60 protein-coding genes and 2 other annotated features (2 of these 62 running past the window's edge) are annotated in these 57671 nt (G+C 41.6%); of the genes, 49 read left to right on the top strand and 11 right to left on the bottom strand.

Features of this window, described 5'->3' with window-relative positions; translation table 11 throughout:
• The 3 genes in view from spoVID to ACXAHI_RS06705 are tightly spaced (at most 24 nt apart) and all read left to right on the top strand, a layout consistent with a single transcriptional unit that may run on beyond the window.
• Positions 1-728, top strand: the 3' portion of a protein-coding gene (gene spoVID / locus ACXAHI_RS06715; protein WP_474846878.1) for a stage VI sporulation protein D. Its footprint begins 319 nt before the window's first position; only the last 728 of its 1047 coding nucleotides appear in the window; its start codon lies beyond the left edge, outside the window; the stop codon is at positions 726-728.
• Positions 729-752: 24 nt separating this feature from the next.
• Positions 753-1607: a hypothetical protein gene (locus ACXAHI_RS06710; RefSeq protein ID WP_474846877.1), complete on the top strand. Its 855-nt coding sequence runs from the start codon at positions 753-755 to the stop codon at positions 1605-1607.
• On the top strand, positions 1600-2574 hold the full coding sequence (locus ACXAHI_RS06705; protein ID WP_474846876.1) for a hypothetical protein: 975 nt from the start codon (positions 1600-1602) through the stop codon (positions 2572-2574). Before ACXAHI_RS06710 ends, ACXAHI_RS06705 begins: the two co-directional genes overlap by 8 nt.
• Here ACXAHI_RS06705 and ACXAHI_RS06700 read toward each other — a convergent pair.
• On the bottom strand, positions 2571-2771 hold the full coding sequence (locus ACXAHI_RS06700; protein ID WP_270179471.1) for a hypothetical protein: 201 nt from the start codon (positions 2769-2771) through the stop codon (positions 2571-2573). The two genes, ACXAHI_RS06705 and ACXAHI_RS06700, sit on opposite strands and share 4 nt — an antisense overlap.
• A 158-nt stretch (positions 2772-2929) precedes the next feature.
• Positions 2930-3155: a binding site (T-box leader), on the top strand.
• Between the two features lie 63 nt (positions 3156-3218).
• On the opposite strand from ACXAHI_RS06700, the gene ACXAHI_RS06695 reads away from it, so the two are divergent.
• From ACXAHI_RS06695 to ACXAHI_RS06685, 3 genes are all read left to right on the top strand, one after another.
• On the top strand, positions 3219-5861 hold the full coding sequence (locus ACXAHI_RS06695) for a valine--tRNA ligase (protein WP_474846875.1): 2643 nt from the start codon (positions 3219-3221) through the stop codon (positions 5859-5861).
• Between the two features lie 60 nt (positions 5862-5921).
• Positions 5922-7223 carry a bifunctional folylpolyglutamate synthase/dihydrofolate synthase gene (locus tag ACXAHI_RS06690; protein ID WP_474846874.1) on the top strand — a complete coding sequence of 434 codons (1302 nt, stop codon included), beginning with the start codon at positions 5922-5924 and terminating at the stop codon, positions 7221-7223.
• Between the two features lie 108 nt (positions 7224-7331).
• Complete coding sequence (locus tag ACXAHI_RS06685; RefSeq protein ID WP_474846873.1) at positions 7332-9044, top strand: sensor domain-containing diguanylate cyclase; 1713 nt, start codon at positions 7332-7334, stop codon at positions 9042-9044.
• 47 nt (positions 9045-9091) lie between these two features.
• On the opposite strand, the gene ACXAHI_RS06680 is transcribed toward ACXAHI_RS06685, so the two are convergent.
• From ACXAHI_RS06680 to ACXAHI_RS06670, 3 genes are read right to left on the bottom strand one after another with little or no spacing between them, the layout of a single operon-like run.
• Positions 9092-10879, bottom strand: coding sequence for a hypothetical protein (locus ACXAHI_RS06680; protein WP_474846872.1), 1788 nt, complete (start codon positions 10877-10879; stop codon positions 9092-9094).
• On the bottom strand, positions 10869-11357 hold the full coding sequence (locus ACXAHI_RS06675; RefSeq protein ID WP_474846870.1) for a PilW family protein: 489 nt from the start codon (positions 11355-11357) through the stop codon (positions 10869-10871). Before ACXAHI_RS06675 ends, ACXAHI_RS06680 begins: the two co-directional genes overlap by 11 nt.
• Positions 11338-11781 (bottom strand): type IV pilus modification PilV family protein, encoded by a 444-nt coding sequence (locus tag ACXAHI_RS06670; RefSeq protein ID WP_474846868.1) that lies wholly within the window; start codon positions 11779-11781, stop codon positions 11338-11340. The genes ACXAHI_RS06675 and ACXAHI_RS06670 overlap by 20 nt, the downstream gene beginning before the upstream one ends.
• A 141-nt stretch (positions 11782-11922) precedes the next feature.
• Here ACXAHI_RS06670 and ACXAHI_RS06665 point away from each other — a divergent pair, with 141 nt between their 5' ends.
• The 29 genes from ACXAHI_RS06665 to pheA all read left to right on the top strand — a co-directional run bounded on the left by ACXAHI_RS06665 (position 11923) and on the right by pheA (position 37253).
• A complete protein-coding gene (locus ACXAHI_RS06665; RefSeq protein ID WP_474846866.1) occupies positions 11923-13251 on the top strand; it encodes a hypothetical protein in 1329 nt (442 codons plus the stop codon).
• 19 nt (positions 13252-13270) lie between these two features.
• Positions 13271-14044 (top strand): PRC-barrel domain-containing protein, encoded by a 774-nt coding sequence (locus tag ACXAHI_RS06660; RefSeq protein WP_474846864.1) that lies wholly within the window; start codon positions 13271-13273, stop codon positions 14042-14044.
• 13 nt (positions 14045-14057) lie between these two features.
• Entirely contained in the window at positions 14058-15452 is a 1395-nt protein-coding gene (locus ACXAHI_RS06655) for a VanW family protein (protein ID WP_474846862.1), read from the top strand.
• Positions 15452-17110, top strand: a complete 1659-nt coding sequence (locus tag ACXAHI_RS06650; RefSeq protein WP_474846860.1) for a GspE/PulE family protein — start codon at positions 15452-15454, stop codon at positions 17108-17110. The genes ACXAHI_RS06655 and ACXAHI_RS06650 overlap by 1 nt, the downstream gene beginning before the upstream one ends.
• A gap of 8 nt (positions 17111-17118) precedes the next feature.
• The gene (locus tag ACXAHI_RS06645; protein ID WP_474846858.1) at positions 17119-18153 is read left to right on the top strand and encodes a type IV pilus twitching motility protein PilT; all 1035 of its coding nucleotides are present in this window, start codon (positions 17119-17121) and stop codon (positions 18151-18153) included.
• A gap of 5 nt (positions 18154-18158) precedes the next feature.
• Positions 18159-19367 (top strand): type II secretion system F family protein, encoded by a 1209-nt coding sequence (locus ACXAHI_RS06640; RefSeq protein WP_474846856.1) that lies wholly within the window; start codon positions 18159-18161, stop codon positions 19365-19367.
• A 68-nt stretch (positions 19368-19435) separates the two neighbouring features.
• Positions 19436-19900 (top strand): prepilin-type N-terminal cleavage/methylation domain-containing protein, encoded by a 465-nt coding sequence (locus ACXAHI_RS06635; protein ID WP_474846854.1) that lies wholly within the window; start codon positions 19436-19438, stop codon positions 19898-19900.
• Positions 19901-19996: 96 nt separating this feature from the next.
• Entirely contained in the window at positions 19997-20749 is a 753-nt protein-coding gene (locus ACXAHI_RS06630) for a prepilin peptidase (RefSeq protein ID WP_474846852.1), read from the top strand.
• Positions 20750-20767: 18 nt separating this feature from the next.
• Positions 20768-21775, top strand: a complete 1008-nt coding sequence (pilM, locus tag ACXAHI_RS06625) for a type IV pilus biogenesis protein PilM (protein ID WP_474846850.1) — start codon at positions 20768-20770, stop codon at positions 21773-21775.
• Positions 21759-22343, top strand: a complete 585-nt coding sequence (locus tag ACXAHI_RS06620; RefSeq protein WP_474846848.1) for a hypothetical protein — start codon at positions 21759-21761, stop codon at positions 22341-22343. Before pilM ends, ACXAHI_RS06620 begins: the two co-directional genes overlap by 17 nt.
• Complete coding sequence (locus ACXAHI_RS06615) at positions 22336-23085, top strand: hypothetical protein (protein ID WP_474846846.1); 750 nt, start codon at positions 22336-22338, stop codon at positions 23083-23085. The genes ACXAHI_RS06620 and ACXAHI_RS06615 overlap by 8 nt, the downstream gene beginning before the upstream one ends.
• A 127-nt stretch (positions 23086-23212) precedes the next feature.
• Positions 23213-24211, top strand: a complete 999-nt coding sequence (locus ACXAHI_RS06610) for a hypothetical protein (RefSeq protein ID WP_474846844.1) — start codon at positions 23213-23215, stop codon at positions 24209-24211.
• Between the two features lie 230 nt (positions 24212-24441).
• Entirely contained in the window at positions 24442-25032 is a 591-nt protein-coding gene (locus ACXAHI_RS06605) for a Maf family protein (protein WP_474846842.1), read from the top strand.
• Positions 25033-25054: 22 nt separating this feature from the next.
• Positions 25055-25744 carry a RadC family protein gene (gene radC, locus ACXAHI_RS06600; RefSeq protein ID WP_474846840.1) on the top strand — a complete coding sequence of 230 codons (690 nt, stop codon included), beginning with the start codon at positions 25055-25057 and terminating at the stop codon, positions 25742-25744.
• Between the two features lie 101 nt (positions 25745-25845).
• Positions 25846-26886 (top strand): rod shape-determining protein, encoded by a 1041-nt coding sequence (locus ACXAHI_RS06595; protein ID WP_270179450.1) that lies wholly within the window; start codon positions 25846-25848, stop codon positions 26884-26886.
• A gap of 19 nt (positions 26887-26905) precedes the next feature.
• Positions 26906-27784, top strand: coding sequence for a rod shape-determining protein MreC (gene mreC / locus ACXAHI_RS06590; protein WP_474846838.1), 879 nt, complete (start codon positions 26906-26908; stop codon positions 27782-27784).
• A complete protein-coding gene (gene mreD / locus ACXAHI_RS06585; RefSeq protein ID WP_474846836.1) occupies positions 27781-28302 on the top strand; it encodes a rod shape-determining protein MreD in 522 nt (173 codons plus the stop codon). The genes mreC and mreD overlap by 4 nt, the downstream gene beginning before the upstream one ends.
• A gap of 65 nt (positions 28303-28367) precedes the next feature.
• Positions 28368-29042: a septum site-determining protein MinC gene (gene minC / locus ACXAHI_RS06580; protein WP_474848097.1), complete on the top strand. Its 675-nt coding sequence runs from the start codon at positions 28368-28370 to the stop codon at positions 29040-29042.
• A gap of 19 nt (positions 29043-29061) precedes the next feature.
• The gene (gene minD / locus ACXAHI_RS06575) at positions 29062-29862 is read left to right on the top strand and encodes a septum site-determining protein MinD (protein WP_474846834.1); all 801 of its coding nucleotides are present in this window, start codon (positions 29062-29064) and stop codon (positions 29860-29862) included.
• A gap of 123 nt (positions 29863-29985) precedes the next feature.
• Positions 29986-30720, top strand: a complete 735-nt coding sequence (locus tag ACXAHI_RS06570; protein WP_474846832.1) for a peptidoglycan DD-metalloendopeptidase family protein — start codon at positions 29986-29988, stop codon at positions 30718-30720.
• Complete coding sequence (locus ACXAHI_RS06565; protein ID WP_474846830.1) at positions 30720-31547, top strand: M50 family metallopeptidase; 828 nt, start codon at positions 30720-30722, stop codon at positions 31545-31547. Before ACXAHI_RS06570 ends, ACXAHI_RS06565 begins: the two co-directional genes overlap by 1 nt.
• 33 nt (positions 31548-31580) lie before the next feature.
• The gene (locus tag ACXAHI_RS06560) at positions 31581-32729 is read left to right on the top strand and encodes a ribonuclease E/G (protein ID WP_474846828.1); all 1149 of its coding nucleotides are present in this window, start codon (positions 31581-31583) and stop codon (positions 32727-32729) included.
• 73 nt (positions 32730-32802) lie between these two features.
• Positions 32803-32878, top strand: a sequence feature (ribosomal protein L21 leader region).
• Positions 32879-32890: 12 nt separating this feature from the next.
• Positions 32891-33199, top strand: a complete 309-nt coding sequence (rplU, locus tag ACXAHI_RS06555; protein ID WP_224878599.1) for a 50S ribosomal protein L21 — start codon at positions 32891-32893, stop codon at positions 33197-33199.
• A gap of 11 nt (positions 33200-33210) precedes the next feature.
• A complete protein-coding gene (locus tag ACXAHI_RS06550) occupies positions 33211-33543 on the top strand; it encodes a ribosomal-processing cysteine protease Prp (RefSeq protein ID WP_270179443.1) in 333 nt (110 codons plus the stop codon).
• 13 nt (positions 33544-33556) lie between these two features.
• Positions 33557-33847: a 50S ribosomal protein L27 gene (gene rpmA / locus ACXAHI_RS06545; protein ID WP_224878597.1), complete on the top strand. Its 291-nt coding sequence runs from the start codon at positions 33557-33559 to the stop codon at positions 33845-33847.
• A gap of 180 nt (positions 33848-34027) precedes the next feature.
• Positions 34028-34561 (top strand): Spo0B C-terminal domain-containing protein, encoded by a 534-nt coding sequence (locus tag ACXAHI_RS06540; protein ID WP_474846826.1) that lies wholly within the window; start codon positions 34028-34030, stop codon positions 34559-34561.
• A 9-nt stretch (positions 34562-34570) separates the two neighbouring features.
• The gene (obgE, locus tag ACXAHI_RS06535; RefSeq protein ID WP_270179441.1) at positions 34571-35854 is read left to right on the top strand and encodes a GTPase ObgE; all 1284 of its coding nucleotides are present in this window, start codon (positions 34571-34573) and stop codon (positions 35852-35854) included.
• 76 nt (positions 35855-35930) lie between these two features.
• Positions 35931-36380, top strand: coding sequence for an ACT domain-containing protein (locus ACXAHI_RS06530; RefSeq protein WP_270179440.1), 450 nt, complete (start codon positions 35931-35933; stop codon positions 36378-36380).
• Between the two features lie 9 nt (positions 36381-36389).
• A complete protein-coding gene (pheA, locus tag ACXAHI_RS06525; protein ID WP_474846824.1) occupies positions 36390-37253 on the top strand; it encodes a prephenate dehydratase in 864 nt (287 codons plus the stop codon).
• Positions 37254-37326: 73 nt separating this feature from the next.
• Here the strand turns inward: pheA and ppdK are convergent, their stop codons facing one another.
• Both ppdK and ACXAHI_RS06515 read right to left on the bottom strand, forming a co-directional pair.
• Positions 37327-39993 carry a pyruvate, phosphate dikinase gene (ppdK, locus tag ACXAHI_RS06520; RefSeq protein ID WP_474846823.1) on the bottom strand — a complete coding sequence of 889 codons (2667 nt, stop codon included), beginning with the start codon at positions 39991-39993 and terminating at the stop codon, positions 37327-37329.
• On the bottom strand, positions 39993-40811 hold the full coding sequence (locus ACXAHI_RS06515; RefSeq protein ID WP_474846821.1) for a pyruvate, water dikinase regulatory protein: 819 nt from the start codon (positions 40809-40811) through the stop codon (positions 39993-39995). The genes ppdK and ACXAHI_RS06515 overlap by 1 nt, the downstream gene beginning before the upstream one ends.
• Before the next feature lie 337 nt (positions 40812-41148).
• Here ACXAHI_RS06515 and ACXAHI_RS06510 point away from each other — a divergent pair, with 337 nt between their 5' ends.
• Positions 41149-42381: a threonine synthase gene (locus tag ACXAHI_RS06510; protein ID WP_474846819.1), complete on the top strand. Its 1233-nt coding sequence runs from the start codon at positions 41149-41151 to the stop codon at positions 42379-42381.
• Between the two features lie 4 nt (positions 42382-42385).
• On the opposite strand, the gene ACXAHI_RS06505 is transcribed toward ACXAHI_RS06510, so the two are convergent.
• Together ACXAHI_RS06505 and ACXAHI_RS06500 are read right to left on the bottom strand one after the other, a co-directional pair.
• Positions 42386-42901 carry a CBO0543 family protein gene (locus tag ACXAHI_RS06505; protein WP_474846817.1) on the bottom strand — a complete coding sequence of 172 codons (516 nt, stop codon included), beginning with the start codon at positions 42899-42901 and terminating at the stop codon, positions 42386-42388.
• A gap of 196 nt (positions 42902-43097) precedes the next feature.
• The gene (locus ACXAHI_RS06500) at positions 43098-43637 is read right to left on the bottom strand and encodes a 3H domain-containing protein (protein WP_474846815.1); all 540 of its coding nucleotides are present in this window, start codon (positions 43635-43637) and stop codon (positions 43098-43100) included.
• Positions 43638-43901: 264 nt separating this feature from the next.
• Here ACXAHI_RS06500 and safA point away from each other — a divergent pair, with 264 nt between their 5' ends.
• The 5 genes from safA (at position 43902) to ACXAHI_RS06475 (ending at position 48784) form a co-directional block, all read left to right on the top strand.
• Positions 43902-45698: a SafA/ExsA family spore coat assembly protein gene (safA, locus tag ACXAHI_RS06495; RefSeq protein WP_474846813.1), complete on the top strand. Its 1797-nt coding sequence runs from the start codon at positions 43902-43904 to the stop codon at positions 45696-45698.
• 139 nt (positions 45699-45837) lie between these two features.
• Complete coding sequence (locus ACXAHI_RS06490) at positions 45838-46584, top strand: hypothetical protein (RefSeq protein ID WP_474846811.1); 747 nt, start codon at positions 45838-45840, stop codon at positions 46582-46584.
• 76 nt (positions 46585-46660) lie between these two features.
• A complete protein-coding gene (locus ACXAHI_RS06485) occupies positions 46661-47287 on the top strand; it encodes a YhcN/YlaJ family sporulation lipoprotein (RefSeq protein ID WP_474846809.1) in 627 nt (208 codons plus the stop codon).
• Between the two features lie 113 nt (positions 47288-47400).
• Complete coding sequence (locus ACXAHI_RS06480; protein ID WP_474846808.1) at positions 47401-48150, top strand: YebC/PmpR family DNA-binding transcriptional regulator; 750 nt, start codon at positions 47401-47403, stop codon at positions 48148-48150.
• A gap of 91 nt (positions 48151-48241) precedes the next feature.
• A complete protein-coding gene (locus ACXAHI_RS06475) occupies positions 48242-48784 on the top strand; it encodes a BofC C-terminal domain-containing protein (RefSeq protein ID WP_474846806.1) in 543 nt (180 codons plus the stop codon).
• A 115-nt stretch (positions 48785-48899) separates the two neighbouring features.
• Here ACXAHI_RS06475 and ACXAHI_RS06470 read toward each other — a convergent pair whose 3' ends face one another.
• Positions 48900-49049, bottom strand: coding sequence for a hypothetical protein (locus tag ACXAHI_RS06470; protein WP_474846804.1), 150 nt, complete (start codon positions 49047-49049; stop codon positions 48900-48902).
• 114 nt (positions 49050-49163) lie between these two features.
• Here ACXAHI_RS06470 and ruvA point away from each other — a divergent pair, with 114 nt between their 5' ends.
• The 6 genes from ruvA to yajC all read left to right on the top strand — a co-directional run bounded on the left by ruvA (position 49164) and on the right by yajC (position 53528).
• On the top strand, positions 49164-49766 hold the full coding sequence (ruvA, locus tag ACXAHI_RS06465) for a Holliday junction branch migration protein RuvA (protein WP_474846802.1): 603 nt from the start codon (positions 49164-49166) through the stop codon (positions 49764-49766).
• A 12-nt stretch (positions 49767-49778) separates the two neighbouring features.
• Entirely contained in the window at positions 49779-50777 is a 999-nt protein-coding gene (gene ruvB, locus ACXAHI_RS06460; protein WP_474846800.1) for a Holliday junction branch migration DNA helicase RuvB, read from the top strand.
• 1 nt (position 50778) lies between these two features.
• Positions 50779-50976, top strand: coding sequence for a DUF2905 domain-containing protein (locus ACXAHI_RS06455; protein ID WP_474846798.1), 198 nt, complete (start codon positions 50779-50781; stop codon positions 50974-50976).
• Between the two features lie 63 nt (positions 50977-51039).
• Positions 51040-52086 carry a tRNA preQ1(34) S-adenosylmethionine ribosyltransferase-isomerase QueA gene (queA, locus tag ACXAHI_RS06450; RefSeq protein WP_474846796.1) on the top strand — a complete coding sequence of 349 codons (1047 nt, stop codon included), beginning with the start codon at positions 51040-51042 and terminating at the stop codon, positions 52084-52086.
• Entirely contained in the window at positions 52083-53225 is a 1143-nt protein-coding gene (gene tgt, locus ACXAHI_RS06445) for a tRNA guanosine(34) transglycosylase Tgt (RefSeq protein WP_474846794.1), read from the top strand. Before queA ends, tgt begins: the two co-directional genes overlap by 4 nt.
• 39 nt (positions 53226-53264) lie before the next feature.
• A complete protein-coding gene (gene yajC / locus ACXAHI_RS06440) occupies positions 53265-53528 on the top strand; it encodes a preprotein translocase subunit YajC (RefSeq protein ID WP_270179423.1) in 264 nt (87 codons plus the stop codon).
• A gap of 41 nt (positions 53529-53569) precedes the next feature.
• On the opposite strand, the gene ACXAHI_RS06435 is transcribed toward yajC, so the two are convergent.
• Entirely contained in the window at positions 53570-53956 is a 387-nt protein-coding gene (locus tag ACXAHI_RS06435) for a TIGR04086 family membrane protein (protein ID WP_474846791.1), read from the bottom strand.
• Between the two features lie 135 nt (positions 53957-54091).
• Here ACXAHI_RS06435 and ACXAHI_RS06430 point away from each other — a divergent pair, with 135 nt between their 5' ends.
• Positions 54092-55375, top strand: coding sequence for an ArsB/NhaD family transporter (locus ACXAHI_RS06430; RefSeq protein ID WP_474846789.1), 1284 nt, complete (start codon positions 54092-54094; stop codon positions 55373-55375).
• A 92-nt stretch (positions 55376-55467) separates the two neighbouring features.
• On the top strand, positions 55468-56139 hold the full coding sequence (locus tag ACXAHI_RS06425; RefSeq protein WP_474846787.1) for a DUF421 domain-containing protein: 672 nt from the start codon (positions 55468-55470) through the stop codon (positions 56137-56139).
• Between the two features lie 58 nt (positions 56140-56197).
• On the opposite strand, the gene spoVB is transcribed toward ACXAHI_RS06425, so the two are convergent.
• Positions 56198-57671 carry the 3' portion of a stage V sporulation protein B gene (spoVB, locus tag ACXAHI_RS06420; protein ID WP_474846785.1) on the bottom strand. The gene runs 80 nt beyond the window's last position, so only the last 1474 of its 1554 coding nucleotides appear in the window; its start codon lies beyond the right edge, outside the window — the gene reads right to left on this strand; it ends in the stop codon at positions 56198-56200.

Genomic DNA, 57671 nt, shown 5'->3' with positions numbered 1-57671 from the left:
AGTTAGAAGATATTTTCGTGACGGTAGATACGTTTGACTACACGTTATGCGAAACGAATTGTTTGCAGCTTAATGCAGATATATCGATCAGCGGTATCCAAGGAGATGCAGGATATCAAAGTTATGAAAATGACTCAGAGGTAGAATACGATGATGAAGTGGAACTTGAAGAAGAGCGATCATCAGACGAATCTGTTTGGGAAAATGATGTGAAATATGTAAGTGATGAAGCTGAAGAACCTGTTATGTTTCCTCAAAGTAAACGGACGCCTCAAGTTGACATGAGGGCGAAAGCTTCTCAAACAGATGAAGAGCCTGCAGAAGTGCAGTACGAAGCTATGAACAATGAAACAAACTATGATTTATTAACAAGAATGGCAGGTCAAAATGCAGAATCGAGTTACTATAACCATAACGAGGAAAGTGCACAAAGGGGTAACTATGAAGCTGAGTATGATGAGTATAATGAACATGCTGAGGCTTCAGAAGAAACCGTAGAAGAAAGAGAGCCGGTTCGTGAAGAAAATGCTTTGTATTTAACGAACATGCTAACTAAAGATGAAGAAAACTTCTCAAAGATGAAGATGTGTATCATTCAACCAGGCGACTCCCTTACAGAGATTGCGGAGCGTTATAGAGTTTTGCCGAGTCACCTAGCACGAGTGAATCGACTTGATGAAGAAGAAGTGACAGAAGGACAGATCCTATACATCCCCGTTAACCGGTAATAGGTGTGAAAAGGGGTAGTACAAATGGACATAACGACTGTGGTTAAAAAGCAGTATGAATTTAAGGATTTGCACTGGAATCATAAAGAATCTGCATTTCATACACATGTTGGATTGAAGAAAGTAACGTATTGGCGGGATCGGAAATTGCTTGAGTATCATCTCAACTTCCGTGACCGTCTTTTTTCTAAATCAGGAATCATGTGCAATCGGATGATACGTACGCGTGATGGTGCTCCATTTGTTCAACTTGGAGGCTCATTTATTACGATACATGATGTTATTGAGTCAACGGAAATAATCAACGATCCAGAGTTCCTTGGCTTTTTGATCGCCTCATTACTTGAAGTTGGAAGCGAGGTTTCTTATTACAATGAGGTAAACCTTGGAGAGTTTCCTTATAAGGAGGCTCTTAAGAACTTACAACAGTTGAAGCATAAGAACCAGGAAATTTATTCTTCTTTAGTTCGCTATATTCCAAAAGTGAAACAAAGAAAGTCATTACTACTCATGAATCCAACATGTTATGACGGGAATGCGTTGAAAATGGTCATGGGACAATACTATTATGATTTGAGTAACAGCCTTCCAAAGCCTGCCCATCAAGTAATCCGACGTGCACTCCTTACCGACTCCTATACGGAAGAAGATAGAAAAGCGTGTTGGGCAAGTTTACACAATGCGATCTCAGGTGATTTAGTTGATCGTGTGAAACTTACACTTCTAGCACCATGGGAATGGATTGACTGTGTTAGAGAGATGCAGGATTGTGAGGATGAAGTAGAGGTCTTTAACCGGTTTAAGAAAGAATGGGAAACGATGATGGAACTATATGAAGTTCTAAAGCTCTCTACTAGGAGGACAATCTCCTATGAATAATCTTAATGCAATTTTATTTCAGTATGACATGACTCTTGAACACTACGAAAGATATGGAAAAGTATTGAAAGTTACAACGAATCAAGGAACTTTTGCACTTAAAGAAACAAGATTAACAAGAGATCGAATGGATTGGATGCTGTATCTAGAGAACTACTTCAGGGAATTAAAGTTTAATGGATATGTACCATTGATCAACACAAAGTATGGCGATACGTTTGTAGTGGTAGAAGATCGTGTGCTGTATTTATCTCATTGGATCGAAGAAGGAAGTGTTAATCCTTCATTAAAAGAGTCTCAGATGATTCAAAGGCTAGCAGAATTACATGGGTATTCTGTAAAGGATCATGCCTTTTCTGAAGAATCCATCAAGCATTTTTATGAAAAGATGGTCATACTCAGAGAAAGTCGTCAGTTCGAAATGGAAAAGTACGTTAACGATATTGAAAAACGCATCTATCTCTCTCCATTTGAATTGGCTGTTGCGACCCATTTTCATCAACTCATGAAAAATTGTGACCTATCAAAGTCACGACTAGACTATTGGTTTGAACAAACGAATGAAACAAAACGATACAGAACTGTGCTCTGTCATGGGAAGTGTTCAGCTTCTCATTTTGTTGTAGGGAGAGAAAAGGGATATTTCCTTAACTTCGAAAAATCCGTAGTAGACTCTCCAGTGAGAGATCTTACGTACATGATTCGTGCTTCGGTACCACCGTTTCAATTCAACCCAGATACGTTAGTCTCAAACATTTCTCACTATGAAAGTCAGTTTGCTCTGCATGAAGAAGAAAAGGATTTGCTCGCAAGTTATTTGTATTTTCCTGAATCGTTGTTTAACAGTGTGACCCATTTTCTATCGAATCAGAGGAATTGGTCACACATGAAGCATGTCCGTCATTTTACCAAAAAAATAGAAGTGATGAATGGAATTACGACGACACTACAAAATATGCGTGCTTAAATCCATTCAAAATAAAAACACACTTCTAATGCTACGAGGATAATCAAGATAAGCACATCCACTGAAGTTGGAAAGAGAATCGTTCTTATCGCCTGAAAGAAGATAAAAGGCGGTACGAATTGCGCCAGTATGTCTCTGAATTTGTAAAAAGCCGGTGGAAGCTGATAGCGGTTGAGTCCTCCAAATCGCTTTTTCATGTATAGGTCCCCTTCATAGTACTCTCGATACAATCAGGTTATGTTTGGACAGTAGTTTGGGTGATTAAGTAAAAAAGAAAGTGGTTATGATAGTAAAAAGGGCTAATAGTATCTTGACGGTTTTTTATACAACAGGTAAACTTATGAATACAAATAGTCGACAGGCAACGATAGGGAGTAGTAAAATGTGAACCCTTCAGAGAGAGAAATCATTCGCTGCGAGATTTCTTAGGAACGTAACATTTGAAGTCGCCCTGGAGCTGTTTCTCTGAACTCGTAGTAGGAGAGACCGGTGAATCCGTTATTCAATGAAGCGTACAGCTTCTCTCTTTTTTCTGGAGCTGTAAATAAAGGTGGTACCGCGAAACTTCTTTCGTCCTTTTCACTAAGGATGGGAGAAGTTTTTTTGTTTGCTATCGACTTATTGATTGGAAAGGATGGATGGAAATGGCTAATAAAGAGCTAACGATGCCGACAAAGTATGATCCACAGGCAACTGAGCAGAAATGGTACCCGTATTGGGTAGATGGGAAGTTTTTTGAAGCAACTGGTGATAAGGACAAAACGCCTTACACGATTGTTATTCCACCACCGAACGTAACAGGTAAGCTGCACCTCGGGCATGCATGGGATACAACGCTTCAAGATATCCTCTCTCGTTTTAAACGAATGCAGGGTTATGATGTCCTTTGGTTACCGGGGATGGACCACGCTGGTATTGCCACTCAGGCAAAAGTAGAAGGAAAACTACGCGAAGAGGGAACTTCTCGCTATGATTTAGGAAGAGAAAAATTTCTTGAAAAGTCATGGGAATGGAAAGAAGAATATGCAGACTTTATCAGAAGTCAATGGGCGAAGCTTGGCTTATCTCTTGATTACTCTCGTGAACGTTTCACGCTTGATAACGGTCTTTCAAACGCCGTTCGTGAAGTCTTCGTTAAATTATATGAGAAGGGTCTCATCTACAGAGGCGAATACATTATCAACTGGGATCCTCAGACGAAAACAGCCCTTTCAGATATTGAAGTTATCCATCATGAAGTAACAGGACACTTTTATCACATGCGTTATCCACTCTCAGATGGCTCAGGGCATATCGAAATTGCGACGACGCGTCCAGAAACGATGCTCGGAGATACAGGAATTGCTGTACACCCTGAAGATGAGCGATATAAGCACCTTATTGGTAAGAAGGCGATCCTTCCAATCGTAGGACGAGAGATCGAAATCGTAGCTGATGATTATGTTGATATGGAGTTTGGATCTGGGGCAGTAAAAATTACTCCGGCACATGATCCTAACGACTTTGAAATCGGAAATCGTCATGACTTAGAGCGCGTTCTTGTGATGAACGAAGACGGTACGATGAACGATAATGCTGGTAAATATAAAGGGATGGATCGCTTCGAATGTCGTAAGCAGCTCGTTAAGGACCTTCAAGAAGCAGGCACACTCTTTGAGATTGAAGAGCATGTTCATTCTGTAGGGCACTCTGAGCGAAGCGGGGCAGTTGTAGAACCTTATCTTTCAACGCAATGGTTCGTTAAGATGGGACCTCTTGCAAAACAAGCGATCGATCTTCAGAAATCTGAGGACAAAGTAAACTTCGTACCTGAACGATTTGAGAAGACGTATCTTCATTGGATCGAAAACATTCGTGACTGGTGTATTTCTCGTCAATTGTGGTGGGGGCACCGTATCCCAGCTTGGTACCATAAAGAAACAGGCGAAATCTATGTTGGTGATGAAGCACCAAAAGACATCGAGAACTGGAATCAAGATGAAGACGTTCTTGATACATGGTTTAGTTCAGCGCTATGGCCTTTCTCTACAATGGGATGGCCTGATGAAGAAGCAGAAGACTTCAAGCGCTATTACCCTACGAATGTACTTGTAACGGGTTATGATATCATCTATTTCTGGGTAGCTCGCATGATCTTCCAAGGCATCGAATTTACTGAACAGCGTCCGTTCAACGATGTATTGATTCACGGTCTTGTAAGAGATTCTGAAGGACGAAAGATGAGTAAGTCGCTTGGTAACGGAGTAGATCCGATGGATGTTATCGAGAAGTATGGTGCTGACTCTCTTCGCTACTTCCTTGCAACTGGTTCTTCACCAGGAAATGACCTAAGGTTCTACTGGGAAAAAGTTGAGTCGACTTGGAACTTTGCAAATAAGATTTGGAACGCTTCTCGTTTTGCCCTAATGAATATGGATGGCATGGAATACGATGAGCTCGATCTTACTGGCGAAAAATCAACCGCTGATAAATGGATTTTAACTCGACTGAACGACACGGTTGACCAAGTAACAAGATTGATCAACAACTATGAATTCGGTGAAGTTGGAAGATACCTTTACAACTTTATCTGGGATGATCTATGTGACTGGTATATCGAAATGGCGAAGCTGCCATTGTATGGTGAAGATGAAGCCGCGAAGAAGACGACTCGTTCTGTTTTAGCTTACGTGTTAGATCAAACGATGCGTATGCTTCATCCATTTATGCCTTACCTTACTGAAGAAATTTGGCAGCACCTTCCTCTTAAAGGAGAATCGATCACTGTCGCTAGTTGGCCAGTGAAGCAGGATGCCCTGCACTTCCCAGACGCAGCAGCAGACATGGCTTTACTTACAGAGATCATTCGATCTGTTCGTAACATCCGTGCGGAAATGAACGTTGCACCAAGTAAACCGATCGAATTGCAGATCAAGCCAAAAACGGCTGAAGCTGAAGCGCAGCTTGAGAAGAATAAGCAGTATATCGAACGTTTCTGTAACCCAGAAGCACTAACGATTTCTGCAGACCTACAAGCACCTGACAAGTCGATGACAGCAGTCGTTTCAGGAGCAGAGTTATTCCTACCGTTAGAAGGTTTGATCAACATCGATGAAGAGATCGAGCGTCTTAAAGGCGAGTTGAAAAAGCTTGATTCGGAAGTAGAGCGAGTTCAAAAGAAACTTGCTAACGAGAAGTTCATCAGCAAAGCACCTGAAAAAGTTGTTGATGAAGAGCGTGCGAAAGAGAAGGACTATCTAGAAAGAAGAAGCAATGTCGAAGCACGTATAAACGAATTGAAAAAATAAAGGTATGGCGAATCTCTAAAAAGGAGATTCGCCTTCTTTTGAAGAAAGGTGAGAGAAAGGATGTTCACTACATATGATGAAGCTGTAAGCTGGATTCATAGCTTATTAAATCACGGAATCAAACCTGGGCTCGAACGAATGGAGTGGATGCTTGAACAGTTAGGTCATCCTGAAAGGAGATTGAAGTTTGTTCACGTCGGAGGCACCAACGGTAAAGGCTCAACGGTTACGTACATGAGGCATATCCTGCAGGAATCAGGGTATGAAGTAGGCACGTTTACTTCACCTTACATCGAATCGTTCACAGAACGTATTGCTTTGAACGGAACACCTATTCCAGAACGTGATTTGGTAGAGGTATGTAATCGTGTATATCCGATTGTAGAGGAAACATCGAACACTACACTAGGGTCTCCTACAGAATTTGAAGTAATTACTCTTATAAGTTTAGTTTACTTTGGTAGCGTTTCATATCCTGATATCGTGTTGATGGAAGTTGGACTAGGTGGTCGTTTAGATTCAACAAACGTCATTCACCCGTTAGTATCAGTGATAACGAACGTCGGATTCGATCACATGCATATCCTTGGAAATGACTTGGAACAAATTACGTTTGAGAAAGCGGGAATCATCAAACCAGGAGTCCCTCTTATTACTACTGCTGAGAATGAGCTTGTTCGATCGATACTAGTCGAAACGGCGAAAAAGAAAAGTTCCAAAAGCTATAAATTAGGCGAAGAGTTTAAGGTAAGTGCGATTTCATCTACAGATGAAGGAGAGCACTTCACATTTCATTCTCCATATCGAACGTTAGAGGATATCCAGATTGAGATGAAAGGATCCCATCAGGTAAAGAATGCATCAGCCGCACTGATGACGATGGAATATTTGAGAGTGTTTTATGGCCTTCATATCGAAGAAGAGATGATCAAACAAGGTTTAAGTAAAGCAGCATGGCCAGGAAGGTTCGAGCTTATGCTTAAAAACCCAGACGTCGTGATCGACGGAGCACATAACCCAGAAGGGGTAGCTAGTTTGGCTGAAACGATTAAAACGCGGTATCAAGGTGGTTCAATATACGTAGTGTTTAGTGCGGTGGGTGACAAAGATATCGAATCGATGTTGGAACCCCTCTATCCTATTGTGAAGGATATTACGTTTACGACGTTCGACTTCCCTCGAGCAGTTAGTGCTCGGCAGCTGTATGAAAGGTGTTCGTTTACGAGAAAATCGTATGACGAGAATTGGACCTCAGCGGTACAGGCTATCATGACTAAAGCTGATAAAAACGACCTCGTCTTAATAACAGGATCTCTTTACTTTATTTCAGAAGTGAGAAGTTTTCTAAAAAGTTTGAAATAAATTCAAAATACTAGGACTTTTCCTTCATTTTTTGCTATTATAAACTTACACAATTACAGAATTGGAAAATTATTCTTCAAAAGGACGGAAGATGGAAGGGGGAAGAAATTGAATGCAAGTATGACTGTCAAAGTGTGGATCACTTGGTTAATCTTTTGGCCCACACTAATCTTTGCAACTTATACCTTCTTTCCCCCTGATTTATCAGGAAACGTGTTAGATATATTAGCACTGTTCGCACTCCTTGCAGTTGTCTCCATGATGCCGATCAATGTAAAAGGGATCGACATCTTCTTTATTCAGGGCATATCGCTCACTGTATTTTTAAGATATGGTCTATTCGTAGAAATGATCTTAACTCAACTTTCTATCCTGGTCTTTCTGCTTAATTTGCGAATAACGAAGAAAGAAAGCCATCGTTACCCTGTCAATATGCTCATGTTTATGATGATCTCCCTTATTTCGGGTGGTTTGTTCTATGCCCTTGGTGGGACAGTAGGAGAATTTTCAGGTAATGCGATGTTTCAGGTACTACCTGCATTAGCGTATACGTTCTCTTTAATCTTCGTTAATCAAATCTTGCTTCACTTCTTGAAAGTGTTTGTGTATAAAGAAGCAGACACGACCTTTTTCGGAAAAGATATGGTTTGGGAAGCGATCACAACTGCGGTCACGCTCCCAATTGGCTTCTTGCTTTATATGCTTCATACATATCTTGGTGCAATCGCCATTTTATTCGTAGGTGTGCCATTCATCCTTATCTCTTTAATGTTAAGGTTGTATTACTCTAGTCGAAAAGTAAATGACCTCCTTCATAAAACAAGTGAAATTGGTCAGCAGATTACCCAGCGACTCGATACGGATGACATACTGAACTTATTCCTCGAAAAAACGACTGACATGTTCGAAGTGGATCACGCCTATGTAATGGATGCTGAAAATGTAAGAAGGCTTTCTCTCATCAAGACATACGAGCGGGGAGTAGGGGTTATAGAGGGCCCGGGAGAAAGGTCTCCTCAAGAAGGAATAAGTTCGATCGTTTGGCGAAGTGGTAGAAGTCGCTTGTATAGCAAGCGATCTCAATGGAAGAGTTTAACGACTGGTGTAATACCTCTTTCAACAAACTCCATTATTTCAGTGCCGATGAAGCGAAATAAAAAAGTTGTAGGCATCATTACCCTCACCTCTAATAAAGTACGATCCTATGAAAAGCAGCATATTCTCGTGTTGCAAATTCTAGCGAACTATTTAGCTGTTGCCATCGATAATGCAAAGAACTATGAAGAAACGAAGCGAAAAAGTGAAACGTGTCCGTTAACGAATTTGTACAACTATCGGTTCTTTGAAGAGTTGCTAGATGAAAGGTATCTAGCCTATGAAAAAGATCATAGTCCTTTCTCCATTATCCTTTTAGATATTGATCACTTCAAAAAAGTAAACGATACGTTTGGCCATCATAGTGGAAATGAAGTTTTGTGTGGTCTTGCGGATCGACTTGTCGAAGAAATAGGGAACAGAGGGACGGTGGCACGGTTTGGAGGAGAAGAATTTATCATTCTTCTCGATCATGCTTCACACGAACAAAGCTTTCAGATTGCTGAAGAATTAAGGTTCGTTATCGCCGACCAACCTTTTGAAATTTTTAATGATTTGGAAAATGGGAATCGCCAGGTCATCTACATTACTGCTAGTATTGGCGTCGCTTCTGCTCCAGATCAAGGAGAAGATGGTCAAACACTAATTAGAAACGCAGACCGTGCGATGTACACGGGAGCGAAGCAACAGGGGCGAAATCGTGTGGCAAGCTATGTCGTAGGATAAAAAAAGCCCGCAGCTTCATTTGAAGCTGCGGGCTTTTTGGTTGCTTATCAATCTTTGGAACGATCGATAGGTACTGGTTCATTCACAACTTTGATATACGGTTCCTCCGTCTTTAAATCTGAGTAGGTTTTAATGATATCTGGGTTATATGAGATTTGAAGTCTTGAAGGCTGGTTTTGTTGATAACTTGGGAGTTGGAAGTAACCGTCTCCATATCGAACAAATTGAGTGTTCAAAGGGTTAGTTACCCTCGATTTACCTTTGATCGCATTAAGTACGATTCTCCTCGCTGAAATACCACCATCAATGTGAACATTCGACCCTACACCATACATTTCGAATTCACCTTCTGAATAAAAGAAGCCTCTTATGTTACTTGGTGTGTCTTCATATAAAGAGTTGTTACTGATATGAACATCTCCTTCAGCGAAGACAATTAACGATCCGTCATTACCATTTTGGGTTAATGCCTTCAATGTAGAGTATTTGATGTTTACATCACCTTTAACATAAATAATTGCATTGAATTCAACATCGGCATTATTTATCGATAAGTTATCTTCCACAAAATAAATACCACTAACTTTTAACTTTTCTTTATTCGTACTATTCCAACTGGTATTACCAATAGTTAAGTTACTTCCTATATAAGCTCCGTTTTTTACGGAAGTTGAACTAAAAGAAGATGAATTTCCAGTTAGAATAAGGTCACCTTGTGTACTAAACCGTTTGAATGTATTGTTATCTGAAAAGTATACTTTTGAAAAATCTCTTTTACCTCTTTGGTAATAATAAGGATAGACGTTACTGTTCGGCTTGTTTTCATTACTTATATAAGTAACTTTATTATAGTTCCAAAATGATTCATTGTAAGCAGTGTAAGGAGTTTGGGTAATGAGTTCTCCGTTTATTGTATTATCTTGTAAATCGTATTTAAACAGATCTTTTCTTTCGTTAATATCGATTGGATCTCGAACTGGTTCGCGTTGCTCGATTATGGGATAATTCTCACCTGAAAAAGCATTTTTAGCTTGAACATTTGTATATCTATTATTGTTAAAATCGGAATTGGAATTTATTATATGATCGCTATAATTTGGTTCACTTATAAATTTATAAATTGAGCCGCCTAAGACCATTTTTGCTTTTTTAGGTGGGCCAGTTACACTTTTGATAGTAGGAAGAAAAGTGTCGATCCAATAATCTCGCCCGTAATAGGCGTAGCCCTGATCTGTTGTAATGAGATTACCATCCACGAGTAAATCTCCAGTTATGTCTACAGCACCGTGTAGAAATAAATTCCCTTCACCTTGAACATCGCAGCCTTGAACCCTTGAGCAAAGCTGGTATGCTCCGATTGCATATTTTAAAACTTCAGGGAATGAGTCAGGTCCAATTTCTAGTGTTTTCGTGACTGTTTTCACTTCGTTGTTTACTGTACCTGTACTTTCGACTTCGATTAGACGTCTTAGCACATTAGAAGTAGCTGATACATTCGTGATTTTTGCGGATGATTCACCGGTATCATGGTCCAAGATTGTTGGATCCTTATAATTTCTTACCGTTCGATCGATCAATCTTGTAAAGTCATCTTGCTGTAGTCCACTTGACCCGAGGCCAGCTCTAAGGTCAGCTTGAATTGACTGAACGAGTTCGTCGACTCCTTTCTCTGCTACGAACGTTGCCTGTACATCGTCTTCCCGAAGTTCAGTTCGTTTCGTTCCGTTAACTGTTGCGCTAAGTAGAGATAAACCGAGAACAGTGAAAATCAATGTGACGAGTAATACTAGGACAAGGCTTGACCCACGTTCTTCAAACAATTGTTTAAGGTTCATCTGTTCCCTCCGTAATAAGACCTATTTCGCTTATGAGTGTTAAAGGTTTAGCATGATCAGTCGTTTTATCTTTAATCGTAATCCTGATTTGAAAATTACCTGAAGAGGTTTCTTCAATAGACGACCCAGCTAGATCAAACGAAGAAGCGTTTAAAGCAGTTCCGTTCAATAAGGCGTTCCCATTCTTAAAACCTATCGTAGTGGACTTGTTGATCGTAAGGAGATACGTTTCTTTGTCTGGGTCGAAATTTCTCGATGTAATTTCATTTTCTTTTACTGGGTAGAGCGTATTGATGAATGACGTCATCACGATATCAGCTTCATCACGGAATGCTGCTTCGGCACTGATCTTTTGATATGAATGAAGGCCATTAAACAAAAAAGCATAAATTGCTAGCGAGACGATGGATACAAGAACGAGTGTGATGAGAAGTTCTGGGAGAGTTAGTCCTTTCGTATTACGGAGATATCGCAGCATGTTTAACGTACCCTTCTACTGAAGTTTCGATCGTTGGCTTCTTAGCTAAAGTAACATCGACGCGGACGTCAATTAAATCTATTTCTTGTTCATTTTTATCCTGTGAAACAGAAACATTGATCGCATATTCATGGTTATTTATCTTAACTTGATAGTTTTCACACGATGGTTTTGATCGGTTTATACACTTTTGATAATTGTAAGGACCACCCGTTAGCCCATCAGTTATGTATGTGTCGGGTGATAGCTGAATTCGTTCGAGCGTAGCTCGTGCAAGATTTACAGCTACTAGCTTTTGATTGTTGTAGGAGGATATGGTGTTTGATTGGTTAAAAAAAGACGAAGCTACTAGTACGACAGACGTTAACAGTGTCAGAGAAACCAAAACTTCTATTAACGTAAATCCGTTATCGTTATTAAGCAATTTCCAAATACCCCCAATAAAAGAAATGATTAATTAATCAGAGTAATGTTTCCAATTCTTTAATACTATTATACAATAAACTACATAAATTTCTTTTTAATGTTAGATTTTGATAATATTTTTATTTTAGGAGGTGAGCCAGTGGATTATTTGTTGGCTTTAGTTGGGGGAGGCTTGCTTTTACTACTTTTGATGGTTACACCACTAGGAATCACACGTGCGCAACGTTACGTTGTTGCGGGAATGGGCTCGCTATTAAGTCTACTTCTACTCGTGTTTAAATCGATTTATCCACTTCCAATGGCAATTATACTAGTTATTCTTGTAGCGATGGTCATCATGTATGGCTTATGGAAGAAAGCGCATCATCTGTTGATCTCTTCAGATGGAAATAAAGAAGTATTAGAAGACTACTATAGTCGCTTGGATGTAGTAGAAGAGAAAAATTCTGATACGGAGCTAGTAAACAGTGAGTCAGAAGTTGTCGATGAACAAAGTGATGACCTTTTTCTAGAAGAAATCGATTTTGCTACATCTGAAGATCCTGAGGACATTGAAGGTGCTGACTCAGAGCACGTACTAGAAGAGAGCGAATTACTAGAGGAAGAAAGCTTAGATCAGTCTAATATAGTGGACCGTGACTTAGATGTAGAATCTGATGTATGGCAGGACTTTGAAACAGAAGAAGGTTTTGCAGAGGAGGAGGCACACTCTGCAGTCGAATCATTGGAAAACATAGATGATGAATCAGAGTTACTTATTGATAGTGAAGAAGTAGAAAACGACGAGGAAGTTGAAGAGATTGAAGGTATCGATTTCTCACTTAGACTCGAATCTGCCTTAGGCGATGAGGAGAATGACGCTACATCTGAAAGGCAGCAAGATGGAACAGATCAGAAAGCTTCTGGTGATGATTCTGAAGCTTCAGATAGTGTGCATCTCTTCGAATTCGATTCAGAGGAAGAGGTTGTTGGTGAAGTTGAAGATGAGAAAAACCCTCAAGAAGATGACTTTGAAGGGATAATTAAAACAGAGACTTTTGAAGAGCTTGAAGGCGATGAAGAGTCTTTAGACGGAGCCCTTGAACATGCTCATGCTGAAGAAGAAAGCATTCTAGAATTCAAGGGTTCGGTAAATGGTTTTGAAGAAGCAGATACTGTGGATGAAGATGTGGAAGATCCTTCGGAAGAAATTGCTGGGCAAATCGTAACAATACTACGAGAACAAGCGAGATTTCTTAAAGACAGTGGAAACAAAGAGGGTTATATCGATGTCACGGAACAGCTTCTAAGTTCACATTTAACAGATGATATCTATTTTGCTGTCGCAGCAGAATATAGAGAGTTTCTTATTGAAGAAAACGAATGGATGAAACTAAATAAACTTTTAGACGATATGAAGCAACGATGTGAATACCCAATCTTACTTGAAGAAATAAATTACTTACAATCGTTATACAAACAAAAATGAAACAGGTGTGTGATCAAGGATGAAGAAAAGTAATCAAATCGTAGGACTCCCAATTATTAGTATCGAAAGTGGCTCGGAAATCGGGCATGTTAAATCACTCGTTGTAAATGCTGCTGATAAATCGATCGATTTCTTAACAGTTGACCATCCAGACTGGGACGTTAGTGTAAAAGCTGTACCATTCCGCAAAGTCATTGGAGTTGGAGAGTACGCAGTTATGATCGAAGAAGAGAAGTCGATCTTTGATCTTTCTGAAATCCCAATCGCAAACGAACTGGTTAAGAAAAAAATCAGTATTATTGGAACGAAGATCATCAATAGGAAGGGTCAGTTTCACGGAGAAGTTAGCGAGTATTTAATAGATGACAATACTGGGAGAATCCTCAGTCTCCAGTTCGATTCAAACGAATCAGAACAGTTTTTATCAACAGAGCATGTGATTACGTTAGGAAAAGATCTTGTGATCGTTGCAGAAGAGGCAATCGATCAAATCGTGACAGAGCCTGAAGAACTTCTCGACGGGAAGAAGACGTACTCATCTGAGGATTATTCAATGCAACCTAAAGAAGAGCTTCCAAAGGAAAAGGAAGAGCTGCCTGCTGCAGAGGACAACGGCTTTAAAGAAAAGCAAATCGCAATTCTTGAAGGTAAGAAGTTGCTGAAAGATATCTATACTCCTTCAGGTGAACTCTTGTTTGAAGAAGGCAGCATTCTTACGAGAGGGGAAATTGAAAAAGCGCAGGAAACTGGTGTAGGTGTTGTGGTGGAAATGTCGATGCATGTATCAGGATAGAGGGGCGAAGTAAATGAGTTCTGAAACGAAGAAGGGTTTACTGAAAACTGCCGGTCTAATCGTCTTTTCAACTCTATTTGTTACGTCTTTTTCATTGTTAGGCTCGTTTACTTATGACGCAGCATTAGGAGAAGATACGTTGCCACCGGACGCATTGATCGGTAGTGTGTCAGTGTCAGGGCTAGAACCTCAAGAAGCAAGCGCAAAATTGACCGAATTGACTGAGGAATGGAAAGCATCTCAATTACTCTCTTTACGCTATGACGACCAATCAGTTCCACTTACAGGAGATATTTGGGAATTTCAAATCGATCAGACCGTACAAGAGGTTGCTCAAACGGAATCTAGTGATGTACCCCTTTACGTCTCGATCAACCAAGAGTTGCTGCAATCCAAAATGGAAGAGCTTGCAGTAAATCCCGCGAATTTTAGCATGGAGCTGCTGACGGAAGTGCTAATCGGCTATGCAGCTACACTTGAAAGTGATGACATTCCGATCGATCTATCGAACTATTATTCAGTAACGAGTGAAGTAGAGGAAATTTTCAAAAGTGAAGTGAAAGGCACATCTGAATTAATTCTTGTTCCAAGTCTTGTAGAAGAAATTGGTTCAGTGACGATAAAACCTGAAGAAAACTTTTCAGTACAACAAGTGTTAGCGAATGTAGGTGTGACGGATAAAGCAACTGATAGTCTCAACTTGTTTGCTTCAGCCATTTTTGAAATTATCCTTCATACGAATTTTGAAGTGCTTGAAAGGCATACGACGCTCAACATACCGACCTACGGGGAACCAGGCGTGAATGCGGCTGTGAATGTTTCAAATCGAGACCTTGTTTTTTATAACCCTAATCCTACAAGCTACACGCTTCGGTTCGATTGGGAAACAGATACGCTGATCGCAACATTAACTGGTCCTGCGTTTCCACTGCAGTTTAGACCAAAAGTAGAAGAAGACATTTTATCACCTGACACGATCATTCAATACTCTGCATCTTTAAGTGGCAATAATAAAACGATCGTTGAAGAAGGAGAAAATGGTCTTCTGATTAAAACGTATCGAGAAACGCTTGATCAAGATGATCGTGTTATCAAATCTGAAAAGATACTAGAAGATTTTTATCCTCCTGTACATCGAGTTGAGAACAGAGCATATCCTGAACCTTCTACGCCTTCAGAAACTGACCCTTCTGGTAGCGGAAGTCAGGACGGAAGCGGCGAGCCTAGTAATGGTGAGGAACCTAGTGGTGAGCCTAGCGGCGGTGAACCAAATAGCGAAAATGATAGTGGAAGTGATAACAGCTCAGGGCCATCAGATAACAATGGTTCAGGAGAAAATAGTGGAGAGGAGGATGAAGAAAAGGGTGAAGTAATGAAGGGATTAGAATACAAGAGGGAGGGAGATTGATGAGACAAACAAAGAAAAGACTAGGTGATCTCCTTGTTGATTCCCGCTTCATCACGAGAGAGAAGATCGATGAGGTTCTCTCTCAAAAGCCTAAAGGTATGAAACTAGGTGACGCACTCATCGAACAGGGAATCCTTACAGAGCAGCAGCTCATCGAGGTACTCGAGTTTCAACTTGGCGTCCCACATGTGAGTTTATACAATTATCCGATCGAAACAAATGTGATCGACATCGTTCCAAAAGATATCGTTAAGAAATATAACCTTATCCCATTAAAGATTGAAAACGATAAACTATACGTGGCAATGACAGACCCAATGGACTTCTTCGCGGTAGACGATCTTAGACTTTCCACAGGCTTTTTGATCGAGCGAACGATTGCAACAAAAGATGATATCAACCGAGCGATAAGCAAATATTATGAGATCGACGACTCAATGGATGAATTGTTAAGCGACTTGCCTCGAGCTGAACGAGAGGAAGATCAAATAACTGACGAAGATTCTCCAGTCGTGCGACTAGTAAATCAAATCATCCAGTTCGCAGTACAAAATAGAGCAAGTGATATTCACTTTGATCCACAGGAAACAAAATTGCTCATTCGCTATCGAGTGGATGGTCACCTCCGAACCGAAAGAAGCCTTCCAAAGCATATGCAAAATGTTCTTACTGCCAGGGTAAAGATTATTGCAAACCTCAACATAACGGAATCAAGAGTGCCTCAGGACGGTCGTATCAAAATCAACATCAACCATAAACCGATCGACCTCCGTGTATCCACCTTGCCAACCGTTTATGGAGAAAAGATCGTTCTACGTGTTCTTGATATGAGTAGTACGCTAAATCAATTGGGGAAGCTAGATTTTCATCCAATTAACGAAAAGCGGTTTCGAAAGATGATCGAGCAACCGAATGGCATTATCTTAATCACAGGCCCTACTGGTTCAGGTAAATCATCAACACTATATGCGACATTAAATCATTTGAATCAGGAAGAGACGAATATCATCACTGTTGAAGATCCGGTCGAATATCGGTTAGAAGGAATTAATCAGGTTCAAGTGAACGGTGCCGTTGGGCTGACGTTTGCTAAAGGACTGAGATCGATCTTGAGGCAAGACCCTGACATCGTGATGGTGGGGGAAATTAGAGATGCTGAAACGGCTGAAATCTCCGTTCGAGCATCGCTTACTGGTCACCTCGTATTGAGCACGCTTCATACGAACGATTCGATCGCAACGATTGCAAGATTGATCGATATGGGTGTCGAGCCGTTCCTTGTAGCTGCTTCTCTCTCTGGAATCGTTTCACAGCGTCTCGTTCGACGTGTGTGTAAAGACTGTCTTCAACGTGAAGCAGCAACTGAGCGAGAGAAAGAGATATTCAAAAAAAGAGGCATCACAATCTCAGAGATATCGCGTGGACAGGGCTGTGGAAACTGTAATATGACCGGCTATAAAGGAAGGATCGCTCTTCAAGAGGTGCTCGTGATGGATGATGTCATCCGTAAGAAAATTATGAACAATGAAGACATGAGCAGTATTCGTCAATATGCGATTAAAAAAGGAACAATATTTTTGATCGACGATGGATTATTAAAAGTGAAGCAAGGGTTAACAACAACTGAAGAAATACTACGCGTTGCTTTTAAAGAGTAGGTGATGGTATGAAAGAGCAAATGGATAAGCTATTACGGGCAGCATGTAAGCTAGGGGCCTCCGATGTCCACTTAACGATCGGAGTTCCTCCTATCCTAAGGATTCATGGTGATTTGAAGCGTTATGGAAGTGAACCGCTTGAGCCAAGCACAACTGAAGAGATGGCGAGGCTATTGATACCAAAAGAACAATGGGCAACGTTCAAAGAAAATGGAGATTTAGATTTTTCGTATAGTTTAAAAGGCGTTTCAAGGTTCAGGATCAATGCTTTCCATCAAAGGACAAGCATCAGTCTCGCCATTCGTGTCGTTCCGTCTGTCATTCCTTCTCTAGAGAGCATCCATGCTCCAGAAATTATTAAGAAGCTCTCGCTGAAACCTCAAGGGTTGATCTTAGTAACTGGGCCAACAGGGTCAGGGAAGTCTACGACCCTTGCTTCAGCGATTAACTTCTTAAATCACACTGTTCAAAAGCATGTCATCACACTGGAAGATCCGATCGAATACCTTCATAAGCATCGCAACTGTGTCATTGATCAACGGGAGATCGGGGCTGATGTTAAAAGTTTTGCAAGCGGCCTACGGGCAGCGCTCCGTCAGGACCCTGACGTTGTACTTGTAGGAGAGCTTCGTGACCTTGAAACGATCCAAACAGCAGTAACAGCTGCAGAAACGGGTCACCTTGTGTTTGGTACGCTACATACAAGTAACGCTGGCGCGACGGTGGATCGAATCATCGATGTCTTTCCTCCTAGCCAGCAGCCGCAGATTCGCATTCAGCTCGCTTCGGTGCTCGTCGGGATCATTTCTCAACGGTTGTTTCCGACAGTTGATAAAAAATCTCGAAGGCCTGCTTTTGAAGTGCTTGTAAACAATCCGGCAATCGCGAACTTAATTCGTGATAGCAAAGTTTATCAAATTCCGAATGTATTACAAACTAGCAAATCGACAGGAATGGTAGAGTTATCGAGTTCGATCAGAACCCTGATCAAAAGCGGTGTGATATCAAAAGAAGCTGCTGATCCTTATTTACAGGGGGAATAATGGCTATGAGCCAATTTCAATATGTTGGTAAAACTATGAACGGCAGAGTAAAGAAAGGCAATTTAACAGGTGCATCGAAGCGAGACGTGATCCTGCAGCTAAAAGACAAAGGTATTGCGGTGATGGAGATTCAAGAAGTTGAGCCGTCACTTCTAGCGAAAGACATCACGATCGGAAATCCTGTAAAGCTTAGGGATTTTGTCGTATACCTGCGTCAATTCGCAACCTTGCTACGAGCTGGGGTTTCAATCGTAGACTCAACAGGCATACTAGCTCAGCAAACGGAGAGTAAAGCGTTAAAACACGCGCTTCAAGACGTGGAGATCGAGCTCAGGGGAGGAAACCCATTCTCTCAATCTGCCGCAAAACACAAAAAGGTTTTTCCACCAATGTTTATTAACATGATCTACGCAGGAGAAGTAAGTGGAAGTCTGGATAACGTGCTGGATCGACTTGCGGTGTATTATGAGAAGCAACATAAAACGAGGCAGAAGGTTATTTCTGCAATGACATATCCGGTGATTGTTGGTTTGATAGCAGTCGGAGTAGTCATCTTCTTGTTAGCCTCAGTCGTGCCTTCATTTGCGTCTATGTTGAACGATTTAGGAGGCGAATTGCCTGCCATTACTAAAGTAGTACTCGGCGCCAGTGAATTTGTTCAAGTTTTCTGGTGGTTGTTAATTTTGGTTTTATTGTTAATATTAGGATTTATTTCTATAATTCGTAATAAACCATCTAGTAAGTATTATTTTGATTATGCTATACTTAAAACACCGATATTCGGGAAGATTTTACAGAAAGCGACGATGGCGCAGATGACGCGAACATTAAGCTCGCTATTCTCGAGCTCGGTCCCCATTCTGCAGTCGATTTCGATTGTGGAAAAAGTTGTAGGGAATGAGGTGGTGGTCAGAGTATTGCGTGAATCTAGAACATCGCTTGAACAAGGGAAGCGGTTAACAGAGCCGTTCAAGCAGCACTGGATCTTCCCGCCACTCGTTACGCAAATGATTGCGATTGGAGAAGAATCAGGTTCACTAGACGCGATGCTTGCGAAAGTAGCAGACTTTTATGAAGATGAGGTAGAAAACGCAACAGATCGGTTGAAAGCATTGATTGAACCGCTAATGATTGTGTTTCTAGCAGCGATCGTAGGTGTAATCGTACTGTCTATCATCGTTCCGATGTTTGAGATCTACAACAACGTGGGGTAGAAGAAGGTTACTAGTTTTAGACATCATTGTTCTTATACTTAACTATTATTATTTTAGGGGGAAATTGGATGTTAAAACGCTTTTTGAAAAATGAAAAAGGTTTAACGTTGATCGAGCTTTTAGTTGTTATTGTTATTCTTGGTATTATTGCTGCGATTGCAATACCGGCGATTGGTTCTTTGATCGATAATTCTAAGACAGATGCTCATATTGCAAACGCTGAGCAGATGGCAAGTGCGGCTAGGATGGCAATTGCACAAGACGGAGATGGAACAAAATCATTTACTATGGAAACGCTGATTAGTAAAGGGTACTTAGAAGGTATTCCAGAGTCTCCAGGAAATCAAGGCGAGTACAAAGAAGATTCTTCAAAAGTAGACTATAGTGTTAATTCTTCAACTAATGAACAGGTCTACAAAGTTACGTTAATAGGAACAGAAGGAACCTATATTAATGATGTAGCGGTTTCTGATTTAGACAGAAATAGTGTAAACCTTGATGGAACCACAACTACTCCATCAACTGATGATTAAGTATATTATTCTAGATAACCCTCCCTCGGAGGGTTATCTCCTTATTAAAAACCGATTTTAAGCATTTACTACACTTTTCGATAGAGGATGGAACGTATGGGGGTCGTATTACATAGTTATTTATTCATAGTTGGCCTTGTACTGGGGTCATTTTTTAATGTTGTGGGACTAAGGATACCTGTGAAGCGTTCGATCGTTACTCCTGGGTCGTCATGTGCATCTTGTCAACGCGTGCTCACACCGATCGAGTTAATACCGGTGTTTTCTTATCTTATACAAAAAGGGAGATGCAGAGGCTGTTCAGCTAAGGTTTCTCCACTATATGCCGGTGTTGAACTCACAACGGCATGTCTTTTTACGATCGCACCGCTCCTGGTGGGATGGTCAAAAGAGTTGCTTATCTCATATGGACTCATATCACTCTTGATCATCATCTTTGTTTCGGATCTCACGTACATGCTGATTCCTGATAAAGTGCTGCTTTTCTTTGGCGCTTACTTTATTCTGGCACGAATTTTTGTACCGATGACGCCATGGTACAGTCCTTTTGTAGGTGCTGCGCTTGGTTTCTGTCTATTGCTCCTCATCGCTATCGTGAGTAGAGGTGGGATGGGAGGTGGAGACATCAAGCTTTTCGCCGTACTCGGGCTCGTTTTTGGATATCAAGATCTGTTGATCGTTTTCTTTTTCTCTACCTTATTTGGGACGATTTTAGGAATTGGAGCTATTGCAACGGGTAAGGCGAAGCGAAAGCAGCCTATTCCGTTCGGCCCATCGATCGCGCTCGGTGCTCTACTCACATATTTTTACTCAGACAAAATCATAGATTGGTATATTAGTTTTCTGTAGTGACAGGGGGAAAGATGAATGAACTTTTTGGGATTGAAGCCTCAGACAAAACAAATTAGCCTTGCCCTGTATGATCACGTAATCCGTATGGTTGAGATCAATAAAGGGGACATGTCACTTCGTACGTATTACGAACGGTTCTTACCTGAAGACATTATAAAAAACGGTAAGATCGTAGAACGCGATACGCTGAAAGATATCCTCGTAGAATGTGTGGAAGAGTGGGGAATAAAAAAGAAAAAAGTACAGTTCCTCGTTCCTGATACCTATATGGTGCTTCGAAATGAAAAGATTCCGCTTACTGTCTCAGATGATGAAATAAAGGGACACCTTTACTTAGAAATGGGTTCGAGTATCAAACTTCCATTTAGCGAAGCGGTATTTGATTATGAGCTTGTACGAACAACAGATGAACATAAAGAGATTTTATTGTTTGCTGCACCAGAGAGTATCGTAACTGACATATCAACTCTATTAGAATCAGTATCCCTACGTCCAGAGGCTGCGGATGTGACGGCTCTATCTTTATATCGACTCTATCATCACCATGGACTCATCGATCAATATGAACCTACGCTCGTTATCCATGCAGGCATTCAGTCGATGAACGTTAGCGTTTTCTATAATCATCAACCTGCATTCATACGGCAAATCTTAATGGATACCCCTTATTCGATGTGGGAAGTTCATTCAACTTCAAGGAGATCTGAAAGTTTAAGATGGTCAGGAGAACGTGATGAATTACAGGAAAAAATAGAAGAAAGCATTGCAGAGATCGAGCGAGTCATCAACTTCTACTATTATTCGATGAATAGGAGTGGAAAAACGATACAATCGGTTTTCCTATCAGGCGATTTTCCTGAAATCGATCTTCTTAACTTACGGTTAGAAGAAACGTTAGCGATACCAGTTAAGGGCGAAACGAAAAGTGAAATCAAAGATGAAGATGGACTCGTGTTGCCGATGAAATATTATACCGCTATGGGTCTTGCTTTGAAGGGGTGCAGTGATGCTGATCGAGATTAATTTACTCCCTAAAAAAACAAGAAGATCTTTTTCTTTTATTTATATTCCTATCTCTGTTGCTACGGTATTAGTAATTGCCTTTATTATTTTGCTAGTCAACGCGAATCAATTGAAGAATGAGCAAGCTGAGCTGGAACAAAAGCTTGAGCGTTCGAACGAGCTCTTAACTGTTATGCAAGGGAACGATTCTGAAATCGTTAGCTCTGCGGATACGTTACAACAGTATGTTACTTGGCTAGATTCGATTGAGTTTTCAACGGTAAAACTGTTAGATGATCTAGTAGCTAGACTTCCTGAACGTGGATTTTTCATGGAATATGCTTTTGATGGTGATGAAACTGTGACAGTGACCGTTCAATTCGATCAGATGAAGGAAGTTTCTCAATACTTAAATGCTTTGAACGAATCTGTTAATGTGACGTCAGCGAGTGTTCTTACCGTGCAAACGGCTCAGTTAACCGAAGAAACGGAAGAAGACAGCAGAATTTTACCGAGGTACGTAACGGATTATGAAATCGTTATTAACAAAGAAAACCTAAGAGCGGAAAAGGAGGAGACCGATGGATAATCGTACGCGAAATCTCTTAACATTAGTCGGTCTACTGATCCTGGTTCTCGGTGTAACGATGTTTTACTTCTATAGTGTTTCCCCTAAAAAGCAAGAAGTGAACAGGTTGGAAAGACAGGTTGAACAGAACGAAGAACTTATCGAACTTCTTCAGGCGAAAGAAGAACAAAAGGTCGATGCGTTCGACACGACGCTCTTACAGCGTAAAGTTCCCGTTAAACCGTTGGTCGATCAATTTATACTCGACTTGAATCGCGCCGAGCTTGTATCAAAAAGCAGCATCCATCAACTGGACTTTGTTGATGATGTACTGAACACTGAAGAATTTTCGGAGGAAGATGAAGAGGAAGCTACTGAAGAAAGCACAGAAGAAGCGGATGTTCTAGAGGAACCAGCTGTAGCTCTCCCAGAAGGTATTCAAGCGGTAGACGTAAGTATGGAGATGACTTCTGACAACTACCCTTCTTTAAGAAAATTTCTTCTCTCGATCGAAGAATTGCCTCGAATGGCACTTATTAGCGGACTAACGTTTTCTGGAAAATCCGAATCGGTTCTTCCTGCAGATGAAGAGAACTTAGATGTCGCCTATATTGCGAATGTCGCAACCTTTTACATCCCTACATTAACTGATCTTGCCGAACAAACGCCTTCCATCGATTATCCTGAGCCTTCCGATAAAGATAATCCATTGTATGAAACGGTTGAAGAGGAAGAAGATGAGAAAGAATCTGCTTCAGAATAAAAGAATGATCTAGCTGCCGAACTGGCGGCTCTTTTTTATGCTTTGAAACAAATCTAGTAACTCCTGTTCTAGCAAATCTCCCCATTTCATAGACTATAGTACAAGCCGCTAATGAGGGGGTAACGATATGAAAGATGGTAGGACCATTTCGATTCGTTTTAATGGTGAGAACAAGGATTGCAATCCTGAACTGCATAAAGAAGAAAGCGCAGCTGCTGAGGAGAAGGAATTTGAGTGGATTCTTCCTGAGCGAAGAGATTCGAAAAAGGTGGTCGACTTAAAGAAGCTTCAGCTTCAAAAAAAGAAACCTAGCGAGAAAAAACAAAAGCATATGCTGCCACTACGAAGGAAAAAGAAGAAGCAAAGGATAGCCTCAAAACCTATGGTCATCCACAAAAATGTCATGATTTCAGTTGCCTCAGCAGTATTCCTAGGTGTGATGTTCGGGTTCATCTTATTGATGGTGTTCTCAGGAAATGAGAATGCTGCACCGGTAAGTGGAAGTGCGACAGAGGTATCTCCTAAAGCGGCAAATGTAAATACAGAAGAGCTGTCATTAAATCTTAAAGTTGTTCAGTCAGGCGTTTACAGTACAGAAGAATCTGCGCTAGAATTCCAGCAGAGACTTAAGGATAATGGCTTTCCGGCAGCAATTATTAATAGTGATAACTATTATTTACTGATCGGCGTATCTCAAACGACGGAAGGTCAGAACGCACTCGCTGGTTATTTTGAAAACAAAGGAGAGGACGTTTACGCAAAAGAATGGAGCATCAATGCGGATGACATAAATGTATCAGAGGAAGGTGCTTCTCATTTAAAAGAAGGAAAAGAATTTATTGAACAGCTGGTAGTTATGGATCTAAATGGTTTAACTGATGAAGAGCTAACGGATGAGATGCTTAAGAACGCAGACGGCAGGTTAACCGAATGGAGTGAGAAGACCCCAGACATAGACGGGTGGACAAAAGGAGGAGGAGAGGAGCTAGTCACCTCATTGAACGGTGCTCTTAATGAGATGAAGGCGTACACCTCTAATGAAACGATCTCGTCTCTTTGGTTAGCACAGCAGCATTTACTAGATGCACTCGTGTCATATCAGGAGTTGGTTGATAGCCTTAAATAAGCATGTGTTTGCGGAGTAAAGGATTTAAATGTAGGATAAAGGGGTAGCTAATCATATAAAATTAATGATATTGGAAATAAAATGCTTTCTTATGCACATACAATGACGGAAACACACGAAAATTGTAAAGGAACGTCAAATTTTAAATTGTGGAAAGAAAAGGGATTTGATAAGCTGTTATCAAGCCCTTTTCCCACTTGTGAATCATTTACAAAAAAAGGGTGGTATACATGAAGCACCTCGTATTAGCCTCAGGGTCTCCGCGAAGAAAAGAACTTCTTGAGCAAATGAACCTCACTTTTGATATAATCGTAAGTCGCTTTGAAGAGCACATCTCACTTTCTGTTACACCAGCTGAACTCGTAGAACAACTTGCTTATGGCAAAGCGAGTGAAGTGTTTAACAGAACCCAGGATGCAGTCGTATTAGGATCTGATACAGTCGTCACACTTGATGGTGATGTGTTGGTAAAGCCGGATAACCGCGAGCATGCGAGGCAGATGCTTACGGCTCTTTCAGGCCGTACACACACGGTTTATTCAGGTGTGTCAATCTTATCAGAAGGTCAGCAGTCCAGCTTTTCTGTTGCGACTGACGTTACGTTCTGGACATTAACGGATAGTGAGATCACTCAGTACCTTGATACTGACGAGCCTTACGATAAAGCGGGAGCTTATGGGATTCAGGGCTTCGGTGCCGCCTTTGTTAAATGCATTCAAGGAGACTATTATAGCGTGGTTGGGCTTCCTATTTCTAGAACGCTGCGTGAACTCGCGGCTTTTGGAATTGTTCCAGAGATTCAGCATAAGTCAGACAGATAGATGAATCCAGGGAGGAAGCGTGTTGTTAAAAACACCACTATTAATTCGTGACTACCCAGAAGACGAACGCCCGAGGGAGCGTCTGATGAAGGGTGGTTCAGAGGTATTATCAAATCAGGAACTCCTTGCTATTATCCTTAGAACAGGTACGAAGCAGGAGTCTGTCCTTGAATTATCTCATCGCATCATCCAACATTTCGAGGGGTTGCGCCTTTTGAAGGATGCGAGCATTGAGGAATTGACTTCTTTAAACGGTGTAGGACCTGCAAAAGCGGTTCAGCTTATGGCTGCAATCGAGCTTGGAAGGCGTGTAAGTCGTCTGCAGCAAGAGGAACGCTACACAGTACGCTCACCTGAAGATGGTGCGAACTACGTGATGGAAGATATGCGATTTTTATCACAAGAGCATTTTGTTTGCCTTTATTTAAATACGAAGAACCAAGTTTTACATAGAAAAACAGTCTTCGTTGGCAGCTTGAATGCTTCGATCGTTCATCCGAGGGAAGTGTTTAGAGAAGCGTTTCGTCGATCAGCTGCATCGCTCATCTGTTTTCATAATCATCCGAGCGGTGATCCGACACCTAGTCGTGAAGATATCGAGGTCACGAAAAGGCTAGCTGAGTGTGGAAAGATGATTGGCATCGATGTGCTCGATCATATTATTATTGGGGATCAAAAGTTTATTAGTTTAAAAGAAAAAGGGTATGTGTAAAACATCTCGTTATGACACGTTTTCCCACTACCGTTTTCAATACTGATGCAGTATAATCATATTTATGAGTTTTGCTTGAACTGAAGGGAGATTTAACATAAATGTTTGGTGGATTTTCAAGAGATATGGGTATAGATTTAGGTACAGCGAATACGCTGGCTTATGTGAAAGGCAAGGGAGTAGTTGTACGTGAGCCGTCTGTAGTAGCGCTTCGTACGGATACAGGTTCAATCGAAGCTGTCGGTAATGATGCAAAGAATATGATCGGACGTACGCCTGGAAATATCGTAGCCCTAAGACCGATGAAGGACGGCGTTATCGCAGATTTTGAAACAACAGCGACGATGCTTAAATATTTTATTAAACAAGCTCAGAAGAATCGTTCTGTGTTTGCACGTAAACCAAATGTGATGGTATGCGTACCTTCTGGAATCACAGCGGTTGAAAAGCGTGCAGTTGAAGATGCGACTCGTCAAGCGGGAGCACGCGAGCCGTACACGATTGAAGAACCATTCGCAGCGGCGATCGGTGCTGATCTTCCTGTGTGGGAACCTACAGGAAGCATGGTCGTAGATATCGGTGGAGGAACAACAGAAGTTGCGATTATTTCTCTTGGTGGGATCGTTACGAGCGAATCGATCCGCATCGCTGGAGATGAGATGGACGAGTCCATCATCCAATACATCAAAAAGACGTATAACCTTATGATCGGTGAGAGAACTGCAGAGCAATTGAAACTTGAAATCGGGTCTGCTGGCTCAACAGAGGGAATCGAAGCGATGGATATCCGTGGACGTGACCTTGTGACAGGTTTACCTAAAACGATCAGCGTTTCAGCAGAAGAGGTTTCTGGGGCACTTAACGATACGGTCAACAGCATCATCGAAGCTGTAAAAGTAACCCTTGAAAAAACGCCGCCAGAGCTTGCAGCTGACATTATGGATCGTGGCATCGTTCTGACAGGTGGAGGCGCATTGCTTCGAAACCTTGATCAGGTGATCAGTGATGAAACGAAGATGCCTGTCATCGTAGCTGAAAACCCACTAGAGTGTGTAGCGATCGGAACGGGTCGTGCACTTGAAAATATTCATCTGTTCAAATCAAGAGCTGGGATTACGTCCCGATCCTCAAAACAGAAGTAGTTAGAAGGTGTTGTAAGGCATGCCGCAATTTTTTTCCAATAAAAGACTAATTGTTCTACTTGTCAGTATTATCGTTCTTGTGGCACTTATCGGTACCTCAATGAAAGAAAGAGATGCTTTGACGATACCAGAACAATTCTTCAAAGATTCAGTTGGTTGGCTTCAATCAGTCTTCTATAAACCCGCTAATTCAGTAGCGGGTTTATTTGAGAGTGTTGGAGAAATGAAAGATATGTATGAAGAAAACAAACTCTTGAAATCTAGATTGAATGAATTTGTTGCACTTTCTGAAGAGCTGAAAGAAGTAAAGCAGGAAAATGCTGAGCTCAAAAATGAGTTGAATATCGATCCCGCAACTGGCATATCTAACTATCAAACATTCCATGCGAATATGATCGCGCGTTCACCAGATCGGTGGAATGATTTATTGACGATCGATAAGGGTAAGCAAGATGGTGTAGAAGCGAATATGGCTGTGACAACACCAAAGGGCTTGATCGGAAAAATTAAAAATGTACAGCCGTTTTCTTCGACTGTTCAGCTTGTAAGTGATGTGGACCGAACAAACCGAATCGCTGCGATGACGCAGGAAGATAAGAATGTATTCGGTACGATCGAAGGGTTTGACTCCGAAAAAGACATGTTGATCTTTGCAAAGATTCCGGTCGATACAAAAGTGAAAAAGGGCCAAACTGTGATCACTGCAGGAAATGGTGGTATCTTCCCAAGAGGAATCGTGATCGGTGAAATCATGGATGTAGAAACGGATAACGTAGGAACAACTCAGACTGCTTACGTTAAACCTGCAGCTGATTTGTACGATATCAACAACGTGATGGTCATCGACAGAGGAGCACAAACGGTTACGCCTTCATCTGAAGAAGGTGATGAAGAATGAAGCAGCTTCTTCTATCTGGAACGCTCTTCGTTCTTTTCCTCATTGAGGGGACCGTATTTCAAGTCTTTGCACCAGAGCAGTATGATTTAGCGTTTCAGCTGATCCCGAGGTTTGTAACAGTTGTTGTGCTTTTGGTAGGTATGTATTTATCTCCTATGTTCGGAGTAATCTTTGGAGTGATCTTCGGATTACTACATGATTTGATTTACACTGATCTTGTCGGTGTGTATATGTTTGGAATTGCAGTCAGCGCATACATAATTGGATATCTTGCGAAGGTGTTCCAACTAAATTGGTTTATTTCGCTTGTACTTGTTTTACTAGGCTTTACTATGTTGGAGTTCTATGTTTATGAACTGTTTTCGTTAATTAACATTACGAACCTTTCATTTAACTCTTTCATCCATGACCGTTATTTGCCCTCTTTGATCTTGAATGGTATTTTTATGCTCATTGTTTACTTTCCTGTGAAGCGTTTGCTGGAAGAATTGTCGGAAAGCCGTAGACAAGAAAATTAGGCCGAAAAGAGGATTTTCCTCTAGCTACGTTGAAATATTCTATGTTGAGGTGAATGAAATTGGCTATGGCACAAAAACAATCACAGCATTATGTCACGATAAAAGGTACGAAAGATGGCTTGAATTTAATATTAGATGATTCTTGCGCCTTTCGTGATGTCATAAATGATCTTGATGACAAACTTTCCGCACGTCATATACAACAAACGGAAGGACATACGATCACTGTTACCATCAAAGTAGGAAATCGATATTTGACGGATGAACAGGAAGAAACGCTACGAGATCTTATTCAATCCAAACAAAATCTTGAAGTTGATCGAATCGATTCCAATGTTATTTCTCGTGATGAGGCGGAAGAAGAAAGGAAGCGGACGACTGTTAAGTCCGTCGCAAGAACTGTCCGTTCAGGCCAAATTTTAGAAGTAGAAGGAGATTTACTTTTAATAGGAGATGTTAATCCGGGCGGTACTGTGATGGCTGGGGGTAATATCTTCGTAATTGGAACACTACGAGGAATCGCTCATGCTGGAGCTTACGGCAATACGGATTCAGTTATCACGGCGTCTTTATTAAAACCTTCCCAACTACGAATAGCAGATTTAATTAGCAGACCACCTGATCAATCAGGCATTACAGATGCAGAAGCAGAATGCGCATACATTAAAGAGGGTACTGAAATTAGCGTAGATCGCGTTCAAATACTAACTAAAATTAGACCGAATTTGACAAGGTTGTAGACAGAAAGGGGAATGTTGTGTGGGAGACGCTATAGTAATCACTTCCGGAAAAGGAGGCGTGGGGAAAACCACGACTACAGCAAACATCGGAACAGCTCTTGCACTAATGGGCAAAAAGGTATGTCTAGTTGATACGGATATCGGCCTTCGAAATTTAGATGTCGTGATGGGGCTTGAAAATAGAATTATCTATGATCTCGTCGATGTCGCTGAAGGCAGATGCCGACTTCATCAAGCTTTGATCAAAGACAAACGTTTTGAAGCGCTGTATATGTTGCCTGCCGCTCAGACGAAGGATAAGTCGGCCGTGCAGCCGAAGGAAATGAAGAAGATCATTGAAGAATTGAAGCAAGATTATGATTATGTTCTTATCGATTGTCCTGCGGGAATCGAACAAGGATTTCAAAATGCGATTGCTGGAGCAGATAAGTCTGTTGTAGTAACAACACCGGAAACATCTGCGGTACGCGATGCTGACCGTATTATCGGACTTCTTGAAAAAGAGGAAGGCATCGAAGCACCAAAGCTTGTTGTAAACCGCATTCGAAACCACATGATGCAGAGTGGTGAGATGCTCGATGTGGATGAGATCGTGTCGATCCTCGCAATCGATCTATTAGGAATTGTCGGTGATGATGATACCGTTATCCGTGCCTCCAACAAAGGAGAGCCCATCGCACTCGACCCAAGTTCGAAAGCTTCTATCGCATATCGCAATATCGCTCGAAGAATTCTTGGTGAATCTGTGCCCCTTCTCTCTCTTCAAGAAGAGAAAGGCGTGTTTACAAAAGTAAAGAAATTCTTCGGAATGCGTTCATAAGAAACCGGCCATCGTGCCGGTTTTTTTGTTGGTGTTTTACCTCGTTTCTGTACAAATCCAATGACATAACCCCTCCGGACAAGTCATAGACTGAATACTACGGCTAGGAGGGAGGGGTGAGCGATGGGAAGGGATATAAATGAGGTCAGAAAGCGACTGAATGCAAGGAAGAAACATCGTCATCCGGTGAGGTCGACATCGCATAGCGAAAGAAAAGGGGAGCAGCCGCATTTCCATCAAACAGAGGTGACCTTTCATCCATTATTTAATAAGCAGGCGTTTCTCATACGAGCCATGATTGCTGCTTGTTTGTTTTTAGGTGCAGGCATCTTATTTAAATCTGAAAGTGAAAAGCTTCTACCAGTTAAGGGATATGTAACGAATATGATGGAGACTGAATTTCAGTTTGCAATGGTGAGAGGTTGGTATGAAGGAAAATTCGGTAATCCTGTTGCTTTGATCCCAGACGGGGAGGATACGACGACTGCAGGAGAAACTCCTGTTTTTGCATTACCTGCAAATGGGAAGGTTCTTGAAGATTTTCAGTCCACTGGTAAAGGCATCATGGTAGAAACGGTCTTAAGTACAGAAGTAGAAGCCATCAATGCGGGTGTGATCACCTATGCTGGTGAAAAAGAAGGAATCGGTAATACGGTTGTCATTCAACATGCTGACGGAAGTGAATCTTGGTATGGCATGTTAGAGTCAGTCGATGTCTCATTATATGATTTTGTGAAAACAAAAGACAAATTAGGAAATGTGACGAACTCAGAAGATGGTAAAACAGGTACGTTCTATTTTGCAATAAAACAGAACGAGGCTTTCGTTGACCCTCTTCAAGTTGTCCCAATCGAATAATGCTTCGAAAGCTGACTATTCATCCGTTGTTTTGGGTCACAATAGGATTAGCAATCATAACGGGCAGATTCAGGGAGGTCATTTTACTCTTTAGCATCGTATTCATACACGAAATGGGTCATGCAATGACAGCGAATTATTTTCGTTGGCGAGTAAACAAGATTGTCCTCCTTCCTTTCGGTGGTGTAGCTGTTGTAGATGAGCACGGTAATCGCCCCATCTATGAAGAATTTCTCGTGATCCTTGCAGGGCCATTGCAGCATGTATGGATGATTGGTGCCGGATTTCTCATTTTTGAGGCTGGAATCATTACCGATACTCTGTTCGACCTTTTTTTGTTTCACAATATGATCGTTTTGGTATTTAACCTTTTGCCTATATGGCCACTAGACGGTGGGAAATTATTGTTTTTACTCTATACGATCCTCTATCCGTTTAAGGTTGCTCATCGATCGATGATCTACTCATCTGCACTGTTTTTATTCGTTCTTATCCTTATTACAAGTATCTGGTTTCCAGAGCAGCTGAGTTTATGGATCGTGATTAGCTTTCTAGTTGCTGCACATATAAAAGAGTGGAAGCATCATCCTTATATTTATTTCCGGTTCTTACTCGATCGCTATACTAGAGTGTATGATGGAAAAGAAGCAACGCTTTCTGTGATGCCAAATATGAGGTTGAGTGAAGTTCTCTCAAAGCTATACAGAGGAAGGCGGTACACGATTACAATTAAAGAACTCAATGTGAGCGCGGATGAAAAAATGCTGCTTGAAGCCTATTTCCAAAAAAATAAGCTAAGATGTGCAGTTGGTACACTTTTCAGATAAACTAAAGAAAATGATCAAAGGGTGTAAAAAGGAATGCAGTTACTTGTTCTTGAGAAAGACGATTCGAGAGTCGTCGCTATTCAGAAGGAAGACGAACTCATCGACCTATGGATTGAGAAGCGTAATCGTTTCAAACCATCGCAGGGCGATATTATTCTTGGTGTCGTCAATAATGTGGTAAAAGGAAAGAACGCAGCTTTTGTTTCGCTTGGAGGAGGAAAGCCAGGGTTATTGAACGGTAGTGAAACGATACAAGCGCAGAGGAACAAGACAGTCGGCGAGACACCTCCGGCTGTTTCTGATTTTCTAGAAGTTGGACAGGCTCTTTTAGTTCAAGTAAAGCATGAAGGGTATGACCGGAAAGGCCCCCTCGTTACCGAGCTCATTCATTTAGCGAGTGATACATTGGTTTATATGCCTTATGCAGGCTACTCTGCTGTGGCAAAGTCTATCAAAGATAGAGACGAATTGTTATCGATCGCAAAAGACCATTGCGTCGGTGAGGAAGGCGTCATCTTTCGTACGAAAGCAAAAGAGTTGAGTGCTGATCAATTGGTCGAAGAGCTTACATATAAAAGGAATGAATGGAAAACAATTATTGAGAAAGCATCTAGTAGGAATCCCCCAGCAAGAATTGTGAAATCGAATGACAGACTTGAAAAGCTATACCCGATCGATCGGATTGATCACGTGGTGACAAACTCTCCAAACGCTGCAAACGAGTTCATACAACTTGGGTTAAATCCAAGTTTTATTGAGGTTGATGAAAATCACACTAACATAAGACTACTGAAGGAAAAGATAGCTGAACTTACTAGACCAACCGTGAAGGTAGGAAAAGCATTCGTTCATATCGAGTCAACTAGCGCTCTTACTGCAATCGACATCGACACCGGGGGAGCGGCTTTTCAATCTATTGAAGAAACGCATAAAAGTGTAAACGAAGCTGCTGTTCTTAAGATCATGGAACAAATTAGATTAAGGAATATTTCTGGAACGATCTTGATCGATCCGCTCCCAATGGTAGAAAGTGACAAGAATGAGCTGTTAAAACTTCTAAAAGAAGCCGCCAAAACGGACTCGAGAATGGTGGTAGGTGGCTTTACGAAATTTGGATTGATCGAGCTTCAGAGAAAGAAGGATGGTTTGCCGTTTCATAAGCTTTTGTTAGAGCTTGATTAACTCGAAATAATCGCATTGACACGGTATTTTCAGCTATGGTATGATTTAGTGGTTAGTTCGTTTGGAAGCACCCAAAGAGCTACAACCGCTCAAAATCAGGTTTCTAAGCTAGTGTTCTAGCACCTGTAATGGCGAGTCTGAGTATTAGAGGAGGTGCACGTATGTACGCAATTATTGAAACTGGTGGTAAACAAATCAAAGTTACTGAAGGTCAGGAAGTTTACATCGAGCTTCTTAACACAGAAGCAGGTGAAACTGTTACTTTTGACCGTGTGCTAATGGTAGGTGGAGATGACGTTAAAGTTGGTTCTCCTATCGTAGAAGGCGCTACTGTAACTGGTAAAGTTGACAAGCATGGTAAAGGTAAGAAAATCACGGTTTATAAATATAAGCCAAAGAAAAATTACCGTCGTAAGCAAGGCCATCGTCAGCCTTACACAAAAGTAGTCATTGACAAAATCAACGCATAAGGGTTACTGACATGATTCGTTTCAAAGTGAAACGCGATTCACATGACAGAATCATTTCATTCTCTCTCTCTGGACATGCAGATGCTGGACCTCATGGTTATGATATCGTGTGTGCTGGTGTATCTGCTGTAACGTTCGGGGCGGTTAATGCAATTGAATCCCTTTGTGATGTAGAACTCATAATTGACATGGAAGATGAAGGGGGCTATCTCAGTTGTACAGTTCCTGCCCGTTTAGAGCAGCGTACGGATGAGAATGTTCAACTTCTTCTTCGAGGAATGGAAGTTTCTATTTCCTCAATTGCCGAAGAATACGGTAATCATATTCAAATCACTCACACATAGGAGGTGGGACATTATGTTGAAAATGAACCTTCAGTTTTTCGCATCCAAAAAAGGTGTAGGTAGTACGAAGAACGGTCGTGACTCAATCTCCAAGCGTCTTGGAGCTAAGAGCGCAGATGGCCAAATCGTATCCGGTGGCTCTATCCTTTTCCGTCAGCGTGGAACTAAGATTTATCCTGGTACAAACGTTGGCCGCGGTGGAGACGACACTCTATACGCGAAAATCGATGGCGTTGTAAAGTTTGAGCGCCTTGGACGTGACCGCAAACAAGTAAGTGTATATCCAGTTGCGAAAGAAGCGTAAGCAGCTAAGAAAAACTCTAACCGTTCGGTTAGAGTTTTTTGATACGATGGACTTTAATAACTAACAGTCGAGTGACGATGCACGATGAAAAACAACTAGGAATCGATTTCGTTTGAAAACAATATGGAATGCAATTATTGTTATAATGAAGGAAATGGATAGAGTATTGGGAGTGCAAATATGTCTAAAAATTGGAATACCTTTGAAGTACTGCGCCATTCTCGACATGATTGGTTGAATCGTCTGCAGTTAATAAAAGGGAACCTGGCCCTCGATCACATAGACCGAGCTAAGGAAATTATCGAAGAGATTATTATCCAGTCAAGACAAGAAGCAAAATTATCGAATTTAAATGCCCCAAAACTTACAGAATATATACTGACGTTTAACTGGTGTAACCATTTATTTCAGTTGGATTTCGAAGTCATCGGGGATGAATACGATATATCTAGCTATGAAGCAGAACTGATTGAATTAGTTGCTCGGTGTACAGAAGCGATCGAAGAACAGGTGACCTATCCTGCAGATCATCACTTACTGTTGACGCTTCAGCTGTATCATGAAGAAATTCATCTAGTTTTTGATTTTCAAGGTGAGTATGCTAATTCACAAAAGCTCAAAGATGAATTCGAGAATTTTGAAATCAAAAGTGCTCATCTAACTCGATTTGAACACTCAGAAAATGAGCTTGTAAGCACGTTTTTGATTAAATGAGGTGAAAGAATGTTTGTAGATCAGGTCAAAATATTTGTAAAAGCTGGCGATGGCGGAAACGGCATGGTAGCTTTTCGTAGAGAAAAATATGTACCAGACGGTGGACCTGCTGGAGGAGATGGAGGAAAAGGCGCAAGCGTCATCTTCGAAGTTGAGGAAGGTCTCCGTACTCTTATGGATTTCCGTTATAACCGTCACTTTAAGGCAAAGACCGGTGAACATGGTCGTTCGAAGAACCAGCATGGCCGTGGGGCTGAAGATATGGTCGTTAAAGTTCCACCTGGAACGGTCGTTTCCTATGCAGATACTGGTGAACGAATTGCTGACTTAACTGAGCACGGTCAACGCGCTACGATTGCAAGAGGTGGTCGTGGAGGAAGAGGAAATACAAGGTTCGCTTCTCCATCAAATCCTGCTCCAGAGCTATCAGAGAATGGAGAGCCGGGAGAAGAGAGAGAAGTTACTCTTGAATTGAAGGTCCTCGCAGACGTTGGTTTAGTCGGATTCCCTAGTGTAGGGAAATCGACGTTATTATCAGTTGTTTCCGCAGCAAAACCGAAAATCGCTGCGTATCATTTTACAACGATCGCACCGAACCTAGGTGTTGTCGATACGAAAGATGGACGTAGTTTTGTAATGGCTGATCTTCCTGGACTTATTGAAGGGGCACATGAAGGTGTTGGCTTAGGACATCAGTTCCTAAGACACATCGAGCGTACGCGCGTTATCGTTCATGTCATCGATATGTCAGGGATGGAAGGCAGAGATCCATTCGAAGATTATGAAAAAATTAACGAGGAACTAAAACAGTATAAGATGCGTCTTATGGAACGTCCTCAGATTATCGTTGCGAACAAAATGGACTTGCCTGATTCTGAAGAGAATCTGAAGATCTTTAAGGAGAAGCTTCAAGAAGACTATCCGATCTATCCGATCTCAGCAGTTACAAGACAGGGGTTACAAGAACTTCTATTTGAAATCGCAGACAAGTTAGAAACGACGCCTGAATTCCCGCTCGACGAGGAGAAGGAAGAAGAAAGCAGAGTCGTTTACCGTCATGAGAAAGAAGCGCCTGATTTCTATATAACGCGTGATGACGACGGTACATTTATTGTGAACGGTCCTCGTATTGAACGACTCTTCAAGATGACAGACTTTGATCGTGAAGACAACGTTCGCAGATTTGCTCAACAAATGCGTAGCTTGGGCATTGATGAGGCATTGCGTGAACGAGGAGCGGAAGATGGAGACGCTGTTAGGATCCTTGAGTTTGAATTTGAGTTTGTAGATTGATCTAAGCAGAAGACTGTCCATATGGACGGTCTTTTTTGCAAATCTACTCGTGATTAGGAGAGAGGTGAAAGAAGTAATGAGTAATGGTGAGAAAAACTTTTTCTTAGTACGTGAAGACGTCTTATCCGATTCCATGCTAAAAACACTAAAGGCTAAGCTACTGCTAGAAAGTGGCGCTGCAGATTCCGTTAGGGAAGCGATCGATCAAGTAGGAGTGAGCCGTAGTGCTTTTTATAAATATCGTGATACGATCCTTCCATTCCATACGATGATCATCGAACAGATCTTCACGCTCTCGATTCACTTAGAAGATCGCTCAGGAGCTCTATCTAACGTTTTGAGCACCGTTGCATCACTCGGGTGCAATATCCTTACAATCAACCAGACGATACCTCTTCAAGGATATGCGACCGTTATCTTGACAATGGAAATAGGAGAATCAGACTTGCAATTGAATAGCTTAATCGATAGAATCAAACAGATTGAAGCTGTGAACAATGCAGAAATTATCGGCTCAGGAGCATAGGGGGAAGACATGAAAAGTCAATCGAAAATTGGTTTTTTAGGTCCGGAGGGGACCTTTACCGAAATCGCTGCTAAAACATTGTTTGAAAAAGAAGATAGAATACCGTTTCCTACGATCAAGACTTGCCTTGAAGCGGTTGAAGAAAGTCGTATCGATTACGGAGTCGTACCATTAGAAAACACGATTGAAGGCTCCGTCAATATGACCCTCGATCTACTGTCTCAGCAAGTTTCACTTCCAATAGTAGGAGAACTTGTACTACCGATTCGTCAGCATTTACTCGTCTTACCAGAACTAGAAAATTTGAGTGATATCAAGACGGTTCAGTCCCATCCTCACGCCATCGCTCAATGTCATCATTTTCTTCAACGCGAACTTCCTGAAGTTGAATTAAAGAATGTTGCTTCGACGAGTGCAGCGGCTGAGTTTGTAAAGGATTCAGGTGATACTCGTGAAGCTGCCATCGGTAATGATCTTGCTGCGGAAAAATACGGATTAAAGATAGCGAGGTCAAACATTCACGATACAGAAGATAATGATACTCGCTTTTTAGTCGTACATAAAACACCTGAGCCTTTACCAAGGACTTCCCTTTTTAGAGAAGATCGGGTCACGTATAAGATTATTCTTCCGTCCGATTATCCAGGTGCTCTACATCAAGTGCTTTCTGCATTCGCATGGAGAAATCTCAACTTAACGAAAATTGAGTCGCGTCCGATGAAAACGGGCCTTGGGAATTACTTCTTCATAATCGACGTCGAAAGACCGAACAAAGAAATTTTGTTAAAAGGCGTAATGGAAGAGATTAAGGCATTGGGAATCGGGATCTCAGTGCTAGGTGAATATCCATGTTTTGTAGTCAACGGGAAATAGAAAGGCAAGAGGGTTGCCCCTCTTGCCTTTTGTTTTTCACAAGATTTCGGTAAAGGTTTCAATACTGTACTAGTTAATTGTATTGGAGACTCTTATTATTCTCCTTGCGGATCGTAGCCTGTGCGGCCGCAAGCCTTGCGGAAGGGACGCGGAAAGGTGAGCAGCTTACATAATTCAATCCTTTTTGGAAACAGAAATCGATCGACTCCTTTTCTCCACCATGCTCTCCGCAAATTCCCGTTTTTAAAGTAGGTTTTGTTTTCCTTCCTAGTTTGACACCACTTTCGACTAATTTTCCAACACCGTCCTTATCTAATGAGACGAACGGATTTTTAGGGAGGATGTCGCTCTCCACATAATGTTGGAGAAACTTGCCTTCAGCATCATCTCGACTAAAACCATAGGTTGTTTGCGTGAGGTCATTCGTTCCGAAAGAGAAAAAGTCTGCTTCTTCTGCAACTTGGTCGGCTGTTAGTGCAGCACGTGGAGTTTCAATCATCGTCCCAACAAGATAATTGAATTCTTGACCTGTTTCTTCCTGCAGTTTATTCCCGATCGTGACCACAAGCTGACGCATCTCTTTTAGTTCGTTCACATGGCTCACCAGTGGAATCATGATCTCTGGTTTCACGCTTATTCCCTTTTTCATCACGTTTGCCATCGCGTTAAAAATAGCGATAACTTGCATTTCATAGATCTCAGGGTGGATCATTCCCAAACGACAACCACGATGTCCTAACATCGGGTTAGATTCCTCCAATACTTTCACTTTTCGGAGGAGATTTTGTTTCTCTCGCAACTCGTTTGAGTCTGGATCCGTAAGTTGTAGCTTAGTCACCTCAACAAGAAGCTCTTCTTTGTCTGGTAAAAACTCATGAAGCGGTGGGTCTAATAACCGTACTGTAATGGGATGGCCCTGCATGGTTTCAAAAATTCCCTCGAAATCTTCTTGCTGCATAGGGAGGAGCTTTTCAAGTGCTTCCTTCCGTTCATCAGTTGTTTCAGAGAGGATCATATTTCTTACTGTAGGAATGCGTGAAGCATCCATAAACATGTGCTCTGTACGGCAAAGTCCAATGCCTTTCGCTCCAAAGTCGAGTGCTTTTTTTGCATCGATTGGATTATCTGCATTCGCTCGTACTTCCATATTTGCTTCTTCATCTGCCCAGCGAAGGAGTAATAGGAAATCGTCGGATAGCTCTGGTTCAATCATTGGAATTTCACCGAGATAGATGTGACCTGTTGAGCCATCGATCGTAATGGTATCTCCTTCATGAACAGTTGTGGACCCTACCATAAATTGCTTCGACTCAAGATTTATTTTTAATGAATCACATCCGCATATACAGGCTTTTCCCATCCCTCGAGCTACGACAGCTGCATGGCTCGTCATGCCACCTCTGCTCGTAACAGTTGCTTGAGCAGCCACGATTCCATGAATATCATCAGGTGTCGTTTCAGGACGAACGAGGATGACTCTTTCTTTATTCTTTGATCGAACCTCAGCTTCATCCGCATCAAAAACAACGATTCCTGTGGCTGCGCCTGGGGAAGCGGGCAAGCCGGTCGTTAACTGACTACTCTTATGGTTAGGATCGAGGCGGTGGTGCAGAAGCTGACTAAGCTGATCAGGATCGACGCGTAATAGCGCTGTCCGTTGATCCATAATCTTTTCCTTTACCATTTCTACAGCAATTCGAATCGCTGCTTGAGCAGTTCGTTTTCCTGTTCGCGTTTGAAGGATAAATAGTTTTCCGCGCTCAACAGTAAACTCAATGTCCTGCATATCTTTGTAGTGATCTTCTAATAGGTTGCACGTATCTACCAATTGCTTAAACACATCTGGCATTTCATCTTTTAGGGTAGAGATCGGACGTGGAGTACGAATCCCTGCAACGACATCCTCGCCTTGCGCGTTGATTAAATATTCTCCATAAAGCTTTGACTCTCCAGTGGATGGATTACGGGTAAAAGCCACGCCAGTTCCAGAATCTTCTCCCATATTTCCAAACACCATGCTTTGAATATTAACAGCTGTTCCAAGATGACCCGGTATGTCGTGGAGACGACGATAAAGGACTGCACGCTGATTGTTCCAAGAATCAAACACGGCATCGATCGTAAGGAATAGTTGGTCCTTTGGATCTTCAGGAAAGCTCCTGTTCGCTTGTTGACGTACGATTGTTTTGAATTCTTCGATCACTACTTTCCAATCTTCGGCTGATAGTTCCGTATCAGATTGGTATCCTTGTTTTTCTCGAAAGTCTTCTAGCAGATGCTCAAAATGGTAGTGATCAACATCTAGCACGACATTGCTGAACATTTGAATAAAGCGACGGTAAGAATCATATGCGAAACGAGGATTGTTTGTAAGTTCTGCCATGCCTCTTACGGTATCATCGTTCATTCCGAGATTGAGTACAGTGTCCATCATCCCTGGCATCGAATGAACAGCTCCTGATCGTACCGATACGAGGAGTGGATTGATCGGATTTCCAAATTGTTTATCAGTTTTGTTTTCAAGTGTTTTTAATGCTTCTAATACTTGTGATTTGACTTCAGGAGAAATCGTTTGTCCAGCATCATAGTAGGCTCTGCAAGCGGCAGTAGATATTGTAAAACCGTACGGAACGGGCAAGCCGATACGCGTCATCTCTGCTAAATTTGCTCCCTTACCGCCGAGTAGTTCCTTGCCGCCATTTTTGGAATGATCAAATAAGAATACAAATTTGTTGTCCATTATATAAAGCTCTCCCTTTTATTAATGATGGATAATATAATGTCAGCTGTCTCTTCAATCGCTTTATTAGAAACATCGATCACTGGACATCCTATTCGTTTCATAATGTTTTCTGCGCTTGTCATTTCATCGAAGATTCGATCGAGAGATGCGTAGTTAGCAGAGTTTGTTAATCCAAGACTCTTCAATCGTTCTTTTCTGATTTCATATAATTTCTCAGGCGAAATCATCAACCCGATGCATTTCTTTCTTGGTACATTAAAAAGTTCTTGAGGAGGAGGAACTTCTGGAATGAGCGGTATATTCGCTACCTTATATTGTTTGTTAGCTAAGTACATTGAAAGAGGCGTTTTCGATGTTCTAGACACCCCGACTAACACGATGTCTGCATGCTTTAGTCCCCAAACTTCCTGACCATCATCGTATTTTACAGCAAACTCAATCGCTTCTACTCGTTTAAAATAGTCCTCGTCTAGCTTCCGCATTTGTCCAGGCTGACGACGTGGCTCCATATTAAATTTTTTTGTAAAGGCGTCTAACAAAGGTTGCATCAAGTCAACAACGACCACCTCTTCTTGATGTGCTTTTGCATCTAAATGGTGCTTTAAATCCTCTAAAACAATCGTGTAAGCGATGATGGAATTACTATACTTGGACGCAGTAATAACATTATTAATGTCCTGTGTGTTCTCTACATAAGAAAAGTGTTTAATATCGACTTCTCGGCCGAAAAATTGGCTTGCTACAGCTTTTACCACTATTTCGGCGGTTTCACCTACAGAATCAGATACAACATAGACCGTTTCCTTATTCGTCACTATCAATCTCCTTTTCTCTTAGGATTTAAATTCGTATGGACTAGAATTCTATGTATAGGAAATAACATACTAATGTGACACTATATAATTATAAAGCATTTAAATATAGTGTAATAATTAATATATAGTATAACACTATTAATGGTATTGTGTATCCTAAAAGTCAATTGGTTTTCAATAAATTTTAATGTTCAATATTTATGCGTAATAAATGTAGGGTGATAATATCTTTTCTTATTAAAAATTTTGTTCAATAGAACTGTAAAAATCGTTCTGTTATACTTGGTTATACTACTTATGTTCAGAAAATTCAAATAAAAATACTGGAGGATGAGCGATGAAATACAGTTTTGTTTCTCATTTGTACTGTCCAAAGTGTAGTAAGAACTATGACACGGAGGATCAAAATCAGCTCTGTAAATGCGGGTCGCCGTTACTTGTTGCGTATCACATGGAAGAGCTTAAGAAAGCGTGGCGCCCTGAACACCTTAATGGACGTCGACCTGATTTATGGCGTTATCATGAGCTACTTCCTGTCGGAAGGGAGGAGAACGTCGTCTCATTAGGTGAAGGCATGACTCCTATCATTAAGATGGATGTCATTGGAAAAGACATGAACATTCCAAATCTCTATATGAAAGATGAAGGCCTTGTGCCAACCGGTTCGTTCAAGGCAAGGGGAGCAGCAGTTGGTGTCTCAAAAGCAAAAGAAGTGGGTGTGACGGAGCTTGCGATGCCAACGAACGGAAATGCTGGGGCAGCCTGGTCGCTTTACTGTGCAAGAGCAGGTATTTCATCTACGATCGTCATGCCAGTTGACGCGCCAGAGGTAACAAGAAAGGAGTGCCTTGCGGCGGGTGCGAACCTTTTTCTTGTCGATGGACTGATCGGTGATGCTGGGAAAATCGTTGCGAACGCTGTGAAAGAGTATGGAATGTTCGATGCTTCAACCCTTAAGGAGCCTTATCGGATAGAAGGAAAAAAAACGATGGGGCTCGAGATTGCTGAGCAGTTTCATTGGGAAGTGCCGGATGTCATTCTTTATCCTACAGGTGGCGGTGTGGGGTTGATCGGTATATACAAGGCGCTTAGAGAATTGCAAGAGCTAGGGTGGATCGATGAAATGAAAATGCCGAGACTCGTCGCTGTTCAAAGCGAAGGGTGTGCTCCAATCGTGAAAGCCTGGGAGGAAGGACTATCTTATGCAGAACCGTGGCAGGATGCCTCAACGATAGCATTTGGAATCAACGTTTCGAAAGCGCTAGGAGATTTTCTAATTCTTGATGCGATTAGGCAGACGGAAGGGTGTGCGATATCGGTTAGTGAAGATGCTATCATGAGTGAATTAAGAACAGTTTCGTCTTCTGAAGGCGCATTCGTTTGTCCAGAAGGTGCGGCGGCGTTCGCAGCAGCGAGAGCGCTTCGGAAGCAAAATTGGATAAAGGAGAATGAAAAGGTTGTTGTACTGAATACAGGAGCTGGAATAAAATACCTGAATACGATTCAAGGCGATGTAAGGGTGTTGCATCCAAAAGAGACGTTAGTGATGGACAAGGATGTATCTCGTTAAAAAGCTATCTCATTTTTACAAGCGGCACTTCAAAAATCATACATAACATTGCGATAAAAACGAAGGAAAGCACCCAGGTGAAAATCGGATGACGTTGGTGTAGTGGGATAAAGGTAAACGTTGTCACGTTAAACAAAATCGACCACCATAATGACCAATCGTTTTTGTATACAATATAATCTACTTGTAGAACGATCGCTTCAAGGCCTGAGAAGATGCCTACCCATAAGAGAAAACGGATCAATCGCTTTTTGAAAGAAGCTGGGTAGTTCGTTAAATACATTAGGACGACAACAGGAAACTGGGTAAAGATGATCCAGAAATCAAGAAGTGTGTGATTAGGAAAAACGCCCGTCACATCTTCCCATTCCCATGTCGGGTACTCGTATGTAATCACGTTATAAAGCACTGCATTGATGACCATATAAAGCATTGTTGGGTAGTATCGCTGCCAGTTCTTCCAGTCTCCGTAGCGGATGGAAGCAAGAAGAAAGAGTGCCGAAACAAAAATTGATATCATGATCATCGCCTCTTAAACTCGTCGTTGCTTTTAGTATGCTCGAAAATAGAATCAATAGTAAATTATTTACAAATATGCAGCGTGCAAAACTTTCTGATCATCGAATTGGTATTTAAGGATTTGATTACATTTAATATTGAAATAGCTTGGGGCACCCTTATACAACAGGGTGCCCCTCATAAAACTATTTCTGCTCCTACTCTAAAAGGAAACCCTTTTTGCGCAATGCGCTACAAACAGCTTCAATTTGTGCTTCGGAATTTGCTTCGATCGTGTGAAGGTGGATACCTGAAGTTAGTTCAGAAAGTAAAGAAGCATTTGTAGCAGATAATCTTGCCATAAATTGATCAGCCTCAAGTCGATTGCTTACAAACAGCGAAGCGTGTAAGTCCCCATATAAAGGGTGTTCAACCGTTACGTCCTTAACCGTACCCCCATTATCTACGATTGTATAGAGTTCTTCTTTCGTTTGTTCATGAGAATGTTTGCACGCTACAATACGTTTTGTTCGTTCGTTTTGTTTATTGTTTTCAAACATCACATATCCTTGTGATGTTGCTATGATCGGTTCATTTCTAGCTTTTAAAAGGGATATATCCTGAACGATTACTTGACGACTCACATTTGTTTTTTGTGATAAATCGCTCCCAGTAAGCGGTTTATCAGCCTCTTGTAACCACTTTTTAATCAGTGAGCGTCTATCTTCTCCTAATATCTTTTCTCCATCTCTTGGCAATACGAATACCCCTTTCTATCTAGTCCACCTTTATTATAGCGTCCGCCATTAATAACTTGAATAATAAAATTGATGATACTATTATAGAAAACTTATTTCGAAGATGAAAGTGCTTGATTTTTTTATACACGATACATATGAAAAGCCCTCACGGCATATTTATGTCATGACCTATGCCTAAAAAAAAGGTAGCAATCTGCCTAGTTGTGCATACACTGTACTGAATTTCAATGTACTGACTTTGTACAGGAGGGAGTTTTCATTTTGAAAATACATGTCGTTCAAAAAGGCGATACGTTATGGAAAATCGCTAAGAAATACGGCGTAAATTTTGAAGAGTTAAAAGCTGTAAATACGCAGCTGAACAATCCAGATATGATTATGCCAGGTATGAAAATTAAAATACCTTCAGGAACAGTTCCTGTTAAAAAGAAAGAAATGCAAATGAAGAAAAAAGAGATGTTCAAGAAGAAAGAAGCACCCAAACAGGTGAAACCAAAAGAAAAACCATCTATTAATATGCCGATCAATAATGAATTAAATATGGGTCTTAATATGAATATCATGCCTGAGAAAGAAAAGCCTAAACAGGTAAAGCCTGAAATGAAGAAACCTGAAGCAAAAAAACCAGAAGCGAAAAAGCCTGCAGCAAAGCCTCAGAAAAAAGCAAATGAAAAGGCAGCAAAGGGAAAAGCTGAGAACTTATTTTATCCAATGAGTGACGATGAAGTGTTGAGTGAATTTGAATCTTCCTCAGGAATGGGGATGCCTGCACCTCCAAATGCTAATCACGGTAATGTAGCAGGTGCTCAAAAGGGTAATGGAGGCTATCCAGGATCCGTCGCGGGTGCGCAAATGGGGCACGGAAACCAGGGCTATCCGAATTCAGTGGCAGGCGCGTATATGAATCATGGAAATCAAGGTTATCCAGGATCCGTAGCCGGAGCACAAATGGGGCAAGGGAACCAAGGTTATCCAAATTCAGTGGCAGGCGCGTATATGAATCACGGAAATCAAGGTTATCCGGGATCCGTAGCCGGAGCACAAATGGGTCATGGTAACGAAGGTTATCCGGGATCAGTGGCAGGCGCGTATATGAATCACGGGAATCAAGGCTATCCGGGAAATGTAGCCGGAGCACAGATGGGTCATGGAAACCAGGGTTATCCAGGATCAGTGGCAGGAGCGCATATGAATCACGGGAATCAAGGCTATCCAGGGTCCGTAGCTGGAGCTCAAAAAGGGAACTATTATGACGACATGGAAAGTGATGGTTCAGACGTAGCCGGGGCATATGAGGGCAATAACGGTTACCCAGGCTCAGTGGCTGGCGCATATCAAGGGAATAATGGGTATCCAGTAGCCGGAGCGCACATGGGCAATAATGGCTATCAAGGCTCTGTAGCGGGAGCGCATTCACCTAATCAGCAATTGGCAGGAGCTTATGGAAACAACGGTTACCCTGGTTCTGTAGCTGGTGCGCATATGGGTAGCAATAAAGAAAATTACTCCGGAGACATGGAAAGTAGTAACGGAATGGATGTAGCAGGAGCTTATGGAAACAATGGCTATCCAGGCTCAGTGGGAGGTGCCTACGGAAACAACGGTTATCCTGGAGCGGTAGCTGGTGCACACCAAGGTCCGAATGCGAATATGCCTGGTTATCCTTCCGTAGCGGGAGCACAGATGGGGAACCAGGGCTATCCAGGCTCAGTTGCAGGGGCGTATAACTCTGGCAATCACCAATATCCAGGAGCAGTAGCTGGGGCGCAATCTCCATATGCTAATAAAGCGAATGAAGAATATCCAGAAGCAGTTATGGGCGCACAAGGAGGATATCCTAATCAAAACGTAGCTGGAATGATGTCCCCTTATCCAAATCAACCGATGGTTTCCCCTTATCAACAGCATGACTGTGGGTGTGGATCCCAGGTTTCTCCATACCAGCAAATGCCTTACGCAAACCCTTACTATGGGAACGCGAACATGGTGCAAGGAGCAAACAAAGCACCTATGATGGATTATATGGATATGGAAAGTAGCTATGCTGAGTCACGATAACCATCACGAGGAACGTATCCTGAAAGGGGTACGTCCTTTTTTTCATTCGATAACCTGTGTTAAATCAAATGTTTATCGTGGAATAACTCATAATGGAGAGAGTGTCTTCATAAAAGGAGCTAAAAGATATCAAACTGTATTGAAGCAGATTATGCTTTCACAAAAGTGTCCATTTTCGTTTATGAAAATTGTTCCTTTTGAGGATGGTGAATGGATAAAAGCTAGTAATGGTCTCTTTTGGATTTGTACGTTAGCTGAAGATGGAAGCGCTCTTGATTACTCAAGAGTTGAAGAAAGAAAGCTTGCTGTTGAAAAGCTAAATCACTTTCACAAGGAATCATATGGTTTAAGGGGAGACGGTTTCTTTCGTGTTTCACTGAAGAGAAAATGGATGAACAGGTTGATGAAGTTTGAAGAAAGTATAAACACAATTGGTGACAATGAACTGATAAAGCTCTATACAACAATTGGACATCACGTTCTTGAAGAAATGGATGACGAATTGAATTACTTAGAGCATAAGGCGTTTGAAGAGGGCTGCATCGTTCATGGAGATCCTGCACATCATAATTTTATCTATAATCGAACGAAATTGATGCTGATCGACGGTGACCTCGTATCATACGCACCTAGAGAATACGATTATTTGCAATTGATGATTAGAATGCTTCCATTTAGCGAGTGGTCTCTTGATGAGTGGTTTTCTTATAACATCCTTAGTATTAAAAATATATTGAACAACCCAACTTATACAAAACTGCTCGCTTTTCCTGCAGATTTTTATCGTGAGTGGCTTATCGATCCTGAAGGAAGAGATGAACTTCTACGGAAAACACTCGTTGAACATGATAAGAGATATCCAGCTATGCTACGCCTTTTGAGTTAGTCCCTTTCTTGCCAAGACATAACAGATTAATTTGGAACACCTCCTGCCATGCTAATAATGAAAGGAGGTATTTCATATGAAAAAAACAGTAGTGACACTCTCCACATTGATGCTTGCTGGAGGTCTAATAGGGTGTACAGCAGATAACGAAGCTATGGACACGCGCTATAACGATTCGGGTCGACCAATCGGTTATTATACGAGTGAAGATAATAATAACGATTATCGAGAAGGCGCATTTACAGATATGATCGACAGAGATTATGCCAATGGTGTAAAAGCTCCCGATGAGAAGCAGATCGATAAGCGTCATGGTATGAATGGTCCTGGGTATATGCGTAACGGCGAGGATTATTCTGGATATGATAACAATCTTTCGCAGCGACTCGCAGATCGCATCGAGAAGCTAAAGACTGTTGAAGATGCACGTGTCATCGTGTATGGAGATCAAATCATGATCGGTGTTGAAACGAATAGAGACGACCGAGAAGCTGTTAAAGATCAAGTTCGCAGTGAAGTAGCGAAGCTCGCGAAACAAAAAAATGTTTCGATCTCGACTGATAAAGACGTTGTCAACAGAATGGGCCGTGTTGATGATCGCCTCGAAAATGGCGATGGGTTCGAAGAAGTTCAAGCAGATGTGAATGGCATTTTAAATGACATTTCGAGTGCAGTTCAACGTCCGTTTCAAAACAATAGATAATATAAGAAGAACAGGGTTCTCCCTGTTCTTTTTGTATGATTACGTTTAGTGTATCCACCTGATTTCATGTGTTATAGTATATGGACGAAATCAGTTGGAAGGGGATATTGACGATGGCAGGACATTCGAAGTGGAAAAATATACAACGAAGAAAAAATGCTCAGGATGCAAAACGTGGTAAAGTATTTATGAAGCTTGCGAAAGAGATTTTTGTTGCAGCCAAACAAGGTGGTGGGGACCCTGAGACAAACCCGGCCCTTCGATTAGCTGTTGATAAAGCAAAATCCTCGAACATGCCAAATGACAATATCGATCGTGCGATAAAAAAGGCTACTGGCGATTTAGATGGTGTTAATTATGAAGAGATCGTCTATGAAGGGTACGGTCCTGGCGGTGCTGCTGTAATGGTCGAACTCTTAACAGACAATAAAAATCGAACGGCTGCAGAAATTCGTCATGCGTTTAGTAAGAACAAAGGCAACATGGGCGAGAACGGATGCGTAGCTTTTTTATTCGATCGTAAAGGACTGTTTGTTATCGATCGAGCTGAAAATGATGCAGATGCTGATGAGTTGATGTTAGAAGTAATCGATGCAGGAGCAGAGGAAATGGAGACTCATGAAGATTCATTCGAAATCTATACCGATGCACAGGAATTTCAAGCAGTAAAGGAAGAGCTTGAGAAGAGAAATATTATCTTTTCGTCTGCAGAAATTACGATGATTCCTCAAACATATGCTCCTCTTGGGGAAGAAGATGGAATCGATATGTTAAAACTGATCGACATGCTCGAGGACAATGACGATGTTCAAGAAGTTTATCATAATGCTGAGATAAGCGACGAGGTATATGAGAAGTTTTGAAGAGCTACATGGTGATGTAGTTCTTTTTTTGTGCATATTATCTTCACTGCTGGGCACGCTAACAGAATCTAAAAGAAAGGTGCTAAAAATTGTGAAAAACCTATTCGGCTTTTTAGTAGTGCTTATTCTGATTATGGGTTCTTTGCCAGCACATGCACTGGCGGTTGAAAATGCCCAGAGTGAGCGTGAATTTGATGAAAAGCATTATCATATGGATGGACCTATGGTTATTGAAGTAATCCTGAGAACAAACTATGCTGACGGAGTTTCCACAGAGCAATCGATTCAGAAAACTGTCTGGTCTATGGAAGATTTCTGGAGTGAGTATGCAGGGTGGCAGCTAGTCAACCAAGATCACGGTAAAATGGTATTTGAACGCAAAATTGAAGATATTTCCCCGGCTATGAAGGAGAATGGTCATTTCGGTCTTACAGATGATGGCGTTCTCACGATTTTTGAAGGAAAACCAGATGAACAGAAAGTCATACAAACGTTCTTTCAAATCGATGTTGGAAAAGTAGAAACCTCAAGACTTAAAGAGCTTGCTGAAGGTATTCCAATAGAGTCCTGGTACAACTTTGAAGACATGCTCCATACGTTTTATAAATTAAAGAAATCACAACCTGTCCGTTAGGATGGGTTGTTTGATTTTTGGAGTGAAAGGTGAAGATGTGGGTTATCTTGTCTGTAATCTAGTTGCGGCTCGCAGAAACTCCGATAATTCACTCTTTCAACAGAACGCAAGTGTTCTAATTCAAGAGTTCCAATATCTCCGTTTCTGAACGCTCGCCTTCACTTTCCAAGCCTAAACGCCCTCTTCCGCTTTTCGTGTGATCCAGCTGCAGAGGCCAAATACTCCGGTAGTTTCGGAAGATCGATTGAGACAAAAAGCGTCTCATTCGATCTTCCTCCAACTCCCTGCGTATTTAAACGGCCTCTTCCGCTTTTCTTATAATATGATAAAATAAAAAGATATAGAAATGCATGTTCGTATGCGATGGGGAGAGAGTTTTTTGATTGAGTATATTAAAGGTAATGTTGAATATATAGATACTGAGTATATTGTTATTGAATCGAATTCGATTGGGTATAAAGTTTTTTGTGGAAATCCTTTTACGTTTCAGAGGTATAGGGGGCAGTCTATTCAGATTTTTACGCATCATTATGTGAGGGAGGATCTGATTGCGCTTTATGGTTTTCCGACGAGAGAAGAGCGTCTTTTGTTTGAGAAGCTGCTGAATGTGTCAGGTATCGGTCCTAAGGGAGCGCTTGCGATTTTAGCTACAGGTGAGCCTGATAAAGTTGTTAGTGCGATCGAGTTAGAGGATGAGAAGTTCTTGACGAAGTTTCCAGGTGTCGGGAAGAAAACAGCTCGTCAGATCATACTTGATTTGAAAGGGAAATTAAAAGGATTCGGTGAGCCGCAGGAAGGTCTTTTCGCTGTGGAAGAGACAGAAGAAGATGGTGCGCATGAACTGGATGAAGCCATCGAAGCTTTGAAGGCACTTGGCTATGCTGAACGAGAAATTAAGAAGATCAAGCCTATGCTTCAGGAAGAAGTGCTTTCGACAGATCAATATATTAAAAAAGCGCTTCAGCTTATGCTGAATCGTTAAGGAGGGGTCATAGTGGAAGAACGCATTCTATCAGGTGAGCAGGTCGGTGATGACTCATCCGTAGAATATAGCCTCCGTCCGCAGCGATTAAGTCAGTACATAGGTCAGGAGAAGGTGAAGCGTAATCTAGAGGTGTTTATTGAAGCGGCGAAAATGCGAGAGGAGCCACTAGATCACGTATTGTTATATGGGCCACCGGGACTTGGGAAGACGACTCTTTCAGCAATCATAGCAACTGAAATGGAAGTGAATCTCCGGACGACGTCTGGTCCAGCGATTGAGCGACCAGGAGATCTTGCTGCCATTTTAACGGCACTTGAACCTGGAGACGTTCTTTTTATTGATGAGATTCATCGCTTGCCGAGAAGTGTTGAAGAAGTACTGTACCCTGCTATGGAGGATTATTGTCTTGATATAGTTATAGGAAAGGGCGAGACTGCAAGATCGGTGCGCCTTGATCTCCCGCCTTTCACATTAGTTGGGGCAACGACGAGAGCTGGACTCTTAACTGCCCCTCTTCGTGACAGATTTGGAGTGCTAAGTAGATTAGAGTACTATCAAGAGGATGAATTGCAAACAATACTCATGCGTACTGCTGATATCTTTGAAGTTGAAATGGTTGAGGAAGCTGCTGTAGAGCTCGCTAGAAGATCACGCGGTACTCCTCGTATCGCCAATCGTCTTTTGAAGCGAGTAAGAGACTTTGCCCAAGTAAAAGGGGATGGAGTTATCTCGCTTTCTCTTTCTACTCAAGCATTAGAGATGATGCAGGTTGATCCTCTAGGACTTGATCATATCGATCATAAGCTTTTACTGGCTATCATCGAAAAATTCCGAGGTGGACCTGTTGGGGTCGATACGATCGCTGCTACGATCGGAGAAGAAAGTCATACGATCGAAGACGTTTACGAGCCGTATCTAATGCAGATCGGTTTCTTGCAGCGTACGCCTAGAGGACGCATGGTCACGCATCGCGTATATGACCATTTTGGGATGAAGGAGCCTGAATAACATGGAGATTTCAAAGCTTTTTATTACGCTAGGAATCGTCTTTCTTGTTATTGGAGTGCTATGGTCATTCATTGGGAAGATGCCAGGAGATATCGTGATTAAGAAAGAAAATACAACGTTTTTCTTTCCGATCGTCACGTCGATTGTGGTGAGTGTCTTGCTTTCGCTTCTCTTTTTTATAATCGGCAGATTTCGATAATGGATGAAGCTATGGTAAGATCGATTGGTGTATTAGATATTTTTTAGGAACAGTGGTGAAAAAATGGACGTTAAAGATTTTGATTTTGAACTCCCCGAACATCTTATCGCTCAGACTCCATTGAAAGAGCGTGCTAAATCACGTTTGATGGTGCTTGATCCTGCAGCTGAAAAGATGGCACACCGTGAGTTTTTAAATTTAGAAGAATATATAAAGCCAGGTGACTGTCTAGTATTAAACGATACGAGAGTTATGCCTGCAAGGTTATATGGTATGAAGGAAGAGACAGGAGCTAAGATGGAAGTTCTTCTTCTTAAGCAAATTGAAGGGGACCGATGGGAAACACTTGTAAAGCCTGCAAAGAGGGTAAAGCTTGGAACAAAGCTTACGTTTGGTGATGGCAGGTTAACGGCTGAGTGTGTGGAAACATTGGAGCACGGAGGACGTGTCTTCGAATTTGATTATGAAGGTGTTTTCTATGAAGTGTTAGACCAGCTTGGCGAAATGCCGCTTCCGCCGTATATCACAGAAACATTGGATGACCAGGATCGCTACCAAACTGTTTTTGCGAAGCATCGTGGTTCCGCCGCAGCTCCTACTGCCGGCCTTCATTTTACTGAAGAGATGTTATCGATGTTTGAAGAGAAGGGTGTTCACATTGCCTTTCTAACGCTTCATGTTGGGTTAGGGACGTTCCGACCTGTCTCTGTTGATAATATTTATGAGCATGAAATGCATGGTGAGTTTTATCAACTAACAAAAGGAACGGCCGATCTATTGAATCGAGTGAAAGAGCAAGGCGGGCGTATCATTTCTGTTGGAACAACTTCGACTAGAACGCTTGAAACGGTTGCTTCTAATCATAACGGTGTATTTGAAGAATCTTCTGGATGGACAGATATCTTCATTTATCCAGGGTATGAATTCAAAGCCATCGATGGATTGATCACAAACTTTCATCTACCGCAATCCACGTTGATCATGCTCGTCAGCGCACTTGCAGGAAGACAGTTTGTTTTGTCTGCTTATAAAGAAGCGGTCGAAGAACAGTACCGTTTCTTTAGTTTCGGTGACGCCATGCTGATTTTGGAAGGGAGTTTGAAAGAATGACGGAACCAATCCGCTACGAATTAATAAAAACATGTAAACAAAGTGGTGCCCGCTTAGGGAAACTCCACACACCTCATGGAACGTTTGAAACACCAATGTTTATGCCAGTTGGTACACTTGCGACTGTTAAAACAATGAGTCCGGAAGAATTAAAAGAAATGGGCGCAGGAGTTATACTGAGCAATACGTATCACCTTTGGCTACGTCCAGGACATGATATTGTGAAAGAAGCTGGAGGTCTGCATAAATTTATGAATTGGGATGGACCGATTCTTACCGATTCAGGTGGCTTCCAGGTGTTCAGTTTAAGTGATCTAAGACAGATTGAAGAAAAAGGCGTTCATTTTAGAAATCATCTTAGCGGAGAAAAGCTTTTCCTTTCCCCAGAAGGAGCGATGGAGATTCAAAACGCGCTAGGATCTGATATTATGATGGCTTTTGATGAATGCCCTCCATATCCTGCTGAATATGACTACATGAAGAGCTCTGTAGAACGGACAAGCCGTTGGGCAGAAAGATGTATCGCTGCTCATCAACGAAAAGATGTTCAGGGCTTATTCGGTATCGTTCAAGGTGGAGAATACGAGGATCTTCGAAAGCAAAGTGCAGAAGACCTTGTGTCACTCGACTTCCCAGGCTATGCGGTCGGAGGTTTATCTGTTGGTGAACCGAAGGATGTCATGAATAGAGTGCTTGATTTTACGACACCTCATTTGCCAAACAATAAGCCAAGATACTTAATGGGTGTTGGTTCTCCTGACTCCTTGATCGATGGAGCGATCAGAGGAATCGATATGTTTGACTGTGTGCTGCCTACTCGTATTGCGAGAAATGGTACATTGATGACGAGCAACGGTCGTCTCGTAGCCCGAAATGCGAAGTATGCTAGAGATTTCCGTCCTCTAGATGAGAATTGCGACTGTAATGTTTGCAGGAACTATTCTAGAGCGTATATTCGCCATCTCATAAAGGCGAATGAAACGTTTGGCTTCCGATTAACGACTTACCATAATCTTTATTTTCTGTTAAACTTGATGAAGCAAGTTAGGCAGGCGATTATGGATGACCGTCTCCTAGACTTTAAGGATGAGTTTTTTGAACAGTACGGATTTAACTTGCCTGGTGCAAAAAACTTTTAATCCATAGATTGCATCATTGCTAGAAAGGGGTGAAATGTTTTGGGATCTACTTTAACGAATTTAATTCCGCTAATTTTGATGTTTGCGATTTTCTATTTCCTATTAATTCGTCCTCAACAGAAGAGACAGAAGAAGACTAGAGAAATGCAAGCGAGCCTTGAAAGAGGACAAAAGGTTATTACGATCGGTGGTATGCATGGAATCATCGATGCAATGGATGAAGGTACGATTACAATCCGCACTACGGATGGAACAAAGGTAGTCTTTGATCGTGCAGCCGTACGTGAGGCCATTACTGAATAATAGCATCAAAAAATAGCGTCCCATTGTGGACGCTATTTTTTTTACGATTGTGCCCGGCTGCCCCGCACGTTTACTCCAATGATTCCACCTAGGGTACATACACCGAGATAGCCTGCATGAAAGACGAGTTGTTCTGTGTCCATTGTTGATCTATATCCTAGATACTGAACAAGAAATAATAGCACCATATACATAAGTGCGGTTCCTAGACCAAGCATCCACCCACGCTCTCCGCCTTTTCCTCCTGAAATAAAACCTCCTATAAAGAACGCAATGACTGTTGCTGTAATCACGATAGGAGCGATGCCCTTTTCAGATACTGAAGTAAAACGAAGAATAAGAGATAGCAGTACGCTTGTCGCAAGAACCATCGTTACAATTGTAATCATCCCTGATCCCATCGCGCTGAATGCGTGTTTTGACCTCATGATAATCCCCCTTTTTTATATGAATGGTTTGTACATTCTATTCACACGCTCTTCATTTAGAAGTCAATCATGATTTAGGACAGCCCGTCATACGATTATAGAAAGTAGCTAGGAAAGGGGCAGCAGGGATTGGATATGAGTGTAGCACTGATTATTTTTGTTCTTGCTTATATAGGGATCATCACTGAGAAAATAAACAGAGCCCTGGTTGCCTGCGGAGGCGGATTGTTGATGCTCCTAGCAGGGATTTCAACGGCTGATGAAGCATTTATGAAGCATGTAGATTGGAATACGATTGCGCTTTTATTTTCGATGATGATTCTCGTTTCGATCACAAGCCAAAATGGAATTTTCGAATACATTGCGATCCAAATGGCTCAAAAGGTAAAAGGTCATCCCCTCCCACTATTAGCAGTTGTAGGGATATTAACTGCAGTAGGTTCAGCGCTTCTAGATAACGTCACAACAGTTCTTCTGCTTGTTCCGATCATCTTAACGCTAACAAGGATATTGAAAGTAACCTCTATGCCGTTTTTAATCACAGTCATTCTTTCCTCAAATATAGGAGGAACTGCTACATTGATCGGGGATCCACCGAACATCATGATCGGTCAGGCAGTAAAACATTTAGATTTCAATGATTTCCTCTTTAATCTTGCTCCAATCGTGGGAGTCATCTACGTAGTCATTATTTCTGGTCTATTGCTTTTTTACAAAAAACGGCTCGTCGTTGATGAGACTCACCGTAAAGCTTTAATGAAGGTAAACCCAGAGGATTACTTGAAAAAAGGACCGCTACTTGTAAAATCTTGTGTCGTACTAATCATGACCATTGTGGGATTCTTGCTTCATCCGATCCTTCACACAGACCTTACGAACATTGCAATGGCTGGAGCAGTACTACTCCTTCTCATTACTCAAAATGACCATAAAGTAGAAGAAGTATTTTCATCGATCGAATGGGTCACTCTGTTTTTTTTTATTGGGTTATTCATTCTCATCGGTGGGTTAGAAGAAGTAGGTATCATTGATGAAATTGCGAGAGCCATCTTGCTTTATACAGAAGGTGACATGCCGAAGACATCGATCATCATTTTATGGGGATCGGGAATCTTATCAGCATTTCTCGATAATATCCCATTCGTAGCAGCGATGATTCCCGTCATAACAGAGTTCTCTGGTTATGGGATGACGAATCTAGATCCGCTCTGGTGGTCGCTTGCACTTGGTTCTTGTCTTGGCGGAAATGGAACGTTGATCGGTGCTTCAGCGAATGTTGTGGTTGCGGGACTTGCAATGAAAGAGAACCATGAGATCAAGTTTGTACACTTTTTATTGATCGGCCTCCCAGTTGTGGTTGTGTCACTACTCATTTCAACTGTTTACATTTATTTCAGATACTTACTTCCCTTTTACTAAAGGGGAGTTTTTTTGTTTCCATTACCTTCCTTTATGTGGCACCGATCCACTGGTCACACTAAGTATAAGAAAGTGAAGGGAGGCGGTCTAAGATGGAGTATTCAACGATGATCCTTAGAACACTGGTTTTGTATTTTGTTATCATACTCGTTTTTAGGATAATGGGTAAGCGAGAAATCGGCCAACTGAGTGTTCTGGACTTTGTGATCTCCATTATGATCGCTGAGCTTGCTGTGATGTCGATAGAGGATCCGAGTACGCCTATGATCAGTACTTTCATTCCGATTAGTGTGTTAGTTATTATTCAATTGATTATGGCACTTGTCTCTTTGAAGAGTGAAAAGATACGAGAGATTGTAGATGGAAAGCCTACGGTTTTAATCGAAAAAGGTAAGATTGATGAACATGAGATGAAGAAGCAGCGCTATAATTTTGACGATCTCCTCGTCCAGCTTAGAGAAAATAATATTAGTTCCGTATCAGATGTTGAATTCGCTATTTTAGAACCGACGGGAAAACTCTCAGTTATTAAAAAGGACCAACAAGATACTAGTGATGAGGAATCATTCAGTTCGCTTCTGCCGCTACCATTAATACTGGATGGAAAGGTTCAGGGCGAACATCTAGAGCGTTTAGGGAAGACGGAATTATGGCTTCGGCAGGAGTTGAGGAAAGTAGGTCAGAGGAATCTAAAAGAAATTTCGTTTTGTTCTCTTCATAAGAACGGAAATTTTTTTATCGATATGAAAAACGAGAAAAAGTAACCGCAGAGGTTACTTTTTTATTTGGAGATTTGATATCATTTATAAGAGTCAGGGGTTGTTAGTGAACGTATTTCCCTATGACTGGCAGACGTCTCAGGTCATTTCTGTTGATAAGACCTAGGAGTAATAATAACAGGGCGTAAACAATCGCTGTAGACATGATCGCAAAGATCGAACCTGGTATATCTGAAGGGGCATCGATCAACACTTTGTAGAAGAGGTGACCTGCGTAACTTGCTAGAATAATGCTCGCGACGCCTTTTAAAACATCGCTGACAACGATTGAAAAACCGATTGCTTTTACAAGTGTAGCAAAATGAAGAAGCGTTACGAGTAGAATTCCGATTACAATCGCAAGTGCAGCACCCATTATGCCTAGTTCCGGTCTGCTTGCTAAGAAGAAGATAGCAGCTAATTTCACCGCAGCACCGATAAAACTGTTAATCATAGCAGCTTTGGCTAAATCAAGTGCTTGTAAAGCAGCAGCGAGTGGTCCTTGAAAATAGAAAAAGAAGAAGAATGGCGCCATCACTTGTACATATATTGCAACGTGGGGGGCATCGTACATAATTTCAAGTAATGGTTTAGCAAAGATATACATAATAACGACCGATAGTCCTCCTGCGACCATCGAGAGCCGTATCGCCTGACTTAAGCGGTGCTGAATTTGCTTATATTGTTTCTGAGCATAGGCTTCACTGATTGCAGGGACTAGGGAGACTTGTAGAGAGAACGTTATAAAAGTCGGAAGAAAGAGTAGTGGAATGGCAAGCCCTGCTAAGTTTCCGTATTGTTTTGTAGCAATTGTTGTTGCTAAACCAGCTATTGCAAGACTGCGCACTACGATGATCGGTTCAAAGAAATAAGAGAGAGATCCTATGAGCTGACTGCCTGTTGTCGGAAGAGAAATGGCCATGAGGTCCTTGAATGTTCTTCTTCCGCCTTTCAAGTAGGAAAAGAAATTATTTCTTATTTTGATCCGCTTCTTCATCTTAAACATAGAGAACATATAGAGAAGTGAGGCTAGTTCCCCTAAGACGACTGAGATCATCGCTCCTGCAGCAGCAAACTCAACGCCATAAGGCAAGAATGCTCCCGTAAGTATGGCGACTAAACAGATTCGAACGATTTGTTCGATCACTTGCGAGTATGCTGAGGGACGCATGTTTTGTAAGCCCTGGAAATAGCCACGAAGCACGGATGACATCGCAACGATTGAAACGACTGGTGCAATCGCAATCAGTGGATAGAATGTACGGTGATCTGTGAAAAATACCTTTGATAAAACAGGTGCGGCTAGTACCATAATGGTGGTGAACACGATACTCAATACGGCAGTTACAGATAAGGATACGATTAAGATGCGCTTGATCTTTTGCCTGTCACCTTCCGCATCTGCTTCTGCTACCATTTTCGAAATGGCTACAGGGAGGCCAAGTCTTGTTAGAGTAATCGTAAGGATGAGGGTAGGAACCGCCATCATGTATAATCCTACTCCTTCGTCCCCCATGACTCTATACATTACGATACGA

The sequence above is a fragment of the Anaerobacillus sp. ABD4_527 genome (genome assembly GCF_056160805.1).
Note: the sequence above shows the minus strand (reverse complement) of the source record. Positions and strands in the feature narration are given on the sequence as shown.

Coding starts and splice junctions, on each gene's coding strand:
- ACXAHI_RS06485 (WP_474846809.1), top strand. CDS start 46,661: ATGAAAAAAACAGTAGTGACACTCTCCACATTGATGCTTGCTGGAGGT.
- ACXAHI_RS06620 (WP_474846848.1), top strand. CDS start 21,759: ATGCTGATCGAGATTAATTTACTCCCTAAAAAAACAAGAAGATCTTTT.
- ACXAHI_RS06705 (WP_474846876.1), top strand. CDS start 1,600: ATGAATAATCTTAATGCAATTTTATTTCAGTATGACATGACTCTTGAA.
- pilM (WP_474846850.1), top strand. CDS start 20,768: ATGAACTTTTTGGGATTGAAGCCTCAGACAAAACAAATTAGCCTTGCC.
- ACXAHI_RS06645 (WP_474846858.1), top strand. CDS start 17,119: ATGAAAGAGCAAATGGATAAGCTATTACGGGCAGCATGTAAGCTAGGG.
- ACXAHI_RS06505 (WP_474846817.1), bottom strand. CDS start 42,901: ATGATATCAATTTTTGTTTCGGCACTCTTTCTTCTTGCTTCCATCCGC.
- ACXAHI_RS06550 (WP_270179443.1), top strand. CDS start 33,211: ATGATTCGTTTCAAAGTGAAACGCGATTCACATGACAGAATCATTTCA.
- ACXAHI_RS06455 (WP_474846798.1), top strand. CDS start 50,779: ATGGAGATTTCAAAGCTTTTTATTACGCTAGGAATCGTCTTTCTTGTT.
- rplU (WP_224878599.1), top strand. CDS start 32,891: ATGTACGCAATTATTGAAACTGGTGGTAAACAAATCAAAGTTACTGAA.
- ACXAHI_RS06615 (WP_474846846.1), top strand. CDS start 22,336: ATGGATAATCGTACGCGAAATCTCTTAACATTAGTCGGTCTACTGATC.
- mreD (WP_474846836.1), top strand. CDS start 27,781: ATGAAGCAGCTTCTTCTATCTGGAACGCTCTTCGTTCTTTTCCTCATT.
- pheA (WP_474846824.1), top strand. CDS start 36,390: ATGAAAAGTCAATCGAAAATTGGTTTTTTAGGTCCGGAGGGGACCTTT.
- rpmA (WP_224878597.1), top strand. CDS start 33,557: ATGTTGAAAATGAACCTTCAGTTTTTCGCATCCAAAAAAGGTGTAGGT.
- ACXAHI_RS06655 (WP_474846862.1), top strand. CDS start 14,058: ATGAGTTCTGAAACGAAGAAGGGTTTACTGAAAACTGCCGGTCTAATC.
- ACXAHI_RS06680 (WP_474846872.1), bottom strand. CDS start 10,879: ATGAACCTTAAACAATTGTTTGAAGAACGTGGGTCAAGCCTTGTCCTA.
- ACXAHI_RS06695 (WP_474846875.1), top strand. CDS start 3,219: ATGGCTAATAAAGAGCTAACGATGCCGACAAAGTATGATCCACAGGCA.
- ACXAHI_RS06470 (WP_474846804.1), bottom strand. CDS start 49,049: ATGAGACGCTTTTTGTCTCAATCGATCTTCCGAAACTACCGGAGTATT.
- ACXAHI_RS06510 (WP_474846819.1), top strand. CDS start 41,149: ATGAAATACAGTTTTGTTTCTCATTTGTACTGTCCAAAGTGTAGTAAG.
- ACXAHI_RS06560 (WP_474846828.1), top strand. CDS start 31,581: ATGCAGTTACTTGTTCTTGAGAAAGACGATTCGAGAGTCGTCGCTATT.
- ACXAHI_RS06635 (WP_474846854.1), top strand. CDS start 19,436: ATGTTAAAACGCTTTTTGAAAAATGAAAAAGGTTTAACGTTGATCGAG.
- ACXAHI_RS06610 (WP_474846844.1), top strand. CDS start 23,213: ATGAAAGATGGTAGGACCATTTCGATTCGTTTTAATGGTGAGAACAAG.
- queA (WP_474846796.1), top strand. CDS start 51,040: ATGGACGTTAAAGATTTTGATTTTGAACTCCCCGAACATCTTATCGCT.
- mreC (WP_474846838.1), top strand. CDS start 26,906: ATGCCGCAATTTTTTTCCAATAAAAGACTAATTGTTCTACTTGTCAGT.
- ACXAHI_RS06430 (WP_474846789.1), top strand. CDS start 54,092: ATGAGTGTAGCACTGATTATTTTTGTTCTTGCTTATATAGGGATCATC.
- ACXAHI_RS06700 (WP_270179471.1), bottom strand. CDS start 2,771: ATGAAAAAGCGATTTGGAGGACTCAACCGCTATCAGCTTCCACCGGCT.
- ppdK (WP_474846823.1), bottom strand. CDS start 39,993: ATGGACAACAAATTTGTATTCTTATTTGATCATTCCAAAAATGGCGGC.
- ACXAHI_RS06530 (WP_270179440.1), top strand. CDS start 35,931: ATGAGTAATGGTGAGAAAAACTTTTTCTTAGTACGTGAAGACGTCTTA.
- ACXAHI_RS06565 (WP_474846830.1), top strand. CDS start 30,720: ATGCTTCGAAAGCTGACTATTCATCCGTTGTTTTGGGTCACAATAGGA.
- ACXAHI_RS06675 (WP_474846870.1), bottom strand. CDS start 11,357: ATGCTGCGATATCTCCGTAATACGAAAGGACTAACTCTCCCAGAACTT.
- ACXAHI_RS06595 (WP_270179450.1), top strand. CDS start 25,846: ATGTTTGGTGGATTTTCAAGAGATATGGGTATAGATTTAGGTACAGCG.
- ACXAHI_RS06570 (WP_474846832.1), top strand. CDS start 29,986: ATGGGAAGGGATATAAATGAGGTCAGAAAGCGACTGAATGCAAGGAAG.
- minC (WP_474848097.1), top strand. CDS start 28,368: ATGGCACAAAAACAATCACAGCATTATGTCACGATAAAAGGTACGAAA.
- ACXAHI_RS06480 (WP_474846808.1), top strand. CDS start 47,401: ATGGCAGGACATTCGAAGTGGAAAAATATACAACGAAGAAAAAATGCT.
- ACXAHI_RS06425 (WP_474846787.1), top strand. CDS start 55,468: ATGGAGTATTCAACGATGATCCTTAGAACACTGGTTTTGTATTTTGTT.
- ACXAHI_RS06540 (WP_474846826.1), top strand. CDS start 34,028: ATGTCTAAAAATTGGAATACCTTTGAAGTACTGCGCCATTCTCGACAT.
- ACXAHI_RS06640 (WP_474846856.1), top strand. CDS start 18,159: ATGAGCCAATTTCAATATGTTGGTAAAACTATGAACGGCAGAGTAAAG.
- tgt (WP_474846794.1), top strand. CDS start 52,083: ATGACGGAACCAATCCGCTACGAATTAATAAAAACATGTAAACAAAGT.
- ACXAHI_RS06650 (WP_474846860.1), top strand. CDS start 15,452: ATGAGACAAACAAAGAAAAGACTAGGTGATCTCCTTGTTGATTCCCGC.
- ACXAHI_RS06605 (WP_474846842.1), top strand. CDS start 24,442: ATGAAGCACCTCGTATTAGCCTCAGGGTCTCCGCGAAGAAAAGAACTT.
- ACXAHI_RS06710 (WP_474846877.1), top strand. CDS start 753: ATGGACATAACGACTGTGGTTAAAAAGCAGTATGAATTTAAGGATTTG.
- ACXAHI_RS06630 (WP_474846852.1), top strand. CDS start 19,997: ATGGGGGTCGTATTACATAGTTATTTATTCATAGTTGGCCTTGTACTG.
- ACXAHI_RS06690 (WP_474846874.1), top strand. CDS start 5,922: ATGTTCACTACATATGATGAAGCTGTAAGCTGGATTCATAGCTTATTA.
- obgE (WP_270179441.1), top strand. CDS start 34,571: ATGTTTGTAGATCAGGTCAAAATATTTGTAAAAGCTGGCGATGGCGGA.
- ACXAHI_RS06660 (WP_474846864.1), top strand. CDS start 13,271: ATGAAGAAAAGTAATCAAATCGTAGGACTCCCAATTATTAGTATCGAA.
- ACXAHI_RS06435 (WP_474846791.1), bottom strand. CDS start 53,956: ATGAGGTCAAAACACGCATTCAGCGCGATGGGATCAGGGATGATTACA.